Origin of the sequence: Paraburkholderia sp. C35, assembly GCF_003121405.1 — a bacterium.
Lineage (GTDB): Bacteria > Pseudomonadota > Gammaproteobacteria > Burkholderiales > Burkholderiaceae > Paraburkholderia.
Genome location: NZ_QBUY01000036.1, coordinates 1 through 56,624, shown reverse-complemented (window position 1 = coordinate 56,624; position 56,624 = coordinate 1). Strand labels below are relative to the sequence as shown.

The 56,624-nt window shown below is 62.9% G+C and carries 53 protein-coding genes (1 of these 53 running past the window's edge); 32 read left to right on the top strand and 21 right to left on the bottom strand.

Going from position 1 to position 56,624, the window contains the following annotated elements; genetic code table 11:
• Window positions 1-677, top strand: partial view of an MBL fold metallo-hydrolase gene (locus DK391_RS21670; protein WP_109480033.1) — the 3' portion only. 394 nt of this gene lie to the left of the window's left edge; the window shows 677 of its 1,071 coding nt (coding positions 395-1,071); its start codon lies beyond the left edge, outside the window; the stop codon is at window positions 675-677.
• Window positions 678-773: 96 nt separating this feature from the next.
• Here DK391_RS21670 and DK391_RS21665 read toward each other — a convergent pair whose 3' ends face one another.
• The 6 genes from DK391_RS21665 to argS all read right to left on the bottom strand — a co-directional run bounded on the left by DK391_RS21665 (window position 774) and on the right by argS (window position 7,709).
• Entirely contained in the window at window positions 774-2,369 is a 1,596-nt protein-coding gene (locus DK391_RS21665; protein WP_109480032.1) for an ABC transporter substrate-binding protein, read from the bottom strand.
• A 259-nt stretch (window positions 2,370-2,628) separates the two neighbouring features.
• Window positions 2,629-3,441 carry a helical backbone metal receptor gene (locus DK391_RS21660; protein WP_109480031.1) on the bottom strand — a complete coding sequence of 271 codons (813 nt, stop codon included), beginning with the start codon at window positions 3,439-3,441 and terminating at the stop codon, window positions 2,629-2,631.
• A 3-nt stretch (window positions 3,442-3,444) separates the two neighbouring features.
• Window positions 3,445-4,215 carry an SDR family oxidoreductase gene (locus DK391_RS21655; protein ID WP_109480030.1) on the bottom strand — a complete coding sequence of 257 codons (771 nt, stop codon included), beginning with the start codon at window positions 4,213-4,215 and terminating at the stop codon, window positions 3,445-3,447.
• 19 nt (window positions 4,216-4,234) lie between these two features.
• On the bottom strand, window positions 4,235-4,873 hold the full coding sequence (locus DK391_RS21650) for a thiol:disulfide interchange protein DsbA/DsbL (protein WP_109480029.1): 639 nt from the start codon (window positions 4,871-4,873) through the stop codon (window positions 4,235-4,237).
• Window positions 4,874-5,023: 150 nt separating this feature from the next.
• Window positions 5,024-5,824: an SPOR domain-containing protein gene (locus tag DK391_RS21645; protein ID WP_109480028.1), complete on the bottom strand. Its 801-nt coding sequence runs from the start codon at window positions 5,822-5,824 to the stop codon at window positions 5,024-5,026.
• A 100-nt stretch (window positions 5,825-5,924) separates the two neighbouring features.
• The gene (argS, locus tag DK391_RS21640; protein ID WP_109480027.1) at window positions 5,925-7,709 is read right to left on the bottom strand and encodes an arginine--tRNA ligase; all 1,785 of its coding nucleotides are present in this window, start codon (window positions 7,707-7,709) and stop codon (window positions 5,925-5,927) included.
• 419 nt (window positions 7,710-8,128) lie between these two features.
• On the opposite strand from argS, the gene DK391_RS21635 reads away from it, so the two are divergent.
• Window positions 8,129-8,455, top strand: coding sequence for a DUF1840 domain-containing protein (locus DK391_RS21635; protein WP_109480026.1), 327 nt, complete (start codon window positions 8,129-8,131; stop codon window positions 8,453-8,455).
• Window positions 8,456-8,671: 216 nt separating this feature from the next.
• Here the strand turns inward: DK391_RS21635 and DK391_RS21630 are convergent, their stop codons facing one another.
• The 7 genes from DK391_RS21630 to DK391_RS21600 all read right to left on the bottom strand — a co-directional run bounded on the left by DK391_RS21630 (window position 8,672) and on the right by DK391_RS21600 (window position 16,843).
• On the bottom strand, window positions 8,672-8,878 hold the full coding sequence (locus tag DK391_RS21630; protein ID WP_109480025.1) for an acid-shock protein: 207 nt from the start codon (window positions 8,876-8,878) through the stop codon (window positions 8,672-8,674).
• Window positions 8,879-9,064: 186 nt separating this feature from the next.
• Complete coding sequence (gene metH, locus DK391_RS21625; RefSeq protein ID WP_162600886.1) at window positions 9,065-11,806, bottom strand: methionine synthase; 2,742 nt, start codon at window positions 11,804-11,806, stop codon at window positions 9,065-9,067.
• Window positions 11,807-11,834: 28 nt separating this feature from the next.
• Window positions 11,835-12,911 carry a homocysteine S-methyltransferase family protein gene (locus DK391_RS21620; protein WP_109480024.1) on the bottom strand — a complete coding sequence of 359 codons (1,077 nt, stop codon included), beginning with the start codon at window positions 12,909-12,911 and terminating at the stop codon, window positions 11,835-11,837.
• 342 nt (window positions 12,912-13,253) lie between these two features.
• On the bottom strand, window positions 13,254-13,511 hold the full coding sequence (locus DK391_RS21615) for a DUF3567 domain-containing protein (protein ID WP_054929575.1): 258 nt from the start codon (window positions 13,509-13,511) through the stop codon (window positions 13,254-13,256).
• A gap of 117 nt (window positions 13,512-13,628) precedes the next feature.
• Window positions 13,629-14,417, bottom strand: a complete 789-nt coding sequence (gene pcaD / locus DK391_RS21610; RefSeq protein ID WP_109480023.1) for a 3-oxoadipate enol-lactonase — start codon at window positions 14,415-14,417, stop codon at window positions 13,629-13,631.
• Window positions 14,418-14,617: 200 nt separating this feature from the next.
• Entirely contained in the window at window positions 14,618-15,850 is a 1,233-nt protein-coding gene (locus tag DK391_RS21605) for a DUF3108 domain-containing protein (protein ID WP_109480022.1), read from the bottom strand.
• Window positions 15,851-15,940: 90 nt separating this feature from the next.
• Window positions 15,941-16,843, bottom strand: coding sequence for an IclR family transcriptional regulator (locus DK391_RS21600; RefSeq protein WP_109480049.1), 903 nt, complete (start codon window positions 16,841-16,843; stop codon window positions 15,941-15,943).
• A gap of 138 nt (window positions 16,844-16,981) precedes the next feature.
• Between DK391_RS21600 and DK391_RS21595 the strand changes: the two genes are divergently transcribed.
• From DK391_RS21595 to rfaE2, 6 genes are all read left to right on the top strand, one after another.
• Window positions 16,982-17,974: a fumarylacetoacetate hydrolase family protein gene (locus DK391_RS21595; protein ID WP_109480021.1), complete on the top strand. Its 993-nt coding sequence runs from the start codon at window positions 16,982-16,984 to the stop codon at window positions 17,972-17,974.
• 192 nt (window positions 17,975-18,166) lie between these two features.
• Window positions 18,167-19,357 carry an ABC transporter substrate-binding protein gene (locus DK391_RS21590; protein WP_109480020.1) on the top strand — a complete coding sequence of 397 codons (1,191 nt, stop codon included), beginning with the start codon at window positions 18,167-18,169 and terminating at the stop codon, window positions 19,355-19,357.
• A gap of 88 nt (window positions 19,358-19,445) precedes the next feature.
• Window positions 19,446-20,297 carry an enoyl-CoA hydratase/isomerase family protein gene (locus DK391_RS21585; RefSeq protein WP_109480048.1) on the top strand — a complete coding sequence of 284 codons (852 nt, stop codon included), beginning with the start codon at window positions 19,446-19,448 and terminating at the stop codon, window positions 20,295-20,297.
• Between the two features lie 161 nt (window positions 20,298-20,458).
• A complete protein-coding gene (locus DK391_RS21580; RefSeq protein ID WP_109480019.1) occupies window positions 20,459-21,205 on the top strand; it encodes a PhaM family polyhydroxyalkanoate granule multifunctional regulatory protein in 747 nt (248 codons plus the stop codon).
• 547 nt (window positions 21,206-21,752) lie between these two features.
• Window positions 21,753-22,625: a ferritin gene (locus DK391_RS21575; RefSeq protein ID WP_109480018.1), complete on the top strand. Its 873-nt coding sequence runs from the start codon at window positions 21,753-21,755 to the stop codon at window positions 22,623-22,625.
• 144 nt (window positions 22,626-22,769) lie between these two features.
• The gene (gene rfaE2 / locus DK391_RS21570) at window positions 22,770-23,252 is read left to right on the top strand and encodes a D-glycero-beta-D-manno-heptose 1-phosphate adenylyltransferase (protein WP_109480017.1); all 483 of its coding nucleotides are present in this window, start codon (window positions 22,770-22,772) and stop codon (window positions 23,250-23,252) included.
• A gap of 46 nt (window positions 23,253-23,298) precedes the next feature.
• On the opposite strand, the gene DK391_RS21565 is transcribed toward rfaE2, so the two are convergent.
• From DK391_RS21565 to DK391_RS21555, 3 genes are read right to left on the bottom strand one after another with little or no spacing between them, the layout of a single operon-like run.
• Window positions 23,299-23,538: a hypothetical protein gene (locus DK391_RS21565; protein ID WP_109480016.1), complete on the bottom strand. Its 240-nt coding sequence runs from the start codon at window positions 23,536-23,538 to the stop codon at window positions 23,299-23,301.
• A 40-nt stretch (window positions 23,539-23,578) separates the two neighbouring features.
• A complete protein-coding gene (locus DK391_RS21560) occupies window positions 23,579-24,457 on the bottom strand; it encodes a type III pantothenate kinase (RefSeq protein WP_109480015.1) in 879 nt (292 codons plus the stop codon).
• Window positions 24,454-25,359 carry a biotin--[acetyl-CoA-carboxylase] ligase gene (locus DK391_RS21555; protein ID WP_109480014.1) on the bottom strand — a complete coding sequence of 302 codons (906 nt, stop codon included), beginning with the start codon at window positions 25,357-25,359 and terminating at the stop codon, window positions 24,454-24,456. The genes DK391_RS21560 and DK391_RS21555 overlap by 4 nt, the downstream gene beginning before the upstream one ends.
• A 189-nt stretch (window positions 25,360-25,548) precedes the next feature.
• Here DK391_RS21555 and DK391_RS21550 point away from each other — a divergent pair, with 189 nt between their 5' ends.
• The 9 genes from DK391_RS21550 to DK391_RS21510 all read left to right on the top strand — a co-directional run bounded on the left by DK391_RS21550 (window position 25,549) and on the right by DK391_RS21510 (window position 33,669).
• Window positions 25,549-26,688 (top strand): ABC transporter permease, encoded by a 1,140-nt coding sequence (locus DK391_RS21550; RefSeq protein WP_109480013.1) that lies wholly within the window; start codon window positions 25,549-25,551, stop codon window positions 26,686-26,688.
• Window positions 26,685-27,575, top strand: a complete 891-nt coding sequence (locus tag DK391_RS21545) for an ATP-binding cassette domain-containing protein (RefSeq protein WP_109480012.1) — start codon at window positions 26,685-26,687, stop codon at window positions 27,573-27,575. Before DK391_RS21550 ends, DK391_RS21545 begins: the two co-directional genes overlap by 4 nt.
• Window positions 27,576-27,696: 121 nt before the next feature.
• Window positions 27,697-28,659: an MlaD family protein gene (locus DK391_RS21540; protein ID WP_109480011.1), complete on the top strand. Its 963-nt coding sequence runs from the start codon at window positions 27,697-27,699 to the stop codon at window positions 28,657-28,659.
• A gap of 19 nt (window positions 28,660-28,678) precedes the next feature.
• The gene (locus DK391_RS21535; protein WP_109480010.1) at window positions 28,679-29,305 is read left to right on the top strand and encodes an ABC-type transport auxiliary lipoprotein family protein; all 627 of its coding nucleotides are present in this window, start codon (window positions 28,679-28,681) and stop codon (window positions 29,303-29,305) included.
• A gap of 30 nt (window positions 29,306-29,335) precedes the next feature.
• Window positions 29,336-30,496: a VanZ family protein gene (locus DK391_RS21530; RefSeq protein WP_109480009.1), complete on the top strand. Its 1,161-nt coding sequence runs from the start codon at window positions 29,336-29,338 to the stop codon at window positions 30,494-30,496.
• Window positions 30,497-30,645: 149 nt separating this feature from the next.
• Complete coding sequence (locus DK391_RS21525; RefSeq protein ID WP_109480008.1) at window positions 30,646-30,969, top strand: ferredoxin; 324 nt, start codon at window positions 30,646-30,648, stop codon at window positions 30,967-30,969.
• Between the two features lie 37 nt (window positions 30,970-31,006).
• Window positions 31,007-31,651 carry an alpha/beta hydrolase gene (locus tag DK391_RS21520; protein ID WP_109480007.1) on the top strand — a complete coding sequence of 215 codons (645 nt, stop codon included), beginning with the start codon at window positions 31,007-31,009 and terminating at the stop codon, window positions 31,649-31,651.
• A gap of 429 nt (window positions 31,652-32,080) precedes the next feature.
• Window positions 32,081-33,310, top strand: coding sequence for a D-alanyl-D-alanine carboxypeptidase family protein (locus DK391_RS21515; RefSeq protein WP_109480006.1), 1,230 nt, complete (start codon window positions 32,081-32,083; stop codon window positions 33,308-33,310).
• Between the two features lie 89 nt (window positions 33,311-33,399).
• Complete coding sequence (locus tag DK391_RS21510; RefSeq protein WP_109480005.1) at window positions 33,400-33,669, top strand: DUF493 family protein; 270 nt, start codon at window positions 33,400-33,402, stop codon at window positions 33,667-33,669.
• Window positions 33,670-33,700: 31 nt separating this feature from the next.
• Here DK391_RS21510 and DK391_RS21505 read toward each other — a convergent pair whose 3' ends face one another.
• Window positions 33,701-34,720, bottom strand: a complete 1,020-nt coding sequence (locus DK391_RS21505; RefSeq protein ID WP_109480004.1) for a transcriptional regulator GcvA — start codon at window positions 34,718-34,720, stop codon at window positions 33,701-33,703.
• A gap of 98 nt (window positions 34,721-34,818) precedes the next feature.
• Between DK391_RS21505 and DK391_RS21500 the strand changes: the two genes are divergently transcribed.
• From DK391_RS21500 to DK391_RS21485, 4 genes are all read left to right on the top strand, one after another.
• A complete protein-coding gene (locus DK391_RS21500) occupies window positions 34,819-35,145 on the top strand; it encodes a DUF2917 domain-containing protein (protein WP_109480003.1) in 327 nt (108 codons plus the stop codon).
• A gap of 146 nt (window positions 35,146-35,291) precedes the next feature.
• A complete protein-coding gene (lipB, locus tag DK391_RS21495) occupies window positions 35,292-36,008 on the top strand; it encodes a lipoyl(octanoyl) transferase LipB (protein WP_204117411.1) in 717 nt (238 codons plus the stop codon).
• A 13-nt stretch (window positions 36,009-36,021) separates the two neighbouring features.
• Entirely contained in the window at window positions 36,022-37,020 is a 999-nt protein-coding gene (gene lipA / locus DK391_RS21490) for a lipoyl synthase (protein WP_109480001.1), read from the top strand.
• A 275-nt stretch (window positions 37,021-37,295) separates the two neighbouring features.
• The gene (locus DK391_RS21485; RefSeq protein ID WP_109480000.1) at window positions 37,296-38,978 is read left to right on the top strand and encodes a Na/Pi cotransporter family protein; all 1,683 of its coding nucleotides are present in this window, start codon (window positions 37,296-37,298) and stop codon (window positions 38,976-38,978) included.
• Window positions 38,979-38,996: 18 nt separating this feature from the next.
• On the opposite strand, the gene DK391_RS21480 is transcribed toward DK391_RS21485, so the two are convergent.
• Complete coding sequence (locus DK391_RS21480) at window positions 38,997-39,770, bottom strand: DeoR/GlpR family DNA-binding transcription regulator (protein ID WP_109479999.1); 774 nt, start codon at window positions 39,768-39,770, stop codon at window positions 38,997-38,999.
• A 447-nt stretch (window positions 39,771-40,217) separates the two neighbouring features.
• Here DK391_RS21480 and ugpQ point away from each other — a divergent pair, with 447 nt between their 5' ends.
• The 8 genes from ugpQ (at window position 40,218) to DK391_RS21440 (ending at window position 50,238) form a co-directional block, all read left to right on the top strand.
• Window positions 40,218-40,982, top strand: coding sequence for a glycerophosphodiester phosphodiesterase (gene ugpQ, locus DK391_RS21475; protein ID WP_109479998.1), 765 nt, complete (start codon window positions 40,218-40,220; stop codon window positions 40,980-40,982).
• Between the two features lie 112 nt (window positions 40,983-41,094).
• Window positions 41,095-42,192 (top strand): ABC transporter substrate-binding protein, encoded by a 1,098-nt coding sequence (locus DK391_RS21470; RefSeq protein ID WP_109479997.1) that lies wholly within the window; start codon window positions 41,095-41,097, stop codon window positions 42,190-42,192.
• A gap of 130 nt (window positions 42,193-42,322) precedes the next feature.
• A complete protein-coding gene (locus DK391_RS21465; protein ID WP_109479996.1) occupies window positions 42,323-43,264 on the top strand; it encodes an ABC transporter permease subunit in 942 nt (313 codons plus the stop codon).
• Entirely contained in the window at window positions 43,261-44,052 is a 792-nt protein-coding gene (locus DK391_RS21460; RefSeq protein ID WP_109479995.1) for an ABC transporter permease, read from the top strand. Before DK391_RS21465 ends, DK391_RS21460 begins: the two co-directional genes overlap by 4 nt.
• Window positions 44,053-44,072: 20 nt before the next feature.
• Window positions 44,073-45,146, top strand: coding sequence for an ABC transporter ATP-binding protein (locus tag DK391_RS21455; RefSeq protein ID WP_109479994.1), 1,074 nt, complete (start codon window positions 44,073-44,075; stop codon window positions 45,144-45,146).
• Window positions 45,147-45,497: 351 nt separating this feature from the next.
• The gene (locus tag DK391_RS21450; protein ID WP_109479993.1) at window positions 45,498-46,778 is read left to right on the top strand and encodes a dicarboxylate/amino acid:cation symporter; all 1,281 of its coding nucleotides are present in this window, start codon (window positions 45,498-45,500) and stop codon (window positions 46,776-46,778) included.
• 3 nt (window positions 46,779-46,781) lie between these two features.
• The gene (locus DK391_RS21445) at window positions 46,782-48,848 is read left to right on the top strand and encodes a sensor histidine kinase (RefSeq protein ID WP_109479992.1); all 2,067 of its coding nucleotides are present in this window, start codon (window positions 46,782-46,784) and stop codon (window positions 48,846-48,848) included.
• Between the two features lie 28 nt (window positions 48,849-48,876).
• Complete coding sequence (locus tag DK391_RS21440) at window positions 48,877-50,238, top strand: sigma-54 dependent transcriptional regulator (RefSeq protein WP_109479991.1); 1,362 nt, start codon at window positions 48,877-48,879, stop codon at window positions 50,236-50,238.
• Window positions 50,239-50,322: 84 nt separating this feature from the next.
• Here DK391_RS21440 and DK391_RS21435 read toward each other — a convergent pair whose 3' ends face one another.
• Window positions 50,323-50,868: a TlpA disulfide reductase family protein gene (locus tag DK391_RS21435; RefSeq protein WP_109480047.1), complete on the bottom strand. Its 546-nt coding sequence runs from the start codon at window positions 50,866-50,868 to the stop codon at window positions 50,323-50,325.
• A gap of 197 nt (window positions 50,869-51,065) precedes the next feature.
• Between DK391_RS21435 and DK391_RS21430 the strand changes: the two genes are divergently transcribed.
• Window positions 51,066-51,644 (top strand): hypothetical protein, encoded by a 579-nt coding sequence (locus DK391_RS21430; protein ID WP_239482908.1) that lies wholly within the window; start codon window positions 51,066-51,068, stop codon window positions 51,642-51,644.
• Between the two features lie 332 nt (window positions 51,645-51,976).
• Here the strand turns inward: DK391_RS21430 and DK391_RS21425 are convergent, their stop codons facing one another.
• Window positions 51,977-53,551, bottom strand: coding sequence for a YifB family Mg chelatase-like AAA ATPase (locus tag DK391_RS21425; protein ID WP_109479990.1), 1,575 nt, complete (start codon window positions 53,549-53,551; stop codon window positions 51,977-51,979).
• Between the two features lie 100 nt (window positions 53,552-53,651).
• Entirely contained in the window at window positions 53,652-53,906 is a 255-nt protein-coding gene (locus DK391_RS21420; RefSeq protein WP_007577719.1) for an accessory factor UbiK family protein, read from the bottom strand.
• Between the two features lie 415 nt (window positions 53,907-54,321).
• Here DK391_RS21420 and DK391_RS21415 point away from each other — a divergent pair, with 415 nt between their 5' ends.
• Both DK391_RS21415 and DK391_RS21410 read left to right on the top strand, forming a co-directional pair.
• Window positions 54,322-54,660 carry a P-II family nitrogen regulator gene (locus DK391_RS21415; protein ID WP_006048089.1) on the top strand — a complete coding sequence of 113 codons (339 nt, stop codon included), beginning with the start codon at window positions 54,322-54,324 and terminating at the stop codon, window positions 54,658-54,660.
• Window positions 54,661-54,686: 26 nt separating this feature from the next.
• Window positions 54,687-56,192 (top strand): ammonium transporter, encoded by a 1,506-nt coding sequence (locus DK391_RS21410; RefSeq protein ID WP_109479989.1) that lies wholly within the window; start codon window positions 54,687-54,689, stop codon window positions 56,190-56,192.
• Window positions 56,193-56,624: the final 432 nt, after the last annotated feature.

Sequence of the window (56,624 nt, the reverse complement as noted above, 5' to 3'; positions counted from 1 at the left end):
TGGCGGCTGGCGACGGCTCGAATGCGGGCGGCGAGGGCGCGGCGCGGCACTTCGCGCGGCATGGGCTCAGCGACGAGGCGTCGCTCGACAAGCTGCGCAATCGCAAGAGCTATTACTCGAGCCTCGTGCCGGCTGTGCCGGGGCAGTATCGACGGATGCGTGAAGGCGATGTGCTTTCGATCGGCGGGCGCACGTGGCGCGTCGTGACGGGTTTCGGTCATTCACCGGAGCATTGCGCGCTGCACTCGGAAGCGGACGGCGTGCTGATTTCCGGCGATATGGTGCTGCCGCGTATTTCGACGAATGTTTCCGTGTTCGACATCGAGCCGGAAGGTAATCCGCTCGCGCTGTATCTCGGGTCGCTCGGGCGCTATGAAACGATGGCAGCGGATACGCTGGTGCTGCCCTCGCATGGCAAGCCGTTCCGTGGCTTGCATACGCGGATCGGGCAACTGCGCGATCACCATGCTGCGCGGCTGGCGGAGGTGCGGGAGGTGTGCGCGCAGAAGCCGTGCAGCGCGGCCGATATCGTGCCGATCATGTTCAAGCGGGAACTGGATATTCACCAGATGACGTTCGCGATGGGCGAGGCGCTCGCGCATTTGCATCTGCTGTGGCTGCAAGGGGAGTTGAAGCGGGTGGTGGCGGAGGATGGGGTGATTCGGTTTGAGGGGTGAATTGACGTAAAGCGACACGCACCTTTCCGAAGCCTTAGAAACAAAAAGCCCGACTCGCAAGCCGGGCTTTTTCGCATCTGGCAAAACAGCAAAACCCTACTGCACCACCACCGCCCCAAAATTCTGCCGCCCAAACGGACTCACGTGATACCCGCTCACGTTAGTCCGCGTGATCGCCGCCGCCGTCGGATATCCCAACGGAATCCACAGCGCCGCATCGTGAATGATCTGCTGCGCAGCCTCATACGCCTTCGTGCGCTTACCCTGATCGGACGTTTCCTTGCCCTGCGCGATCAGCTTGTCCAGTTCCGGGTCGCAATAGCGCGCGAAGTTGATCCCCGACTTCACCGCATTGCAGCTGAACAGCGGCGACAGATAATTGTCCGGGTCGCCGTTATCGCCAGCCCAGCCCATGAACAGCGTGTCGTGCTGTCCCTGCTTGGCCTGCTTGATCAGCTCACCCCATTCGATCACCTTCACGTCGGCCTTCACGCCGATCTTCGCGAAGTCAGCCTGCAGCATTTCCGCGCCCGCCTTCGGGTTCGGATTCAGCACGCTGCCGTTCGGACGCACCCAGATCGTCGTTTCGAAGCCGTTCGGATAACCCGCTTCGGCGAGCAGCTTCTTCGCCTTCTCCGTGTCGTACGGCCAGGGCTTGACGGCCTTGTCGTAGCTCCACGTATTTGGCGGATACGGATTGTTCGCGGGCGTCGCCGTGTTGTCGAACACGGCCTTCAGATACGACGTGCGGTCAAATGCCATGTTCAACGCCGCGCGCACCTTCTGATTGTCGAGCGGCTTCTTCTGCGTGTTCAGCGCGACGAACGCTGTCATGAACGCGGGCGTCTGCACGACGGCGAGCGACTTGTCCTGCTTCGCGTCGGCGACATCCTGCGGCTTCGGCGACAGTGCAATCTGGCATTCGCCCGCCTTCACCTTTTGCGCGCGCACAGCGGCGTCCGGCGTGATCGCGTAGCTCAGACGGTCGATCTTCGGTTTCGGGCCCCAGTAGGTCGGGATCACGTCGTAACGGATGATCGACTCTTTCGTGTAGCTCTTCAGCACGAATGGGCCGGTGCCGATCGGCTTCGCATTCAGGTCGACCTGCTTGCCCGCCTTGAGCAACTGGTCCGCGTATTCGGACGAGTAGATCGACGCAAAACCCATCGTCAGAATCGACACGAAGGTTGCGTTCGGCTCGTTCAGTTCGAACTTCACCGTGTTGTCGTCGACCTTCGACACCGACTTGATCAGCTTCACGAGACCCATCGACTGCGCATGCGGAAAGCCGCTCGCGCCCGCGACCTTGTGCCACGGGTTGTTGTCGTCGAGCATGCGGCTGAAGGTAAAGACGACGTCGTCGGCGTTCAGCGGTCGGGTCGGCTTGAAGTAGTCCGTGGTCTGGAACTGCACGTTCGGGCGCAGATGGAACGTGTAGGTGAGGCCATCGGCGCTCACGTCCCACTTGTCGGCGAGTGCGGGCGCGACTTTCTTCGCGGCTTCGTCGTACGACACCAGCGAATTGAAGATCACATCGGCCGATGCATTGGTCGTGACGAGCGAGTTGTACTGGACGACATCGAAGCCGTCAGGACTCGATTCGGTGCACACGGTGAGCGGCTTCGCGACCGCGAGCGCAGGCGCGATGGCGACGGCCGTCAGGGTCGCGGCGGCAAGCAACTTGAAACGCATAAGATCTCCCGGGATTTCGAATTGTTCGTGGCGGGGCGGCGTCGTGCAGGCTGCTGCACGCGTTGCGCGCTCCGTGCCGGTGCTTTCACGCAAACTGATTCTGATACGGTTTCGATGCCGGCGTCGCGCGGCATTACGATGCTTCGACCTGGTGCTTCACGCGTCGCCCGCTCTGGCGCAAGCTTAACGAACGCTTTCGGCAGCGACAACAATTGAATCCGCATATCCATATGGCGCGGGATCTTGCCGCTGATCTGGCCTAGCGTCTGGCGTAGTCCATAAGATACGCGATGCCTTCGATCGCACGCGAGCCGTACCACGACACCCTCTCGCCATCGATCAACGCAATTCGCTTGCCTGCTAGCCGCGCGTCGCGGGCGAGCGCGTCGCCATGCTCACGCGTGAAACGATACGGCTCACTCGACAGCAGCACGCGGTCGGCCTGTGCGATCCATTCGGCGTCGAAATCGAACGAAGGATAACGCGCCGCGCCTTTTTCCCCGCCGCTCGCTGCTGGCAGCGTCTGCCAGTTCACGAGGCGCAGCATCGTCGAAATATAGGTGTCGCGCGCGACGGTCATCCACGGATCGCGCCAGATTGCGTACAGCACGTTTTGCTGTGGCCATTCGCGCGACGCGCAGGCATCCAGTTGCTTTTTCAGCTCGACGCTCAGTGCACGCGCCTCTTTGTCACGATCGAAGACCGCACCGAGCAGCGCGTAAAGCGTGACATTATCGCGAGGTTCGAGTGGATGCGTGACGACGATATGCGGCACGAACGCCCGCAACTGCTCGACCGTTTCGCGTTCGTTTTCGTCGATATTGACGATGACATGCGTGGGTTGCAGCGCGCGCACGGCGTCGATTTTCACGGCCTTGGTGCCGCCAACCTTCGGCACGCTGCGCACCTTGTCGCGCGGATGCACGCAAAATCCCGTGCGCCCGACGATCTGCGCATCCAGCTTCAACGCAAACAGGAGTTCGGTGATGCTCGGCACCAGCGACACGATGCGCGCGCCAGGTGCCGCTTTCGCGTGCTCGACACCTGCAGCATCGACGGCACGCGTGGACATGCGCTACTGCGCGGCGCGCGGCTTGCGCGGCGCTTTTTCGAACCCGGCGTCGTAGAGCCAGCGTGGCGCGACGTGCAAAATCATCGCCACGACGCGCATCTGCCAGGGGAAAGTCGCAAACCGCGTCTTGCGCGCAATCGCATTGGCGACTTTGGCGGCGAAGCGGTCCGCGTCCATCAGGAAGGGCATCGAGTAGGGATTGCGCGCCGTCATCGGCGTGCGGATATAGCCGGGCGCGATCGTGACCACGGACACGTCGAACGGCCGCATTTCGACGCGCAGCGCCTCCAGATACTTCGTTGCCGCCGATTTCGACGCGCTGTACGCGCCCGAACCCGGCAGCCCGCGCACGCCCGCGACGCTCGCGATGCCGACCAGCGAGCCCTTGCGCGCGTCGGTCATCAACTGCGCGAACGGCTCGAAGGTCGCGACCATGCCGAAGTAATTGACGTCCATCACGTCGCGGAAGGTCTGCAGGTCGCCATGACCCGTCACGGCGCCGCGGCTGATGCCCGCGTTCGCGATCACGATGTCAGGGCAGCCGTGCTCGGCGATGAACTGCTGCGCAGTTTGCGCGAGCGCGTCCGCGTCCCGTACGTCGACGGAATACACGGAAATAGCGTTCTGGGGATGGGACTGCTGGAAGGCGGCGAGGGCGTCGCCACGGCGGGCGACGAGTCCGAGAATCGCGCCGCGCCGCGCATATTCGGCGGCGAGCGCTTCACCGATGCCACTCGACGCGCCGGTAATGAAAACCTTCAAAGGTGAACTCATGCGGCGCGTGTGTGCGGATTTACATCTTCTTGGCGCGAATCTGCGCAACCAGGTAGTCGAGTACCTGGATCGTGCCCGGCAGGCTGTTGGTCTGCGCCGGCCCCGTTTCGTACTTGCCTTGCACCGCGAGGGTCGGCACGCCGTCGATCTTGAAATCGTCGAGCAGCTTCTTGTCACGCTGGAGCGCGCTCTGCGTCGAGAACGAGTTGTACGCGTCCATGAACTTCTTCGAATCGACGCCCTTCGTGGCGAGGAATTTGGCCTGCGCTTCCGGCGTCAGCAGGTAGTCCTTGTTGACGTGGATTTCGTGGAAGATGTCCGGCGTGAGCTGATTGGCGAGACCGAGGGCATCGACTGCGTGATAGAGCTTCGAGTGCGGGATGAAGTCGTCGCGGAACGCAACGGGCACGCGCTTGAACACGACATCCGGGCCTTGCTTCTTGATCCATGCTTCCAGATACGGGTCGAACTCGTTGCAGTGCGGGCAGCCGTACCACATGAACTCGATCACTTCGATCTTGCCAGCGGGCGCTTCGACGGGCTGCGGCGTGGACAGCACGGTGTAGTCCTTGCCGGCGACAGGCGCGGCAGGCGATGCCTGTGCCGCGCTCGCGACGAGGCCGATCGAAAGGAAAAGGATGCTCAGCAGTTTTTTCATGTCTTGTGAACCCAATCAGGGAAAGTAACGGTGGCCAGCTGGTGCGCGCCGCGACCGTTACGGATTCGACGGCAGGCTGCCGCACATGAGACTTGCGCCGCGGGCTAGAGGTTCAGCCGCGGCGCGTGACAATGCATTACGAAATATCAATCACTGCTTCGTGAAGCGGATCACGGCCGTATCGACACCCGCATCCGACAGACGCTGACGCGTCGTATTCATCTCTTCGAACTTCGAGAACGGGCCGATCCGCACGCGATAGTACGTCACACCGCCCGCATCGCGCTGGGTGACCTTCGATTCGAAACCCTGGAAGGCGAGGCGCGCGCGCTGCTGTTCGGCGTCCGCCGACGTCTTGTACGCGCCGACCTGCAGCAGATAGCCGGTGTTCGCGTCGTTGGCGGAAGGCGGCGTGTTATTGGCGTTCGGCGTCGAACCGGCCTTGGGCGGCTGCGACGGCGCGTTGTTCGCAGTCGTCGCGGGCGCGCTGGTCGGGTTCGGCGCTTTCTTCGGCGGGATCATCGCCGTGGTCGTGCCGTTGTTGCCGTTGTTCGCACCGTTGTCCTGCGCGGGCTTCGGCGCGACCGCGACGCCGTTGTTCGACGGCGGCACTTCGACGATCTGCGGCTCTTCGAGCATGCCCGACGTTTGCGTCTGGTTCGTGGTCTGGCCCGGCGCCGTGTTGGGCGGTGCGGGCTGCGCGGCTTGCGGCACCGGCTGGCCGGGGCTCTTGCCTTGCAGCGGACGGTTCGGATCGTATTGCGGCTGGCTGGCGCCGCTATCGGATGCTGCCGGCGGCGCGACCTTCGCGACGAACGGCGTCGGTGCGCGCGTGATGTACAGCGCCACCACTACCGCGATGGCCAGGCCGACGATCAGGCCCAGCACGATACCGAGAAATGTGCCCCCGGTCTGTTTCGACTGCTTTGTAGTGCGGCGTGGTTTTGCCATCGTCTAATTCACCTGCAAAAGGAAATCTGGAATGACCGTCGATTATAGCGACGGTCATTCAGGTAACGTCCCAATTAAGTTCAATTAAACCGCGCAGAGATTACATTTTTGCGGGTGCCGACACGCCGATCATGGCAAGGCCATTGGCCAGCACCTGGCGCGTTGCCGCGAGCAGCGCGATGCGTGCATTGCGCGGCGCTTCGTCGTCGACCAGAACGCGTTCGGCATTGTAGAACGAGTGAAATTCGCCTGCGAGGTCGCGCAGATAGAACGCGACCGCGTGCGGCGCGAGTTCGTGCGCGGCGTGCGTGAGCATGTCGGGATACTCGGCAAGCTTCTGCAGCAGCGCCATCGCGCGTTCGCTGTCGAGCGGCGCGAGATTCACCGACGGCAGCACGGCTTCATCGGCGCCGTAGCGCGACTTCCACTCGTTGATCACCGAGCAGATGCGCGCGTGCGCGTACTGCACGTAGTACACCGGGTTCTCGTCGTTCTGCTTGAGCGCGAGATCGACGTCGAACACGAACTCCGTATCGGCCTTGCGCGAGATCAGGAAGAAACGCACGGCGTCGCGGCCACGGCGAATGGTCTCTTCGTCGAGCAGATCCGGCGATGCTTCCTGGCCCGGCACCGCGCCGCCCGACCATTCGATCAGATCACGCACCGTCACATAGCTACCCGCGCGCTTGGAGATCTTCACTTCCTGGCCGTCGCGCATCACGGTGACCATCTTGTGCAGCACGTAGTCGGGATAGCCCTTCGGAATGCCGATGCCGAGGCCTTGCAAACCGGCGCGCACGCGCGCGATCGTGCCGTGGTGGTCCGAGCCCTGGATGTTGATGACCTTGGTGAAGCCGCGCTCCCACTTGGTCTCGTGATACGCGACGTCGGGCACGAAGTACGTGTACGTGCCGTCGGACTTGCGCATCACGCGGTCCTTGTCGTCGCCGTCGTCGGTGGTGCGCAGCCACAGCGCGCCTTCCTGCTCGTAGGTCTTGCCGGCGGCGATCAGCTCGTTCACCGTCTTTTCTACGCGGCCTTCCGAATACAGCGACGATTCGAGGTAGTACTGGTCGAATTTCACGCCGAAAGCCTGCAGGTCCATATCCTGCTCATGACGCAGATAGGCGACGGCAAAACGGCGGATCGCTTCCAGGTTTTCTACGTCGCCTGCGCCTTTGACAGGTTCGCCGTCGCTGGCCGAGACGGTTTCGCCGTTCAGGTAGTCGCGCGCGATGTCGGCGATGTATTCGCCGTTGTAGGCGGCTTCGGGCCAGCCCGCGTCACCCGGCTTCAGGCCGCGTGCGCGCGCCTGCGTCGAGATGGCGAGGTTGCCGATCTGCACGCCGGCGTCGTTGTAGTAGAACTCGCGATGCACGCCATAGCCTTGCGACGCGAGCACGTTCGACACGGCATCGCCGAGTGCAGCCTGGCGTCCATGGCCGACGTGCAGCGGGCCCGTCGGGTTGGCCGACACGAACTCGACCAGCACGCGCTTGCCGGCTTCGCGCTCCGAGCGTCCGAAGATTTCGCGCTGTTCGAACACGGCGGCGATCACGGCCTGCTTGGAAGCCGCCGACACACGCAGGTTGATGAAGCCCGGACCGGCGACTTCGGCGCTTTCGACGAGGCCCTGTGCGAGCGGGTGCTGGCCGATGGCATCGACGATCTGCTGCGCGAGCTGGCGCGGATTGGCGCGCAGCGGCTTGGCGAGCTGCATCGCGACGTTGCAGGCGACATCGCCGTGCGCGGCGACCTTGGGTCGCTCGAGCGTGATGGTGGGCGCGACGAACGCGGCTTCGGATTCACCTTGAGTCGCCTGGGCGACCTGCTTGACGACGTCGGTCAGCAGGGTTTCGAGAGAGAGTTTGTGTGCAGGCAGCATGCTTGTTGCGAGTCCAGTGAGGCAGTCCGATGAAGCGGGGCAGCGCCGCGAGCGGCATGATGCAAGGCCGCCGATGGCGCGGAAAGCGCTCGAGCGCCCAAGCTGCGCGTTGCCGCAGAGACTGCGGCGGCGTGGCAGGGCGGCTGTCGTTGCGTGGCGCACGCCGTGGCAACATGCCCAGATCACGCGTCTGCGACGCAGCGCAGCGTGAGCGGGCGCACGGCAGCGCGCTTTTTCCGTCAATGTCGGATTTTAGCAGGTGCTAATATGTCCAATGAGATGCCCAGCAAGGGCCGTGGCTGCCGGCCCGCCGTCCAACGGCGTGGTGGCGCGTCAACGGAACCCGTGCGGCGGGTTGTCGCGAGCATCATGCGGCCGGCCGCGCGAGTAGCCAACATAACGAAAAGGGAACCGTCATCATGCTGATTACTTTCAAATGCCGCTCCGCACCCGACGTGGTGATGCTGGAGAATCTCGCCCAGTACCTGTTGGGCATCATCGGCAAGCGGCTTGGCGAACGCGGCGTGATCAATCACGACGAGCTGGGTGTAGCGATCTCCAAGCTCGAAGCGGCCATCGTCACCGACAAGCAGGAACGCGCCGAGCATGAAGGCCACTTCCATGAAAACGAAGAAGGCCACGAGCATCATGAAATTCCCATCGGCCTTGCGCAGCGGGCGTTTCCGTTTCTCGACATGCTGCGCGCGGCGCAGAAAGAGAATACGGACATCGTCTGGGGGATTTAAGGCGAACTGCCGTGGCTGGCTGAACGGCTGATGTCCGGTTCGTACGTTGCCGATGCGATGTCGGCAGCGTCTGCGGACTTGCGAGACGCCGGGTCAGATGCACTGAACCAGGTGTGTTCGATCGGATGCGAGCCGGCTCGCAACGGCATATGGCGCCCGGCAACGAAAAAGCCCGTCTTTCGACGGGCTTTTTTTCATTCGAAGCGCCGCAAGCCTTTACTGGCTCGCACCTTCCGTGGCAGCCGCGGGAGCGGACGCGCCTTTCTTGACCTTCTTCTTTTTCGGCTTCTTCACGTGCTTCTCGGTGGGCGGCGAGTACGAGCTCACCGCGCTCGATCCGCCCGGTGCGGCGGGCTGGGCTTGCGCGAGCGGCGCAATGGCGGCAATCGATAACGCGGTCAACATCAGCGTCAGCTTCTTCATACGATTTTTCTCCGTTGACGGTTGCAAGTCGTTGAGCCGACGCGCTTTTTTTCTGGTCGCGTCTGGCAGGTCGGCAGGTAAAGCCTATTCAGTCTACAAAGCCGAAAATATTCGCTGTGCTTTCAACTGAAAATATTCAGCCTACGGCTGCCGATATAGTCCTGCCTTCCGCCCGCCCGTTGCGATTTACAGCAGCGGCGCCAGTGCGCGTTCCGCATCCGCCTTCGACAGCGACATGCGCTGTGCGTAATCTTCCAGCTGATCCTGGCCGATCTTGCCGACCGAGAAATACGTGCTGTCGGGATGCGCGAGATAGAAGCCCGACACGCTTGCCGCAGGCAGCATCGCGAGGGATTCGGTGACGCTCATGCCGATTTCGTTCGCCTGCAGCACGTCGAACATGTCGCGCTTGACGAGGTGATCCGGGCACGCCGGATAGCCGGGCGCCGGACGGATGCCGCGATACTTCTCACCGATCAGATCGTCGTTCGACAGGCTTTCGTCCGCAGCGTAGCCCCACAGATCGCGGCGCACACGAGCGTGCATCGCTTCGGCGAACGCTTCCGCGAAACGGTCGGCGAGTGCCTTCAGCATGATCGCGCTGTAATCGTCGTGATCCTTTTCGAACTGCTTTTCCTTCACGTCGACGCCGAGGCCCGCTGTCACCGCGAACATGCCGATGTAGTCGGCCACGCCCGAATCCTTCGGCGCAATGAAGTCGGCCAGCGACCGGTTCGGACGCATCACGCCGTCCACCACGGGACGCACGCTTTGCTGGCGCACGTTGCGCCACGTCATTGCGACTTCGCTGCGCGTATCGTCCGTGTAGATTTCGATGTCGTCGTCGTTGACGGTGTTGGCGGGCAACAGCGCGATCACGCCGTTCGCCGTCAGCCAGCGGCCTTGAATCAGGCGCGCGAGCATCGACTTGCCGTCCGAGAACACACGCCGTGCCGATTCGCCGACGATCTCATCGTTCAGGATGGCCGGATACGGGCCGGCCAGCTCCCACGTCTGGAAGAACGGAGCCCAGTCGATGTAGTTCGCGAGTTCGTTCAGATCGTAGTTCTTGAACACGCGGCGGCCGATGAACTTCGGCTTGACCGGCTGATACCCGCTCCAGTCGATCTTCGTCTTGTTCGCGCGTGCTTCGGCGATCGTGACGAGCGGCTGCGCTTTCTTGTTGGCGTGCTGGTCGCGGATGCGATCGTAGTCCGACTTCAGTTCGTCGAGATACTTCGCTGCGCCTTCGTCCGACAACAGGTTCGATGCCACGGACACCGAACGCGACGCGTCCGGCACGTACACGACGGGGCCTTCGTAATGCGGCGCGATCTTCACAGCGGTGTGCACGCGCGAAGTCGTCGCGCCGCCGATCAGCAGCGGAATCTTCTTCACGCGGAAGTAATCGTCGCGCTGCATTTCCGACGCGACATAAGCCATTTCTTCGAGCGACGGCGTAATCAGACCCGACAGCCCGATGATGTCCGCGCCTTCGACTTTCGCCTTCGCGAGAATCTCGTTGCACGGGACCATCACGCCCATGTTGACCACTTCGAAGTTATTGCACTGAAGCACCACCGACACGATGTTCTTGCCGATATCGTGCACGTCGCCCTTCACGGTCGCGATGACGATCTTGCCTTTCGCGCGCACGTCGCCGCCCGCTTCGGCGAGCAGACGCTTTTCTTCTTCGATGAACGGGATCAGATGCGCGACCGCCTGCTTCATCACGCGCGCCGACTTCACGACTTGCGGCAGGAACATCTTGCCCTGACCGAACAGGTCGCCGACGATGTTCATGCCGTCCATCAGCGGGCCTTCGATCACATTGATCGGCCGGCCGCCGTCACCCATGATCTTCGCGCGCGCTTCTTCCGTATCGTCGACGATGAAGTTCGTGATGCCGTGCACGAGCGCATGTGCGAGACGTTTCTCGACGGGCTGGTTGCGCCACTCGAGGTTCTCTTCTTTCTTCGCGGCGCCCGTCTTGAACTTGTCGGCGATTTCGAGCAGACGGTCGGTGCCGTCTTCACGGCGGTTCAGCACGACGTCTTCCACGCGATCGCGCAGTTCCGCATCGAGATCAGCGTATACGCCGAGCTGGCCCGCGTTGACGATGCCCATGTCCATGCCCGCCTGAATCGCGTGATACAGGAACACGGTGTGGATCGCCTCGCGCACCGGGTCATTGCCGCGGAACGAGAACGACACGTTCGACACGCCGCCGCTCACCTTTGCATACGGCAGATGCTGCTTGATCCAGCGCGTCGCTTCGATGAAGTCGACGGCATAGTTGTTGTGCTCTTCGATACCCGTCGCAATCGCAAAGATGTTCGGATCGAAGATGATGTCTTCGGGCTCGAAACCGACTTCATTGACGAGCACATCGTACGAACGCTTGCAGATTTCCGTCTTGCGCTTGAAGGTGTCGGCCTGGCCTTGTTCGTCGAACGCCATCACGACGGCGGCCGCGCCATAGCGGCGAATCAGTTTCGCGTGATGAACGAACTGTTCCTTGCCTTCCTTCAGCGAGATCGAATTGACGATCGCCTTGCCTTGCACGCACTTGAGGCCGGCTTCGATCACGTCCCACTTCGACGAGTCGATCATGATCGGCACGCGCGCGATGTCCGGTTCCGATGCGATCAGATTCATGAAGCGGACCATTGCCGCTTTCGAATCGAGCATCGCTTCGTCCATGTTGACGTCGATGACCTGCGCGCCGTTTTCGACCTGCTGGCGCGCAACGGCCAGTGCTTCGTCGAACTGGCCGTTCAGGATCATTCGCGCGAAAGCCTTCGAACCCGTCACGTTGGTGCGTTCGCCAACGTTGATGAAGAGCGTCCCCGAAGTGACGTTGAACGGCTCGAGGCCGGAAAGGCGCATCGTGTGATCGGTCATGGTTGGTGTGCGTGTTTCGTCAATGCGTCGATGTTTGCGTGCTTCGAATGCTTCAGGCTGCGTCGCGATACTGGCTCGGCCACTTGCGCGGCTTCACGTCGTTCAGCGCCTTTGCAATCGCGGCGATATGGTCCGGCGTCGTGCCGCAGCAGCCGCCCGCGATATTCACGAGACCCGCTTGTGCGAATTCCTTGAGCAGGCCGGAGGTATCCGCAGGCAGTTCGTCGAAGCCCGTATCGCTCATCGGATTCGGCAGACCCGCGTTCGGATAGCACGACACATACGTATCGCACAGCTTCGCCAGTTCGGCGATGTACGGGCGCATCAGCGCTGCACCCAATGCGCAGTTCAGGCCGAACGTGAGCGGCTTGGCGTGACGCAGCGAATTCCAGAAAGCCTCGACCGTCTGACCCGACAGAATGCGGCCCGATGCATCGGTGACCGTGCCCGAGATCATGATGGGCAGACGTTCGCCCGTGTCTTCGAACAGTTCGTCGAGTGCGAACAGCGCGGCCTTTGCGTTCAGCGTGTCGAAGATCGTTTCGACGAGGAACAGATCCGCGCCGCCTTCCATCAGCGCCTTCGCCTGCTCGTAGTACGCGGTGCGCAGCTCGTCGAACGTGACGTTGCGCGCGCCGGGATCATTCACATCGGGTGAAATGCTCGCCGTTTTCGGCGTCGGTCCGATTGCGCCCGCGACGAAGCGCGGCTTGTCGGGCGTCGAATACTTGTCGCATGCAGCGCGCGCGAGTTTCGCCGATTCGAGATTCATCTCGACGGCGAGATCTTCCATGCCGTAGTCGGCCTGCGCGACGGTCGTCGCGCCGAACGTGTTCGTTTCGATGATGTCCGCGCCCGCCGCCAGATACTGCTCGTGGATCTCGGCGATGATCTGCGGCTGCGTGATCGACAGTAGTTCGTTGTTGCCCTTGATGTCGCGCGCATAGTCCTTGAAGCGTTCGCCACGATAGGCGGCTTCGTCGAGCTTGTAGCGCTGGATCATCGTGCCCATCGCGCCGTCCAGGATCAGGATGCGCGATTCGAGCAACGCGGGCAGGGCCGTGCCGCGCGTATAGGCGCGGGCGGCTGTCGGGGCGGACTGATTGTTGGTCTGATCGGGCTGGTTCATGGTCTGATCTGGCTCGTGCCGGACGGGCCGGCTTTTTTCAGGAAACTCAATATTGTAGCTGCATGGGCGCGGCGCCGCCGGGGCGCGGCAGGCGATGCGAGCCGCACGGCGCTGCAATGGCTGCGATTGCAGCGCGAAACGTATTTCTTTCCCTGCTTGCACACGATGCGCCTCAGCATTTCGCGCCACGATACGTACGGTTCAGGTTCTACACGTTTAAAGCGCTCAGTTTTAAGCGTCGATTAAGCAAACGCTGGCACACGCGGCGACGGGAAATGAAAAACCCCGCCCGGCGCAGGGCCGGACGGGGTTGATGGGGACGTGTCGCCTGGTTGGCGCTGGTCAGTGAAGGATGACCGGCTGATTCATCAGGCTGTCGAACTGGCCGAGGAATTCGTCAACTTCATCTAGCGTCGGCTCGTCTTCGATCAGCTTTTGCACGTGTTCGCGAAAACTGGCTGCCATCGCACCGTCGATGTATATCTCGCGCTGCGTATTCTTGTCGACGATCTCATACCCGCCGGAAAGCATCGAGACATGGCCGTCTTGCGGCGGAAACTCGACGACACAGTAGTTGGGGCTGTTGTAGATCATTTGCATGGCGACACTCCTTATTTCCGATGGCTCCGGGCCAGTGTTGCACCGTAGATGGAGCCCTTGGTTTGGAATTCAAGGGGTGGGTCCGGCCTGACGCTTTGAATTCTCCGGACCTATCGGTTAGACCCGTTTTAGCAGAAACGATTCCAGCAAAGCAGTGAAGCGTTGCGACTGTTCGATCGGTGCGAGATGAGCGGCGTCTAGCAGCTCGAACTGCGCGTTCCGGATGGCATTCGCAATTTCGTGTGTATCAGCAGGTGGCGTGCCTGCGTCGTGGCGTCCAGCCACAGCAAGAGTGGGAAGATCAATCACACTCAGTCTACTGCGCACATCGAAATCGCGCAGCGCAATGCACGCTTGTGCGTAACCTTCAGACGAAGTGCTTGCAAAAACCTCGTGTATCTGTTCGACCACTTCAGGATGCGCGTTGCGAAAATCAGCCGTGAGCCAGCGTTCCATCGTCGCCTGCGCAAGCGCGGCGACACCTTCACTGCGAGCCTTCGCCGCGCGCTGTTCCCATACGGCATGGCCGCCTGCAGGCGTGGCCGCATGCGTATCGCAGAGCGTCAGGGTTTCGATGCGCGCCGGGTCATCCAGCGCGAATTGCTGCGCGATCATGCCGCCCATCGACATTCCGACAATATGCGTGCTCTGTACGCCAAGCGCATCCAGCAACGCGCGAAGATCCTGCGACAAATCTGCAACACTGAACGGCTTCTCTGATACAGCCGTTTGACCGTGGCCGCGTACGTCATAGCGCAACACCGTGTAGTCGTCGCGGAAATAGCCGGCAAGCTGATCCCAGATGGATAGATCGCCGCCTAGCTGATGTATGAACGTGAGCCACGGACCACCCCCTTCGTTACTCACAACATAGCGCGTATCGAGACCATTCACATTGATTTGCATGCGTGCTCCGTTAGTGATGCCGCATTGAGAGAACGAATGATTCGACGGCTCATGCGATTCAACTGATCGGATTCGCATGAAGCGCCGATGCAATCCGTGCGATTCGTAGTGCGATTCGCCGGGATCAAAGAAGTTTCTGATGCAGAGTGTGAGTAGTGCTGCAGTTCAACGTGTCCTCCTTTGCGAAGGACGAGGTCGTGTCAGGGCTTCTCGGGGCCTGCGCCGGGATCGGTGACGGAAGGTTGAGGCGGGGTTGTCGACGTGTCTTCGCCGGAGGAGGAAGCGCTACCATTCGCACCGTTCGCGTCGGGCGGTGCGAGCTTGCCGCGCCACACCAGTTCGATCTGCGTGCCATTCGGCTCGGTTTGCACCAGACGCGCGGGCAGCCATCCAAGCGATGGCGCGAGCCACACGTCGATGCGCCGGCGGTCGCCTTCGCGGCGCGGCAGACGCATGAAATGGCGCGCATCGACGATGCCCTGATCGGTGTGCACCGCTTCGTCGCCGATCGTCTCGATCGGCCAGATTTCGCCGCTGTCGTTGTCGGTGACGAAAAACTGACGCGTGACGCCCGGCTGATACGCGTCGGGATCGCCGCGCACCAGGCTCGCGAGTTGCATGACCATGCTGAAGCGGTCTTGTGCGCCGTCCTGCAGCGGCAGCGTATTCGGCGTGCGCGTAAAGCCAATCTGCTTCGTATCGCGATGGAACGTGGTGATGTCTTCGCCGCGCCGGCCGCGTTTTTCGATGTACTGATCAGGCGCAAGACCGAATGCATCGACGTGACCGTGGCTCGAATAGCTGAAAGTGCCGATAAACGGCAGCGGCACCGACACGACCATATCGTACGAGCGGCCGTCGCTCGACCAGTGGATCGTGCCCGGCTGGTTGCGCACGCCGTTGTAGAAGGTGTCGTATTGCAGTTCGCCCGAAGGCGGCACCGAGAACTTCACGCCGGGCGCTGCGTTCGGCGCGTTGCCTTGACCTGCGGCGTTGGCAGCAGAACCCGCTGTTCCCGTTGCGGACGACGCAACGCTAGACGCAGCAGCCGAAGCTTCGACGGGCGCGCTGGCCGTGTCAGTCGTTGCCGCTGTTTGAAGCGGCTTCGTGCCGGGCTGAGTGGCCGTCAACACATGTTCGCTGCGTGGCCGCGCGGCGCGCTTCGGCGCGGCAGGCGCAGCCTTCGCGGGCGGCGGCGAACCGGCGGCCTGGGTTTCGATGCGTTCCGGCTTGAGCAGCGCGACCTGCACAGGCACATGTTCCGGCGACACCGGCTTGAACGTGTCGCGATGCCGTTCGAACCACTGCGCGGCGATGAAATGCGCTCCGACGACGACCGCCAGCACGCCCGCCCAGCGCAAACGCGACGCGCGCCGCTGCGCGGTGGCGAGGCGGGCGGGCGTGACGGAACGGACAGCGGACGGAGACGACATCGGAGGCGGCAATATCCTGAAGGCGGAACGCAGAGTGACGAGCGGTCGGAGACGTTTCGACCGCGCTGCGCCGTTACGCGTTCCTCATGCTCAGCGTGGCGTCGGACTATACCCGAGTTCGTACGAGAGCTTCTGGGCGCACTCGCGCAGTGTGCTATCCACAGCGCCGCCCCACGCGATATCGAACGCGCCTTCGTGACCGAGCGCGATCAGTCCGAGCGCGAGATCGCCGTTCGAATCGAACACGGGTGTGCAGAACGCGTGAATGGTCGGCAGCAGCATGCCTTCGACGCGCGCCGCGCCATGCGCACGCACGTCGGCGAGCACGCGCTCGACATCTTCCGGCGTGCGTGGACTGTCGGCGGCGGCCCAACGCTGCGTTTGCGCCAGTTCGCGTTCGATCATCGCGGTAGTCTTGCTGCGCGGCAGATACGCGGCGAACAGCAGACCCGTCGCCGAACTCAGCATCGGCATGACGTCGCCGAGTTTGAGTGAAGCCTTCGCCGGATAACTCGATTCCATCCAGTGCACGACGGTCGGCCCCTGATTGCCCCACACGGCGATGCCAACGGTCAAATCGAGCCGGTCGCGCAGTTCGGCGAGCGCAAGGCGCGCGAGCTTCACGCCGTCGACGCGTGCCAGACGCGCCAGCCCCAGTTGCAACGCGAAGCCGCCGAGTTCGTAGCGGCCCGTGAGCGGATCCTGCGCGACCACGCCGCGCCGTAGAAAACTCACGAGATAACGGTGCGCCTTGGCCGGACTCATGCCCGCGCGCTGCGCGAGATCGCGCAGCATCATCGCGCGCGGCTCGTGGGTGAGCACCTCGAGCAAACGGAAGCCGACTTCGATCGACTGGATGCCCGAACGCAGTTTTTCCTCGCCGCCGTCCTGATCGTTGTCGGGCTGATCGGCGGTATCGTCGTCGGCGGGATCGAACGGTTCGGCGGATTCCGCGTTCTTGCGGATCGAACTGGAGCGGGCGGTTGGGGGCATAAACGGATGATTGAACGGTGAGCGGCGAAGCGACATGAACGGCGCGTAAAGCGTCTGCATCAAGCATCCGCTTTGGCCGCGCCGATTCACCATCGTAGAATAGATTCCTCTTATCGTCATCCACACGCTTTCTCCGCCATGAAACTTGCCTCGCTGAAGGACGGCACGCGCGACGGTCAACTGATCGTCGTTTCCCGCGACCTGCATACGGCCGCCGTCGCCGACGCCATCGCGCCGACGATGCAGCGCGTCCTCGACGACTGGATGTTCTACGCGCCGCAACTGCGCGACCTGTACGACGAACTCAACCAGGGCCGCGCCCGCAACACGTTCTCATTCGACGCGAAGGAATGCATGGCGCCGCTGCCGCGCGCCTTCCAGTGGGCCGACGGCTCGGCCTACGTGAATCACGTCGAACTGGTGCGCCGCGCGCGCGGCGCCGAGATGCCGCCCGAGTTCTGGACCGATCCGCTGATGTACCAGGGCGGCAGCGACGATTTCATCGGGCCGAAGGACGACATCGTGTGCGCGTCGGAATCGTTCGGTATCGACTTCGAGGCGGAAGTCGCCGTGATCACGGGCGACGTCGCGATGGGCACGAAACCCGAGCAGGCGCTGAAAAGCATTCGCCTCGTCACGCTCGTCAACGATGTCTCGCTGCGCAACCTGATTCCCGCCGAACTCGCCAAAGGCTTCGGCTTTTTCCAGAGCAAGCCGGCGACGTCGTTTGCGCCCGTGGCCGTCACACTCGACGAACTCGGCGATACGTGGCGCGAAGGCCGCGTGCATCGTCCGATGATCGTGCACTGGAACGGCAAGAAGGTCGGCCAGCCGGATGCCGGCACGGACATGGTGGTCCACTTCGGCCAGTTGATCTCGCATGCGGCGAAGACGCGCAACCTGCGCGCGGGCGCGATCGTCGGCTCGGGCACGGTGTCGAACAAGGACGCGAAACGCGGCTATTGCTGTATCGCCGAGAAGCGCTGCCTCGAAACCATCGAACACGGCAGCGCGCAAACGGAATTCATGAAGTTCGGCGATACCGTGAAGATCGAAATGTTCGACGAAGCCGGCAAGTCGATTTTCGGTTCGATCGATCAGGCGGTCGCACCGCTCGAAGGCGAGCTTTGAGGTCGTAGCGATGTGAGGCGTGAGGTGTTGGCGAAACGAAAGGGTTTCGCCCGATGCCTTCCGCACCACGCACGCCGCTACACTGACGCTCGCGCGAAGCCATCGCGCCTCGCACGCCGATCCGCGCAGAAAAGCGGACGGCAGAAGTCGCAACGCATCGCAGAACGCATAAAAAACCACATGGAGACAAGCATGCCGCGATACGGGTCGTTTGCGTTTTCAACCTTGCGTGCAAGCGTGACAAAGCCGCGCACGCTCGCCGCCGCACTTTCACTTTTTCCCGGTTTCGCACTCGCTCAGGTGAAGATCGGCCTCGTGTTGTCGCTAACAGGACCGGCTGCGTCGCTCGGCATTCCGGCGCGCGATACGGCGACGCTCTTTCCGAAGGAAATCGCCGGACAGACAGTCGAATACATCGTGCTCGACGATGCATCCGACACGACGCAAGCCGTGCAGGACACGAAAAAGCTGATCTCCGAGAATCACGTCGATGCCATCATCGGCTCGTCGATCACGCCGAACTCGCTGGCAATGATCGATGTGATTGCCGAAGGTGAAACGCCGGGCATTTCGCTGGCCTCATCGGCGAAGATCATCGAGCCTGTCGATGCGAAGCGCCACTGGATGTTCAAGACGCCGCAAACCGACGCGATGATGGCCTCCGCGATCACCGAGCACGCGAGCCAGCACGGCGTGAAGACGATCGCGTATATCGGCCAGGCGGACGCGCTCGGCGAAACCTTCTATGCGGAAGTCGCGAAGTTCGCGCAGATTCACCATATCAACGTGGTCGCCAATGAGCGCTTCAATCGCACCGATCCGAGCGTGACGGGGCAGATCCTGAAGATCATGGCGGCGAATCCCGATGCCGTCGTCGTGGGCGCAGCGGGCACGCCTGCCGCGCTGCCGCCGAAGACGCTGATCGGACGCGGCTACAAGGGCAAGATCTATCACAATCACGGCGTCGGCAATAACGATTTCCTGCGCGTGTGCGGCGCCGATTGCAACGGCACGTTTCTGCCGGCAAGTCCCGTTCTGGTCGCGTCACAACTGCCGTCGGACTATGCTTCGAAGCGTCTCGCGCTCGATTACATCGCGCGCTTCGAGAAGCTGCGCGGGCCGGGCAGCGTGTCGGCGTTCGGCTCGTATGCGTGGGATGCGAGCATGCTGCTGAACAGCGCCATTCCCATTGCGCTGAAATCGGCGGCGCCCGGCACCGTCGAGTTCCGCCGTGCGCTTCGTGATGCGCTCGAAGCAACCCGAGGACTCGCCGACACGAACGGCGTCGTCAACATGAGCGCCACCGATCACCTCGGCCTCGATCAGCGCGCGCGCGTGATGGTGGAGATCGACAAGGGCAAGTGGGTGTATCAGCCGCATTAGTGAAGTGGTTTGCGTGGCGCAGCGTCGGCTGCGTTCCACGTTCGAGCTGCGATTTGACGCCGACGCCTCGCGTTTACGGATGCCTGCCATGTCTCACGAATCGGAATCGCAAACGGTCGAACCCGCGTTTTACGCGCACTACAGATCGCTGCGCGTGCGGCGCCATGCGCACGGCATCCTCGAAATCGTGATGAGCGGCGAAGGCACGAACCGCAGCGCGCTCGCTACTGCCGACGCCAGCATGCATCGCGAACTCGCCGACATCTGGCGCGACGTCGACCGCGATCCGGAAACGCGCGTCGTGGTGATTCGCGGTGAGGGCAAGGGCTTTTCGGCGGGCGGCGATCTCGGTCTCGTCGAAGAGATGGCGAACGATTTCGATGTGCGCACGCGCGTGTGGCGCGAGGCACGCGATCTCGTCTACAACGTGATCAACTGCAGCAAGCCGATCGTTTCCGCGATGCATGGACCGGCGGTCGGCGCGGGGCTGGTTGCCGGGCTGCTGGCGGATATTTCGATTGCGACGAAGTCGGCGCGCATTATCGACGGGCATACGCGTCTTGGCGTCGCCGCGGGCGATCATGCCGCGATCGTGTGGCCGTTGCTGTGCGGCATGGCGAAGGCGAAGTACTACCTGCTGCTGTGCGAGCCGGTGAGCGGCGAAGAGGCGGAGCGCATCGGTCTCGTCTCGCTCGCCGTCGACGATAACGATCTGCTGCCGAAGACTTTCGAAGTGGCGCGCAAGCTTGCGAACGGTTCGCAGACAGCGATCCGCTGGACCAAGTACGCGTTGAATAACTGGCTGCGCTCGGCTGGCCCGACCTTCGATACCTCGCTCGCGCTCGAATTCATGGGTTTCGCCGGACCGGATGTGAAAGAAGGCGTGGCCTCGCTGCGCGAGCGGCGTGCACCGGATTTCCCCGGCAAGGAGCCGTTCTGACGCAAGACGCTGTTCTGGCTGGACGTGAAAAATTCACGCGGTATGATCGAGCCGCGAACGTCGAATGTGGCTTTGAACGGCGCCGTGAAAGCTGCATCGAACAACAACAGGCGAACAACAACGCACGCCCCCAGGCCAGAACCGAACACAGGAGCTGAGCAATGACCGACAACACCGGCTCGACGCCACCTTTCCCCGGATTCCCCGGTTTTCCGCCCGCTGAAATGCTCGACCGCATGTGGGGCATGATGCGTCTCACGCCGTCCGGCGCGGCGTTTCCCGGCGCGCCTGCGGGCGCGACGCAAGGCTTCGTGCCGTCGCTGTCTATGATGTCCGACATGATGGCGCCGCTCACGAACGTCGAAGAACTCGACAAGCGCATCACCGATATGCGCGCCGTCGAGCAATGGCTCAAGCTCAATCTGAACATGCTGCAGTCGGCGATCCAGGCGCTCGAAGTGCAGCGCGCGACGCTTGCCACCTTGCGTGCATTCGGCGCCTTCGCCCAGCAGACGATGACGCAGCCCGCGCCCGAAGTGACGCCTCGACAACCCGAGCCGAAGGCGGCCGCCAGCGAGCCGGAAGCCGAGGCGAGCGAATCGGCGACGCCCGCGTTCGACGCATCCGGCTGGTGGAATCTGCTGCAGGCGCAGTTCAACCAGATCGCGCAGTTCGCGATGGCGCAGCCGCCCTCGACGACGGCGACGGGCGCATCGGAAGCCGGTGCGGGTATCGAGCCAAGCGATCTCGAAACCGACGATGCACCCGACGACGCATCCGAAGCCGACACGCAAGGCGCTGCCAGCGCGAAGTCCGGCGATGCGCCGCGCCCGGCCGCGAAACGCGCAACGGGCACAAAGCGCACGAATACTTCATCCACGAAGAAGACCTCGTCGACTTCCGAATGAGCGTAACGGCTTCAAAAACGGCGTGCGTGGCCGCAATGGCCAGCGCGCCGTCGAAGCATGATTGCGCTAGCACATTCCGTTGACACCATGCGGTCAATGCGCGCGTACGTTGTTTTGCGTCAATCTGAAAGCGCGTTTCGACAGGCTGAAAACGAGGCGGGCCGGGCCCGCATGCTATGATTGTGTAAGCTTTTTCTGGCCCGCGGACGCCTGCGAACCTCGCCAGATTCGCCGTTCCAGCCGGTGCCATGCGGCGCTGGCGCGTTCGCTGTGGACCCACCGCCGTCGTTCGGCGGCAAGCTGGCACGACCTCAGGCACAGGTTCTCCCTCACCCACGGTTGGCCGCGCATGCGAGGCACGAAAATCGCGTGCGCATCACGAGCCGCAGTATTTCTTTTGCCAAAGACATGCGTCCTGGCAACCGATTACCGCGTAAAATTGAATGCTGCGCTGACGACGGAGAAAGTTTCCGAAAGTTCCCGTGCGTCGGTCGCAATCAAGCAACAGATAAACAGACGTCGCCTTGCGCAGAACAGGGGTGGGAGCATGAACACCATGCTTTATCCGGAACTTTATAAATCGCTCGAATCCGTTCGATGGGACATGGAGAAGGACATTCCATGGGATAAATTCGACGCCTCGCTGCTCACCGACGAGCAGGCGGCCACCATCAAGATGAACGCGATCACGGAATGGTCGGCCTTGCCCGCCACGGAAATGTTCCTGCGCGACAACCATCACGACAGCGATTTCTCGGCATTCATGAGCGTGTGGTTCTTCGAAGAGCAGAAGCATTCGCTGGTGCTGATGGAATATCTGCGCCGCTTCAAGCCGGAAATGTGCCCGACGGAAGAAGAACTGCACGCCGTGCGCTTCGAATTCGATCCGGCGCCGCCGCTCGAAACGCTGATGCTGCATTTCTGCGGGGAAATCCGCCTGAATCACTGGTATCGCCGTGCGGCAGAATGGCACACCGAGCCGGTCATCAAGGCGATCTACGAAACCATCTCGCGCGACGAAGCGCGTCATGGCGGCGCGTATCTGCGCTACATGAAGAAGGCATTGACCAATTTCGGCGACGGCGCACGCGCTGCATTCGCGAAGATCGGTGTCCTGATGGCATCGGCGCGTCGCACGGAAAAGCCGCTGCACCCGACCAACCTGCACGTGAACCAGTCGCTGTTCCCGCGCGATACGATCCAATCGCGTCTGCCCGATCCGGAATGGCTCGAACGCTGGCTCGACGAACAGATCCGTTTCGACGACGGCTGGGAAAAGAAGGTCGTCGAACGCATTCTGCATAACCTGTCGCTTCTGTTCGAGCGCTCGTTCACGACGGCTCAGGAACTGAACCGCTATCGCAAGGAAGTGGTGACGCGTCTTCAGGCTGACCAGTCCGCGCAACAGCAACCGGCCTGATCGGCCGCTGCGACGTACCGCAATTCAACGGCCCGGCAGGTGAAAACCGCCGGGCCGTTTTGCTTTTATTGACGTGTCGCGGGTGCTGGTTCGATACCATCTGATTCACGCCTCGCTTCTCAAACCCGCTCAACGATTTCTCTCATGGCCGCTACCTTCGAACGCAAGCTCACGACACGCGACGCCCTCGCTCAACTTCGCCCCTCGCTGCAAGGCCCGGTGGTGTTCACGAACGGCGTATTCGACATCCTGCATCGCGGGCATGTCACGTATCTCGCGGACGCGAAGGCGCTGGGCGCGACGCTGATCGTCGGCGTGAACAGCGACGCGTCGGTGCGCATGCTCGGCAAGGGCGACGACCGGCCGATCAACAACGAAGCCGATCGCATGGCGTTGCTGGCGGCGCTGGAAAGCGTCGATTGGGTGGTGTGTTTCGGGGAGCAGACGCCCATCGAACTGATCGAAGCGCTGCATCCCGACGTGCTGGTGAAGGGCGGCGACTACGACATGGACAAGCTGGCGGAATCTGCGCTGGTGCGTGGCTGGGGCGGCAAGGCGCTGGCGATTCCATTCGAGCATGACCGCTCGACTACTGCGCTTCTGAAGAAGGTGCGCGCTCAGGAGTGAGCGTGGGCGATACGGGCGCACAGCCCGTATCGAAGAGACTTCAGCGTTATTGCGATAGCGCGGAAGCCGCGATCGGCGCCACGGGCGCGGGTCCACCGACCACGGCCAGATCGGCTGCGTCCGCGGCCGACATCGGCGTGACGCGCAGTTGCTCAGGGCGAACCTGACGGTTCAGATGATTCGGCTCACGCGTTCCAGCGGCGGGCGACGGGCCGAACAGTCCGCGCATCGTGACGAAGGCGAGGACGTTGGCGAGAAAGAGCAGGGCGAGTAGCCAGCGCAGCATCGTTGAAATTCTCCAGCTTCCTTGTTCAGTGGCTCGGTGTTCAGGCCCGGTGTGCGTCCGCGGTCGGATTGTCCGAAGCTTGCGCGGCGATCAGCGCGAGTCCCGCCAGCACGAGCGAATCGTGACGCGTGTACGGCACGCTCAGCGCCTGCACCAGTTCGCCCGCTGCGCCGCCGCTCACGACGAGCCGCACGGGCGCTTTCCATTCCTCCTGCAGATCGCGCCACATTCTTTCGATCAGCCCGATCTGCGCCAGCGCGCATCCCGACGACAACGAACGCGGCGTATCGGTAGCGAACCATGCGGCGCGTTTGACTGCGCCATTCTGCCTGTCGCTGGCCGGAGAGCCGCCGCTGTCCAGCAGGCCGCGCGCGGCAGACGCATCGAGCGTCGGCAGTTGCGCCGTGTGCTCGCCGAGCGAGCGCATCATCAGCGACCAGCCCGGCGCAATCAATCCGCCGACAAACACGCCGTCAGCCGTCAACGCTTCCAGCGTCGTGGCCGTTCCGAAGGTCGCGATCAGCAGCGGCTCGCCGGGGAACGCGGCGCGCGCGCCGATCATGCCGGCCCAACGGTCGCTGCCGAGTTGCGCGGGTGTCGTGTAGCCATTCGTCACGCCGCATTGCCGTGCTGCCGAGCGGATCGTCGTGCGCGGCAAGTCCGGCCAATACCGGTCGATAAATGCATCGACGCGTCGCGCCGCCGCGTCGCCAGCGACATTCGATAACCATGCTGAACCGGGTTGCGGCAATGTTGACCAATCAGGCTCATGCCTTGACTGCAGAGGATCGCCGGTTCCTTTCACCAGCTGGCCGCCGTGCGCAAACGCACCGGAGTGCGTCTGTGTACCATCTTCGCGAACCAGCGCCCACTTGACGCGGCTATTGCCCGCATCGATCAGCAGATGCGGCGCGCTCATGCGGCGCCGCTGCCTTCATCGGCGAGACGCAGCGAGACGTCTCCCGTGGCGATCGCCTGCTGGCCGGACGGCGTGTCGAGCAGCAACTGACCCAGATCGTCGACGCCCGCCGCCACGCCGCGCGCGATTTCCACGCCCTGTTCGAACAGCACCACGTCGCGTCCCGCGTAAGCGTGACAGCCGTTCCAGCGCTGCCGGAAGGGCGCGAAGCCTTCCGCGCCGAAGCGCTGCAGCGCCGGTTCGAGCGCGTTCAGTTCGGCGGCGAGGGTATCGGTGAGATTCGCGGTCGGCAGCGCGCGCGACAGCGCTGTGGGCGCCGCGCCGCGCGCCTGCGCGGGCACGCCGGCATTGAGCGCGCCGACTTTCGCGGCGAGTTCCTCGGCGCCCTTCACGTAGGTGCCGATGCCGATCACCACAGCGCTGGCGTCCGCCGTGCTCCACGCCGTTTCGATCAGGATGCCCGCCAGCTTGTCGCCTTCGAGCAGCACGTCGTTCGGCCACTTCAGCGCGATCTGACCGGGACCGGCCACGGGCAGCGAGCGCAGCCCATCGACCAGTGCGACGCCGACGGCAAGACTCAGCCCCGCCAATCCTTCGAGCGGCCTCGGCAGCACGCAGGCGACCGAGAACAGCAACGCGTTGCCCGGTTCCGCATACCAGGGCCGGGCGCGCCGGCCGCGCCCCGCCGTCTGCAGATAGGCGACACGCACGATCGGCCGTGCGAGCGCGCCCGCTTCGCGTGGCAGCGCTTTCACGCGGGCCATCAGGTCGGCGATGGTCGAGCCCGGCTCTTCGACGATTTCGATCGGCCAGTCGTGGGCAGCCGGGCCGAACAGCGCGACCGCGCGTTCCCGGTCGATGCGCCAGTCGCCCGAGGGGCTGGGGGAGAGTGGAGTATTCATGAAGCGTATTTTAGCCACTGCGCCCGCGAACGTGACTGATAGATGGCGCGTCGCCCGTTCCAGGCGCCCACGCCCAAGCCAGGTGCGGCAAGGCGTCCGGCCGGACAGCGCACCAGGGGCCAAACCAGGGCCCAATATCGAACCCTTCGATACAATGCCCGTTAATCACATAACCACATCCTGCGATCCTTGAACTACGACACTCCTCCCGGCCTCGAAGTCGCGGCAGGCGGCCAGGGCAAGATCGTGCGCCTGTCCGGCCAATGGACGGCGCTTGCATTGGCGCGTGACCGCGTGCAAGGAAAGGCGCTCCCGCGTCTGCGTGAACTGATCGACAGCCGCGCGCACGTCGCGCAATGGGATCTGTCGCGAGTCGAGCGCATGGACCACGTGGGTGGCCAGGCGTTGTGGCGCGTCTGGGGCTACAAACTGCCCACCGATCTCGTCGCGCTCAACGACACCCAGCGCGACATTTTCGACCGCATCGCACTGCTCGATACCGCGCGCGAAAACCCCGAACCCGTGCATCGCTTCGATCCGTTCACGAAGCTCGGCATGGGCATTTTCGCGCTGTTCGAGCACCTGTATGGCGGCGTCGCGATGTTCGGGCGCGTGATCCTCGATCTGCTGCTGATTGCGCGCAATCCGAAGCTCGCGCCGTGGAAGGAGATTTCCGCGAACGTCTACAGCGCCGGGACGCAGGCGCTGCCTATTACCGCGCTGGTCGCGTTCCTGATCGGCATCGTGCTCAGCTATCTGTCCGCGCAGCAGTTGCGGCTCTTTGGCGCGAACCAGTTCATCGTCAATATTCTGGGCATGTCGGTGTTGCGCGAACTCGGGCCTGTGCTGTCGGCGATTCTCGTCGCGGGCCGCTCCGGTTCGGCCATCACCGCGCAGATCGGCGTGATGCGCGTGACGGAAGAACTCGACGCCATGCGCGTGATGGGCATTCCGCACGGGCTGCGGCTGATCCTGCCGCGCGTGCTGGCGCTCTCTGTTGCGATGCCGCTGCTGGTGATGTGGACCAACATCGTCTCGCTGATCGGCGGCGCGCTCGCCGCCAAGCTCGTGCTGCAGATCGACATGTCGTACTTCGCTCGCGCGCTGCCGACCGTCGTGCCCGTCGCCAATCTGTGGATCGGGCTCGGCAAGGGCATGGTGTTCGGCATGCTGATCGCGATTGTCGGCTGTCACTTCGGCTTTCGCATCAAGGCCAACTCGCAGAGTCTCGGCGAAGGCACGACCACTTCCGTGGTCACGTCGATCACCGTCGTGATTCTCGCCGACGCCGTATTCGCGATTCTCTTTCAGAACGTGGGGCTGTCATGATCGCGCCGCTCACCACCGCCGTAATGGATCAACCGCTGCCCACGATCGCGGAACCCGTGATCGAGGTGCGCGACCTGACCAAACGCTATGGCCGCAACCTCGTCCATCAGCATCTGGATTTCGACGTGCGGCGCGGCGAGATCGTGTCGATCGTGGGCGGCTCGGGCTCGGGCAAGACCACGCTGATGCGCCAGAGTCTCGGGCTGGACCGGCCCACGTCGGGCACCATCAAGGTGTTCGGCGAGGACATGGCCACGCTCGACAAGGACGAAGCGCGGCTCATGCGCGTGCGCTCGGGCATGCTGTTCCAGCAGGGCGCACTGTTTTCGTCGCTGTCGGTGTTCGACAACATCGCGCAGCCGCTGCGCGAACTCGGCAAGGTGCCCGAAGACCTGCTGCGCGACATCGTGATGCTGAAGCTCGAAATGGTCGGGCTGCCGTGCAAGCACGCGTCGAAGATGCCGGCGGCGCTGTCGGGCGGGATGGTCAAGCGCGTGGGCATCGCGCGCGCGATCGCGCTGGAGCCGGAACTGCTGTTTCTCGACGAGCCCACGGCGGGCCTCGATCCGCAGGCCTCCGACGAATTCGTCGAACTGATCAGCGCGCTGCATCGCGCGCTCGGCCTCACGGTGGTGATGGTGACGCACGACCTCGATACGATGGTCGCGCTGTCCACGCGCGTCGCGGTGATCGCGGATCGCAAGGTGATCGTCGCCGCGCCCGTCGAGGAAGTGGCGGGCTTCGATCATCCGTTCATCCACGAATATTTTCTCGGGCTGCGCGGGCGGCTGGCGTTGCAAGGCTTGTCGCCGGAGCGGCGCGCGAAGCTGCCGCCCGCAGCGCTCGAGCCTGCGGCGGAAGCGATTCCACTGCGCACCGCGTTATGAGGGCCGCAGCCGTCACCTGTCTGCGCGGGCGGTGCAGCACCCGTCCGATGGTTGAAAGCGGCATCGCAAACCGCATGGCAAGTCGAGCTGCAAGCCGAGTTGTGAATCAGGGAACCTGACAATGGAAAACAAATCACACGCCTTCTGGGCCGGGCTCTTCACCGTCGTGATGGTGGTCGCAATCGCGGTAGCCGCGTTTCTGTTCAACGTCGACCGGTCGGTCCGCATTCCTTTCGATCTGATTGCACGCACCAATGTCACAGGCCTGTATCCCGATGCTGCGGTACGATATCGCGGCCTCGACGTCGGCAAGGTGCAGTCGATCAAGTTCGACCACTCGCATCCGGGGCAGATTCTGATCCGCATTCTCGTCGACAAAAACGCGCCGATCACGCATTCCACGTTCGGCACGCTCGGCCTGCAGGGCGTGACGGGGCTCGCGTTCATCCAGCTCGACGATACGGGGAAGGATCTCGCGCCGCTCACGTCGTCGGTGAAAGATGTCGCGCAACTGCCGATGCGTCCGGGCCTGTTCGACCAGTTGCAGGCGCGCGGCGACATCCTGCTGCGGCAGATCGAAAAAACGGTACGCGATGTCGACGCGATGCTGTCGCCGGAAATGCGCGATCAGCTGATCGCCACGGCCTCGAGCCTGCAGCACGCTGCCGACGGCGTCACGACGCTCACCGGGCAGCTGGGGCCCACGGTCAGCAAGCTTCCGGACACGATCAACCAGCTGGACCAGACGCTCGCGTCGACCAACCGGATGATCACGAACCTGAACCGCCCGGACGGCCCGTTCGTGGGCACGCTGAACAAGGTCGGCACGGCTGCGCAGCAGGCGGGCGACGCGCTGACGGCGATGAACTCGACGCTGCAGGATATTTCGTCGCGTGTAGGCTACGACACGCTGCCGCGCGTGAATTCGCTGGCGGAAGACGTGCGTTCTGCCGTGCGTGCCGTCGATCGCGCCGCCAATACCTTCGACGAGGCGCCCAACAGCGTGCTGTTCGGCGCGCCGCGTCCCGCGCCCGGTCCAGGCGAGCCGGGCTTCGTGTGGCCTGCGGGCGACGCGGCCAAATGAATTTCAAAGGAATCCAGGTATGTCACATTCGATCAACCGTCTCTTTTTCACACGCGCCGCGCTCGCCGTGATGCTGCTCGCGCTCGGCGCGCTGGCCGGTTGCGCGGGCAATCCGTCCGCGCTGTCGGACATCCGCTACGACTTCGGCCCGGCGCCGTTGCCCGCCAGCACAGGCACGATGCCCGCCATCAAGGTGCTCGACGTCACCGCGCCGACCACGCTCGATTCCGACAAGCTGATCTATCGGATGACGTATTCGGACTCGCAGCAGACGGCCTCGTACGCGAACAGCCACTGGACCATGCCGCCCGCGCAACTGGTCACGCAGCGGCTGCGCAATGCGTTGTCTTCGCGTGGCACGGTATTGACGGGCGGTGACGGCGTGCGCGCGCCCGTGCTGAAAGTGGATCTCGACGAGTTCGAGCAGGATTTCGACGGGCAGTCCGAGAGCCATGGTTCGGTGACGGCGCGCACCACGCTGTTCGTCGACGGCAAGGTGGTCGGGCAGCGCACCTTCATGGCGCGCGCGCCGGCGAGTTCGGCGGATGCCGCAGGCGGCGCACGTGCGCTCGCCGCCGCCACCGACGACCTCGTCGCGCAGATTTCCGCCTGGCTCGGCGTGCAGGCGCTCGTCGCGCAGCAATGACGGGTTGCCGCGCAGCAGTGGGAGCGCTGGATGGCTGACAAGCCGTGGCAGCGGCGGCCTTCGGCGTTTGCGAGGCAGGCGCTGGTGCTGTATGCGGCGCTGATCGTCTATGGGTCGTGGTATCCGTTCTATGGCTGGCGTTCGCTCGGCATCGGCCCGCTCGCCTATCTCTTCGATCCTTTCCCCCAGTATCTGACGGCTTTCGATGTCGTCACCAACGTGCTCGGCTACATGCCGTTCGGCGCGCTCGTCGTGCTGGCCGCTTATCCGCGCTGGCGCGGCGCGATTGCAGTGGCGTTCGCGTTCGGGCTCGGTACGCTGCTGTCGGGCGCGATGGAAGCCGTGCAGACCTATCTGCCGACGCGCGTCGCGTCGAATCTCGATCTTGCTGCCAATGCGCTGGGCGCACTGCTCGGCGCGACGCTGATGTCGCCGCTGACGGGCGCGCTGCTCGATCGCGGCATGCTGCGGCGAATCCGCTTTCTGTGGTTCGAACGGGATAGCACGGCGGTGATCGGTCTCGCCGGCCTGTGGCCGTTCGCGACGATGTATCCCGCGCCGTTGCTGTTCGGCCTCGGCTCCTGGCCGCGCGAACTGTGGCTGCGCTCCGACTCGACCATGCAGGACGCGCTGCTCGCGTGGGTGCCTGCCGCATGGCATGTGCCCGCGTGGCCTGCGCTGGTCACTGCATGGATGCCCTACGACGCATGGGAAGCCGTCATTACCGCGTTGAATCTGCTCGCGGCGGGCGCGCTCGCGTCGCTGCCGATGCGCGAGCGCGCGCCGCGCGTGCGGCTGCTGATTGCGTTCGTCATCGCGACGCTGGTCGTGAAAGCGGGCGCGACGTTTCTGCAATCGCAATCGGGTCTCGCGTTCAACTGGGCGACGCCGGGCGCGCTGGAGGGACTCGCGGGCGGCTTTGTCGCGATGCTGCTCGCGCTGAAGCTGCCGCGCAGTTCGCGCACCGCGCTCGCGATGATCGCGCTGGTGGTGTCGCTGGTGTTCGTCAATCTGCTGCCCGTGAACCCGTATTTCGATGTCGTGCTCGCGGACTGGCGGCAAGGCCGCTATCTGCACTTCAATGGACTGGCGCGCTGGCTCGCGTGGATGTGGCCGTATGCGGCGCTGGTGTGGGTCGCGTTGTCGGCGGAACGCGCGTTGCTGGCAAGGCGTCGCGCGCCGCGCGCGTGATTCGTGCGACAGGCTCATGCGCAACGGGTAGCGCCGAAGCGCCCGCGGCGACCTGCGATGTTCGATCCCCGTCGTTATAATCGACGGAACCTCTTATTCCTGATTCCGGCGCGCCACGCGCAGTTCACGGACCCCACACGTCAGCCATCATGGATTCCTTCTTCAAGTATCACGTGTTTTTCTGTCTGAACCAGCGCGAGCCGGGCGCGACGCGTCCGAGCTGCGCCAACTGCAACGCGCAGGAGATGCAGGAATACGCGAAGAAACGCGTGAAGCAGCTCGGCCTCGCCGGCCCCGGCCAGGTGCGTATCAACAAGTCGGGTTGCCTCGACCGCTGCGAAGAAGGGCCGACAGTCGTCGTGTACCCGGAAGGCGTCTGGTACACCTACGTCGATCAGAGCGATATCGATGAAATCGTCGATTCGCATCTCGCCAATGGCAAGATCGTCGAGCGTCTTCTGATCGACCGCTGAACTTCAGCGAACCCATCGCGTCACGCTTCCACACAAGATGAACGTACACACGAAGAAGTATCTGATCGACGGCCCGGTGGGCAAGATCGAAGTTGCCGTCGACCTGCCCGATGGCGCTCGCGACGGTGGCACCGCGCCGCGCGGCATCGCCCTCGTTGCGCATCCCCATCCTCTATTTGGCGGCACGATGGACAACAAGGTCGCGCAGACGCTCGCGCGCACGCTGGTGCAGCTGAACTACATCACGTATCGCACGAATTTCCGCGGTGTCGGCGAAACGGAAGGCACGCACGACAACGGCGTGGGCGAACGCGACGATCTGCGCGCCGTGCTCGACCATATGCGCGAGCAGCCCGATCAGGGCGATCTGCCGCTGGCGCTGGCGGGTTTTTCGTTCGGCACGTTCGTGCTGTCGCATGTCGCCGCGCGGCTGCGCGAAGAAGGGCAGGCGATCGAACGGATGGTGTTCGTCGGTACAGCGGCGAGCCGCTGGGAAGTCGCGCCCGTACCGGACAATACCCTCGTGATCCACGGCGAAGTCGACGATACCGTGCCGATCAAGTCGGTTTTCGACTGGGCGACGCCGCAGGAACTGCCCGTCGTGGTGATTCCGGGCGCCGAGCATTTCCTGCATCGCAAGCTGCATATCCTCAAGCGCGTAATCGTCGACGCGTGGCGCTAGGCGCGCGCGCCGGACGACATGTCGGCGCCGCGTTCACATCGCGAAAACAGGAGCGGCCGCGTGCCGCTCCTGTTGCAAAAAACCCTCGAAAAAAGCGGTAAACCTCAATGACGTAAGCCAATTTGTCAGGCGCCGCCGCGTATAATGAGCGCTCTTTTTTGGGCGCAGCATGGCCCGTCTGGTGGATCGAATCGCCTTGCTCGTGAGTTCATGGCGGCGTATTCGGCGCGAGATGCGAGGCATGCTGCGCGAACCTGACGCGTGACAGACAGTCTGACGAACAGTCAAAACGACGCCGCGACGCTTGTGACCCTGCTTGTGACCCTTGTAACCACACGCGCGCGGCGGCGCCTGTTAGTCCGGCAGCACGCAACCCGTCCACACTGCGCATCCCGTGCGCATCAGCCCATTTCTGCCTGAACCGATCCTATGCGCTTTACGAATCCCGGCTCCATCAGCCTTTCCAGCCTTGCTTCCTTCGTTCCGCAATCCGTCGCCAGCAGACTGGCCATGGGTCTCGCGCTGCCCGCCGCACTCGTTGCGAGCACGGCTTTCGCGCAGGTGCCGCCGCCGGGCGTGAACGCGCGCTCGTGGGTGCTCGTCGATGCCACCAGCAACCAGGTGCTCGCGTCGGGCAATCCCGATGAACGCGTGGAACCCGCATCGCTGACCAAGCTGATGACGGCTTACCTCACGTTCGAGGCGCTGCAGACGAAGAAGATCACGATGGACCAGACGGTCAATCCGAGCGAGGCCGTGCGCCGCGTGAAGAACGACGAATCGCGCATGTTCATTGAGGCGAACAAGCCTGTCACCGTGCACGATCTCGTCTACGGCATGATCATCCAGTCGGGCAACGACGCGGCCATCGCGCTGGCCGAACTGGTCGGCGGCAGCGAGTCGCAGTTCGTCAACATGATGAACGCGGAAGCGCAAAAGCTCGGCATGAAGAACACGCACTTCGCCGACGTGAACGGCATGCCCGATCCGCAGCACTACACGACGGCGGGCGATCTCGCCATCCTGTCGGCGCGCCTGATCCGCGACTTCCCTGACTACTACAACATCTTCTCGGTCAAGGAATTCACGTATAACAAGATCAAGCAGCCGAACCGCAACCGTCTGCTGTGGATCGACCCGACCGTCGACGGCCTGAAGACGGGCCACACGCAAGCGGCCGGCTACTGCCTGATCGCGAGCGCGAAGCGTCCGCTGCCGGGCGCGTCCGATGCGTCGCGCCGTCTGGTGACGGTGATGATGGGCGAGCAGAAGGAACACGACCGCGTGCAGGACAGCCTGAAAATGCTGAACTACGGCTACTCCGCGTATGACGCGGTGCGCCTGTACAAGGCGAACCAGGTGGTCGAGACGCCGCGTGTCTACAAGGGTTCGCAAGACACCGTGAAGCTCGGTGTGAAGACAGATCAGTACATCACGCTGCCGAAGGGCATGGCCGACAAGGTGAAGCCGCAGGTCGAGCACGCCGATCCGCTGATCGCGCCGATCGCGGAAGGCCAGCAGGTCGGCACGGTGAAGTTCGTCGCCGACGGCAAGACGCTCGCGCAGGTGCCGCTGGTTGCGCTGCAGGCCGTGCCGCAGGCGGGCATCGTCGGCCGCGTGTGGGATTCGATGATGCTGATGTTCAACAAGAAGAAGTAAGCCGGCAACAAGAAGAAAACCTGCGGCTTGCTTTTTCGCCGCGCGCAATCATATAGGGTGATTGCGTGCGGCGTATGAAGGAGTCGAGGATGAGTCCCGTGAACGAATCATTGATAGATTTTCCGTGTGATTTCCCCATCAAGGTGATGGGCAAGTCGCATCCGGATTTCCAGAGCACCATCGTCGAGGTGATCCGTCAGTTCGACGGCGGGTTCGATGCGGAGTGCATCGAAGTGCGGCCGTCGAGCGGCGGCAACTACACCGGTTTGACAGTGACGGTGCATGCGCTGAACCGCGAGCATCTGGATGATATTTACCGGGCGCTGACCGGGCATCCGATGGTCAAGGTGGTGCTGTAAAAGTTGGACTGGCGAGCGGGCGGCGGTGCTTTCAGCGCCCCGTCTGCGCCGCCGGATTCTGGACGTGCAATGCGTCCGGTGTTGTTTCAGTCTTCTTTTTCCCCTGAGTCGTATCCATCGCCGAGCGCTTTGCGTTCTCGGTGCAGGCATTGTCGAACATCTGCCGGAAGCGTCCGACTTCGTCGAATACCCAGTCGCGGAATGCCTTCACGCGTGCTGTCTGCATCAGTTGCGGCGTGCAGATGAAGTAGTACTGCCACGGACTCGGCCCGTCGATGTCGAACAGCCGCACCAGCCGGCCTGATGCGACTTCGTGCATGGCAAGCGAGCGGCGCGTGAGCGCGATGCCCTGACCGTCGATGGCCGCCTGCAGCAGATTCGACGAATCCTGATACAGCACGCCGCGCTTCGGTTCGGGCCACTCGGTGAGGCCCGCTGCGTCGAACCACGGGCGCCACAGTTCGTCGTCGGAGCGCAGCAGCGGCGCTTTTGCGAGATCCGCGGGCGTTTTCGGCAGATTGCCGCCGTTGAAGGTCGGCGAGCACGCCGGGAAGAACACCTCTTCCAGCAACAGTTCGGCATGCAGCCCCGGATAAGGGCCGTTGCCAAAGCGGATCGCGCAATCCACGTCGTCGCGGGCGAAATCCGTCAGTGCGTTGGTGGACAGCAGTTCGAGATCCCACTGCGGATTCGCCGCGATAACGCGGCCAATGCGCGGCGTCACCCAGCGCGCCGCACACGACGACAGCATCGCCACCACCAGCCGCCGGTCGCGGTCGCCTGCGCGAATTTCGCGCGTCGCTTCCGCCAGCGAGATCAGGGCAGTGCGCACCTGAGCGGCATAGCGGCGGCCGACATCCGTGAGCCGCACGCGCTTGCCGTCGCGTGCGAACAGCTTGATGCCCAGTTCTTCTTCGAGCGCGCGGATCTGATGGCTGACGGCGCCGTGCGTGACGTACAACTCGTCGGCGGCGCGCGAGAAGCTCTCGTGGCGGGCGGCCGCCTCGAAGGCCTTGATCGCGTTCAATGCGGGCAGCTGGCGAAGGTCCATCGCAATTTTTCTCACATAAGGGTGAAAATTGATCGTTTGGCGTAAACCCTTGTCCCGTCTACGATTGTAGCCATGAAACGATTTTTGGCGAGGTCATCATGCAAGAAATTTCCTCTAGCATCACGTTTGAAATCGTAGCTGGTGAAACCGTTCCGATGAAGATCACCCGCAGCACGCGGCTGGCTGTGTCGGGCGGTGCGGTGTGGGTGACACGCAGCGACGACGTCGAAGATTACTGGCTCGAACCGGGCAAGACGCTGCGGCTGCGGCGCGGTGAACGGCTGTGGCTGTCGGTCGAGCGCGGCACGCAGGCGCGGGTGGCGTTCTACGTGCCGACGCGTCCGGAACAGAAGGCGCTCAACTGGTTTGCGCGCGTCAGCGAGCGTTTCGGCGCGTGGCTGCGCTCAGGCTGGCGCACGGTTTGAGCGTCGTTCCTGCTCACACGTGATCCCACGTATTGCCGCGATGGCGGGCGAGGCGCGCAGGATTTCGGTAAACTGCCGAAATCATGTGTGCCACGCCGGTTTCACCCTCTCCCGAGTCTTCGAGTCCCCCGCAGTCGGGCGCCGTCATGCCTGACGCAGCGCCACACACTGTCGCGCAGCCTGTGATAGTGCGCTGGCGCGGCTCCGAAGACTATCAGACCAGTTTCGACGCGATGCGCGCGTTCACGGATTCCCGCACGCCGGAAACATCCGACGAAATCTGGCTGGTCGAACATCCTCCCGTTTTCACGCTCGGCCAGGCCGGCGATCCCGCTCATCTGCTGGCCGCCGACAGCGGTATTCCGCTCGTCAAGGTCGATCGCGGGGGACAGATCACGTATCACGGTCCCGGCCAGGTGGTCGGGTATCTGCTGCTCGATCTGCGCCGCCGGAAGCTGATGGTGCGCGAGCTGGTCACGCGAATCGAGCAGGGCGTGATTGACACACTCGCGGCGTATAATCTCGCCGGTGAACGCAAGGCGGGTGCGCCGGGCATCTACGTTTCGCCGGATCAGCCCAATGCCGGGCTGCACGTCGGCGCGAAGATCGCCGCGCTGGGCCTGAAGATCCGTAACGGCTGCAGCTATCACGGCGTCAGCCTGAACGTGAAAATGGATTTGCAGCCGTTTCTCGCCATCAACCCGTGTGGTTACGCGGGGCTCGAAACAGTCGATATGGCGACGCTCGGCGTCGCGGCCGGCTGGGACGACGTAGCCCGAACCCTTGCAGCAAGCCTCATCGCCAACATCGACGGCATCCCCGCAGCCGTCGGCCTACCGCAGGCCGGTGCTCTCACCGCCTGACTGGAACGAACGAATGACTGACGTTACCGCGAATCCCGCCGCTACGAACCCTGTCAACGCCGCTGCGACGCCCTACGACGCGACCGCCAAACAGAAGGCGCAAGCCAAGACTGCGCGCATTCCGATCAAGATCGTTCCGATCGAAAAGCTGAAGAAGCCCGACTGGATCCGCGTGAAGGCGGCCACGGGCAATTCGCGTTTCTACGAGATCAAGCAGATTCTGCGTGAGCACAACCTGCATACGGTCTGCGAGGAAGCGAGCTGCCCGAATATCGGCGAATGCTTCGGCAAGGGCACGGCGACGTTCATGATCATGGGCGACAAGTGCACGCGCCGCTGCCCGTTCTGCGACGTCGGCCACGGCCGTCCTGATCCGCTCGATCCGGAAGAACCGCTGAACCTCGCGCGCACGATCGCGGCGCTGAAGCTGAAGTATGTGGTGATCACGAGTGTGGACCGCGACGACCTGCGCGATGGTGGCGCGGCGCACTTCGTCGAATGTATTGCGAAGACGCGCGAGCTGTCGCCGGAAACGCGTATTGAGATTCTGACGCCGGACTTCCGTGGCCGTCTGGATCGCGCGCTCGGCATTCTGAACGCTGCGCCGCCTGATGTGATGAACCATAACCTCGAAACGGTGCCGCGTCTGTACAAGGAAGCACGTCCGGGTTCGGACTATGCGCATTCGCTGAAGCTGTTGAAGGACTTCAAGGCGCTGCATCCGGATGTCGCAACGAAATCTGGCCTGATGGTCGGCCTGGGTGAGACGGAAGAAGAAATCCTGCAAGTGATGCGCGATCTGCGTGAGCACAACGTCGACATGCTGACGATCGGGCAGTATCTGCAGCCTTCGGAGCATCATCTGCCGGTGCGTTCGTATGTGCATCCCGATACGTTCAAGATGTACGAGGAAGAAGCGTACAAGATGGGCTTCACGCACGCGGCGGTTGGCGCCATGGTGCGCTCGAGCTATCACGCCGATGTGCAGGCGCATGACGCAGGGGTGGTCTGAGTTTTCACCTGACGGTGTCGAGTCTGTCTGATGTAGCAAAGCCCGCGTAAGCGGGCTTTGTTGTTTTTGCGGATGTGTTGGCATCTGCACTCACGCACGCACTCAGCACGAACAGCCGCGATTTGTTGCAATCACCACAAAAAACCAAACAACACAAAACTACAACAACGCAAATCTGTGCAACACTAACCAGCATGGGTTCGGGACGCCTGCGTCCAGCATGACAGCGACGCAGAGCGTTCCGCGAAAAGCGGATAACCTGAAGCGTCGTGCGTATGCTGATCCTGCTGAACTTGCTGTCGGGTGTAGCACTGCTGGTATGGGGCTCGCATATTGTCCGCACCGGCATTCTGCGCGTCTGGGGCGCGGACCTGCGACGCGCACTCGCGCGAAGCACCAACAGCCGCATAAAAGCCTTCACGGCAGGCGTCGCTGTCACGAGCCTCGTGCAGAGCAGCAATGCAACGGCGATGATCGTCACGTCGTTTGCGGCCCAAGGCATGTTGCCGCTCGCGAGCGGCCTCGCCATCATGCTCGGCGCGGACGTCGGCACGGCGCTGATGGCCCGTATCCTCACGCTCGATCTGTCCTGGCTCTCGCCCTGTCTGATCGTGTTCGGCGTGCCGCTGTTTCTCTCCCGCAAGCAGAATCGCCTGGGCCAGGTTGGCCGCACAGCCATTGGGCTGGGCTTGATCCTGCTGGCGCTCCATCTGATCGTCGAAGCGGCCCAGCCGATGATGCAAGGCGCCGGCGTGCGCGTGATGTTTGGCGCGTTGACCGGCGATACGATGCTCGACGCGCTGGTCGGCGCCGCCTTCGCCGTCATTTCCTATTCGAGTCTCGCAGCCGTGCTGCTGACGGCGACGCTCGCTTCGTCAGGTGTGATTTCGCTGAAGGTGGCGCTGTGCCTCGTGATCGGCGCGAATCTGGGCAGTGGATTGCTCGCGCTGGGCGGCACGCTCGCGCAGAACACGGCGGCTCGCCGTCTCGCGCTCGGCAGCCTCGCCTTCAAGCAGGCGGGCGCGCTGCTGATCCTGCCATTCGCGCCGCTGCTCGCGCGCGGCCTGCCCGTGCTGATCAACAACCCGCGCGAGGCCGTGGTCGGCTTCCACGTGATCTACAACACGCTGCGTTGCTGCGCCTGCATGCCACTCATCGACGCCGTGGCGCGCGCATGCTGCCGTGTGCTGCCTGATCGGCCCGATCCGAACGGCCAGCTTCGTCCGACCCATCTCGACGCCACGTCGCTCGCCACGCCCACGCTCGCGTTGTCGAATGCGGCGCGCGAAGTACTGCACATCGGCGATATCGTGCGCGCGATGCTCGACAACGTGTCGCATCTGATCCATCACAACGATCTCATGAAGGCGCGCGAAACGATCCGCATGGATGACGACGTCGATCATCTCTATGCCGAAGTCAAAGCGTATCTCGCGCGCATTTCACGCGAGCAGCTCGACGATGCCGACAGCCGCCGCTGGACCGACATCATCGCGCTGACGATCAACCTCGAACATGCGGGCGACATCATCGAACGCATCGTCACCGATATCGAAGAGAAGAAGATTGCTCATCGCCTCGCGTTCTCGGAAGAAGGCCTCAGCGAACTCGACGATCTGCATACGCGACTGGTCGGCAATCTGCAGCTGGGCATGTCGGTGTTTCTGAACAACGATCTGCGCTGCGCGGAGTTGCTGCTCGCCGAGAAAGAGCGCTTCCGCGATCTGGAGCGCGCGTATTCGTACAAGCATCTCGACCGGCTCGCCGGACAGACGTTGCGCAGCGTCGAAACGAGCGCGCTGCATCTCGATGTGATCAGCGATATGAAGCGGCTCAATTCGCTGTTCTGTTCGACCGCTTATCCCGTGCTCGAATCGGCAGGCGCGCTGCACGACACGCGCTTGCGCAAGCGCATGCATGAAGAGGCGCCTGTCGTGACCGAGCATCAGCAGTCGTAACGGCGCAAGCGGCCAGAATCAGGCGAGCACCACCTTGCCAACCTTGCGCCTGAGTAGCGCGAACGTCGCGACATCCGTTGCCTTGCGATTGGTGATCAGCATGTCGATTTTCTCGGGCGCGCAGTACGCAATGCGGCTGCGCTGTCCGATCTTGCTGTAGTCGGCGAGTATCACGACGCTGTCGGCATTGGCCACCATCGCGCGTGCAACTTCCGTTTCCGCGCGGTCGTAGTTGCTGGCGCCATGTTTCGCATCGACGGCGACGGGCGACAGCAGCGCGATGTCCGCGCGATAACGCTGGATGTCGAGAATGGTCGTCTCGCCCGTGGTCGACAGCGCGCGGTCGCTGATCGAGCCGCCTAGCAGAATGACTTCGTTGGCCCACGATTCGCGCTGTTCCGGCGCGCCGCGCATCTTCATCGCGACATCGATGGAATTGGTGATGATGGTCAGGTTCGCGAGTTTGGCCAGTTCGTCGGCGAGAGCGGCCGTGGTCGTGCCGGCGTCGATGAACAGCGTCTGTCCGCTCGCGACCACGCCCGTCGCAGCTTTCGCAATCGCCTTCTTGGATTTCACATGCGACTGCGCGCGTTCGGCAATGGGCGCTTCGTCGGCGGGCTTGATCGCGCCGCCATGCACGCGACGCAGTTCGCCCAGCGCTTCGAGATCGAGCAGATCGCGCCGCACCGTTTCGCGCGATACGCCGAGATCCGCCATGATGCGTTCGGTCGATACACGTTTGAGTGTGGAGAGCAGTGCGCGTATGCGTTGATGACGGTCTTCCTGCCACATGCGTATCGTTCCTCGCCTGTTCGTATTTAACGTTTTGAGACCCGCTGCGATGCGCGGCTACGTGTTCTTTTTTACGTATAAACCACTACCAACGGATTGTGTCCATCCGATGTCAAAGCGCATAAGCGCGCGTTGCCTGTGTCCTTTGCAGTTGTATTTTTTTGGGAGCTTGCAACTTTGGGTATTTATATTTAGCCTTCGCATTTTGAGACATTCGCGCCCGATTTGAAACATCGCGAACAGCAGATTTTCGAAAACGAAATGAAATGTCTGCTGCGTTATGTTTCCTGACGTTCCGGGCTGCGCGGATGTCGTGCAATGACAAGCCTGCGTCGCATCGCGTAGTGAAGACCATCCATTCGCGATCCTCAGAATAAGATACAACGGCGCACACGCGTCGTCGCAAGCAGGCTGCAGTTCCATCAGATCTTTGTGAAGGCAAGCACGATGGGCAACGGGATCGATCAGGCTTTATCCGCGGACTGGCCGTATCCACGGCGGGTCGCGCATCGCATTGGCGGCAAGCTGGCGCCGGAAAACACCCTCGCGGGCTTCGAGATGTGCGCGCGCTTCGGCTACAGGATGATCGAGTTCGACGCGAAGCTTTCCTCGGACGACCAGATCTTCCTGTTGCACGACGACGATCTCGACCGCACCACCAACGGTCACGGCCCGGCTGCAGAACACACGTGGCAACAGCTGGCATCGCTGGATGCCGGCGCATGGTTCGATTCCCGTTTCGCCGATGAACGCCTGCCGACGCTCGCGCAGATCGCGGCGCGCTGTGCCAGCGAGGCGATTGCAGCGAACATCGAAATCAAGCCTTGCCCTGGCCGCGATGAAATCACCGGTCGTCTCGTCGCGCTCGCAGCCAAAGACCTGTGGCGTACACAGAAGCCGTTGCTGTCGTCCTTCTCATTCGAAGCGCTCGCAGCGGCCCGCGATGCTGCACCGTCGCTGCCGCGCGGCATGCTGTTCGAGGCGCTGCCCGACGACTGGCTCGCGATCGTGCGCGAGCTCGCCTGTGTGTCGCTGCACGCCGATCACCAGCATCTGACCCAGCAGAACGTCCGCGCGATCCGCGAAGCCGGCTTGCGCGTGCTCGCCTATACCGTGAACGATCCGGCCCGCGCACGCGAACTGGCGAAGTGGGGCGTTGACATGATTTGTACCGATCGCCTCGATATGATCGGCGCGGACGTCGTGAGCTGACCGCGAGCCAACTTGGCGCGAGCATCGTGCACCATGCACGTGTGCGCACAACAAAAGACGTCGACAAGCAGCTTTCCTAACGTAGCAATTTTCGGCAGAGGATGAGAACACTATGAAACCGACCACGTTGCGTTGTTTCCTTCTGGCGTCCGGCGTGGCCGCCGCAGGCAGTGCACTCGCAGCGCCGCCCGAGGCGCTCGTCGCCGCCGCGAAGCAGGAAGGGCAGTTGACCGTGATCGCACTACCGCACGACTGGTGCGGCTACGGCCCGATGATCGCGGACTTCTCGAAGAAGTACGGCATCAAGGTGAACGAACTGAACCCGGACGCAGGTTCGGGCGATGAAGTCGAAGCCATCAAGGCGAACAAGGGCAACAAGGGTCCGCAGGCACCCGACGTGATCGACGTGGGTCTGTCGTTCGGTCCGGCCGCGAAGGCGCAAGGCCTGCTGCAGCCGTACAAGGTCGCAACGTGGAAGTCGATTCCGAACGAAAACAAGGATCCTGAAGGTTACTGGACGGGCGATTACTACGGCGTGCTGTCGTTCGAAGTGAACGCCGACATGATCGACAAGGTGCCGACCGACTGGAGCGATCTGCAGAAGGCCGATTACAAGAACGCCGTGTCGCTGGCTGGCGATCCGCGTTCGGCAAACCAGGCGATCCAGGGCGTGTACGCAGCGGGTCTCTCTTCGGCGAAGGGCGATGCGAGCAAGGCTGCGCAAGCCGGCCTCAAGTACTTCGCCGACCTGAACAAGAACGGCAACTTCGTGCCTGTGATCGGCAAGGCAGCATCGCTTGCACAAGGTACGACGCCGATCATCGTGCGCTGGGACTACAACGCACTCGCCGACCGCGACACGCTGAAGGGCAACCCGAAGGTGCAGGTGGTGGTGCCGAAGACGGGCGTGGTCGCAGGCGTGTACGTGCAGGCGATCAGCGCTTACGCGCCGCATCCGAACGCTGCGAAGCTGTGGCTGGAATACCTGTACTCGGACGAAGGCCAGCTTGGCTGGCTGACGGGCTACTGCCACCCGATCCGCTACAACGAACTGGTGTCGCAGAAGAAGGTGCCGCAGGCGCTGCTCGACAAGCTGCCGCCCGCATCGGCGTACAAGAACGCGGTGTTCCCGACGCTGCAGCAGCAGGACGCGACGAAGGATGTCGTGACCAAGCAGTGGGACTCCGTGGTCGGCGCGAACGTCAAGTAAGCGCTGTGTGATCCGGCGGCCGGCAGTCCGGCCGCTGGCGCCCTGGCGATGCGGAGCGCGCCATGCGTGTGCATCGCGCGGCCGTCTATGCGGCGAGAAGAAGTGGTCGAGTCTGTTCGAGGGTAAGTTTATGAGCGCTTCATCGGAAGCCGGATCAGGCGGTCAGGCGGACCTGATGGTTCCGTCCGTGCCGCAACCCGCGCCGAAGGTCGATGGTCCGGGGCGGTCGTCACCCATCTGGACGTGGATCGGCGTGATGCCGTTCTTTATCTTCGCGTTGCTGTTCCTGATCCTGCCGACGGGCTTTCTGATGGTCGGCGCATTCCAGGACGCGCAAGGCCATTTCACGCTCGCCAATATGCGCGATCTGTTCCAGGAAGGCACGATGGATGCCTACTGGATCAGCTTCAAGGTCAGCGCGGCGTCGTCGTTGGGCGGTGCGATATTCGGCTCGCTGCTCGCATGGGCTGCCGTGCAGGGCAAACTGCCCAACTGGATTCGCCCGACGCTGCTGACGTTTTCCGGCGTCGCATCGAATTTCGCCGGTGTGCCGCTCGCGTTCGCATTCATCTGCACGCTCGGGCGCGTCGGCCTCGTGACCGTGCTGCTGAAGAAGTACACGGGCATCAATCTGTATTCGACGGGCTTCAGCATCCTCAGCTTCTGGGGCCTGACGATCACCTATCTGTATTTCCAGATTCCGTTGATGGTGCTGATCATCACGCCCGCGCTCGATGGTTTGAAGCGTGAATGGCGTGAAGCCTGCGATTGCCTCGGCGGTACGGCCTATCAGTACTGGCGCCATGTGGCGCTGCCGGTACTGTGGCCGAGCGTGCTCGGCGCGACGCTGCTGCTGTTCGCGAACTCGTTCGGCGCAGTGGCGACGGCGTACGCGCTGACGGGCAGCTCGCTGAACATCGTGACCATTCTGCTGTACGCGCAGATTCGCGGCGACGTGCTGCACAACCAGAACCTCGGCTATGCGCTCGCGCTCGGCATGATCCTCGTGACGGGATTGTCGAACGGCGGCTACATCTGGCTGCGTTCGCGCGCCGAAAGGGGACGCCGATGAACAAACAATCGCGCGTGGGTGCATGGACGGCGATGATCGTCGGCACCCTGTACTTTCTGATTCCGCTGATCGCGACCTTCGAGTTCAGCCTGCGCATGCGGCGCGGCACGTACAGCTTCGATGCCTACAAGGTCGTGCTCGGCGACCCACATTTTCAGGCGTCGTTCGGTTATTCGATCCTGATGGCGCTGCTGACGATCGTGGTCGGCGTGTTGCTGGTTGTGCCGACGGCGTACTGGGTACAACTGCGGCTGCCGAAGCTGCGCGGCATCGTCGAGTTCATCACGCTGCTGCCGCTCGTCGTGCCCGCCATCGTGATCGTGTTCGGCTATCTGCGTATCTACAACAGCAGTTCGATCCTGCCGCTCACGGCAAACGAACGCGCGACAGATCTGCTGCTGGTGTTCGGGTACGTAACCTTGTCGCTGCCGTACATGTACCGCGCGGTCGATGCCGGCCTGCGCGCCGTCGATATCCGCGCGCTGACGGAAGCCGCCGAATGTCTCGGCGCAAACTGGCCGACGATTCTCTTCAAGGTGATTTTTCCGAACATCCGCTCGGGCATTCTGTCGGGCGCGTTCCTCACCTTTGCGGTGGTGATCGGCGAGTTCACGCTGGCAAGCCTGCTCGACCGTCCGGCGTTCGGCCCGTATCTGCAACTGATCGGCGCGAACCGCGCGTATGAGCCGTCGGCGCTCGCGATCATTGCATTCGCGGTCACGTGGGCGTCGATGGGACTGATCCAGGTATTCGGCTCTGCGCGCACGCTTGCCGCGCAGAAACCCTGATGTTGAATTGAGGCATCGTCATGGCATTTCTTGAAATCGAAAACCTGCATAAGTCGTTCGGCGCGAATACGGCGCTGCAGCACTTCGACATGAAGATCGAGCGCGGCGAGTTCATCACCTTTCTCGGTCCGTCGGGTTGCGGCAAGACGACGGTGCTGCGCATGATCGCCGGGTTCGAAACGCCGACGCGTGGCACGATCCGCCTGGATGGCCGCGACGTCACGCATCTGCGCACGCGTCAGCGCAAGGTCGGCATGGTGTTTCAGGCGTACGCGCTGTTCCCGAACATGACGGTGGCGGAGAACATCGGCTTTGGGCTGAAGATCGCGCACCGTCCGCAAGACGAGATCAAAAAGCGCGTCGATGAAATGCTGCAACTGATCAAGCTGCCGCATCTCGGCGAGCGGTATCCGTGGCAATTGTCGGGCGGGCAGCAGCAGCGCGTCGCGCTGGCGCGCGCGCTCGCGAGCAAGCCGCAGGTGCTGCTGCTCGACGAACCGCTGTCGGCGCTCGACGCGAAGATCCGCATTTCACTGCGTCAGGACATTCGCGCGCTGCAACGCGAACTCGGCATCACGTCGATCTTCGTCACGCACGATCAGGAAGAAGCACTGTCGATCTCCGACCGCATCGTCGTGATGAACGAAGGGCGCGTCGAGCAGGTCGGCACGCCGCTCGAGATCTACAACTATCCGCGCACGCGTTTTGTCGCGTCGTTTGTCGGCACACTGAATATCCTGTCGGGCCACGTGGTCGATCCGGCTACAGGCCGCATGGCTGTCGATGGCCAGGAACTGCGCACCACACAGCCGCTGCCCGCCGACGACGCCGGCAAGAAGCGCATGCTCGCGCTGCGCCCGGAAGCGATCGTGCTGGAACCGCCCGTCGCGGGCCGCAACACGCTGACGGCGACGGTCGAAGAGGTGAGCTTCCTCGGCGCGATCGTGCGCATTCGTACGCGCGTCAAAGACGAAGTGATCTCTCTCGACGTTTTCAACGATCCGAACCGCCGTTTGCCCGAACGCGGCCAACCGGTGGCGCTCGGTTTCTCGCATGAAAACCTGCTTGTGCTCGAAGAAGGCGCTCAGGGTTAGCCCTTAGAGTCGCTCTTACGCGCGTCGGGGTTTCCGGACGTCCGGATTCCGGATTTCCGGAAACCCGGAACGCTGCGCACGTCAGTGCTTCAAAACTATCTTAAAAATCAACAGGCTAGGTAAGAAATAAAGCCTGGCATCGACCTTGCAATTAGAAAGCGCGGCTGCAAAGGCCGGCTTACTACACAAAGCATGGAGACAACGATGCCCGAGTTCCTGTTCTGGTCCCTCTGATTTCGTCGTCTGTACGCGGCTCAGCCTGCGCGCACGACGCACGTCAATCGTTCGTCCATGTGATGCGTGGTCGGCCTTCGGTCCACCCAAGCTTTACTCCATTGCAGGAACACCATCGTGAAGAAACCTATTCATAAAGTCCTCTACGTGCAGGTGATCGTTGCGATCATCATCGGCATTGCGCTGGGGCACTTCTATCCCGCGCTCGCCACCGACATGAAGCCGCTCGGCGACGGGTTCATCAAGCTCATCAAGATGGTGATCGGGCCGATCATCTTCTGTACCGTGGTCACGGGCATCGCGGGCATGGAAGACATGAAGAAGGTCGGGCGCGTCGGCGGCAAGGCGCTGCTGTACTTCGAAATCGTCTCGACCTTCGCGCTGGTTCTCGGCCTCGCGGCCACGCACCTGTTGAGGCCGGGCGCCGGCTTCAACATCGACCCGGCGACGCTCGACGGCAAGGCAGTCGCGTCGTACGCCGCGAAGGCGCACGGCCAGACGACCGTCGACTTCTTCATGCACATCATCCCGGACACGCTGTCGTCGGCGTTCGCGCAGGGTGAAATCCTGCAGATCCTGCTGATCGCGCTGCTGTTCGGCGCGGTGCTGGCAACGGCGGGCGACAAGGGCAAGCCGGTGGTTAACTTCATCGAAAGCCTGTCGCACATCCTGTTCGGCATCGTGAAGATCATCACGAAGCTGGCGCCGATCGGCGCGTTCGGCGCGATGGCGTTCACGATCGGCAAGTACGGCATCGGCTCGCTGGTGCCGATGCTCAAGCTGATCGGCACGTTCTATCTGACGTCGATCGTGTTCGTGGTGGTGGTGCTCGGCATCATCGCGCGTATCGTCGGCTTCAACATCCTGCGCTTCGTCGCGTACATCAAGGAAGAGATGCTGATCGTGCTGGGCACGAGCTCGTCGGAAGCGGCGCTGCCGCAACTGATGCTGAAGCTCGAAAAGCTCGGCTGCTCGCGCTCGGTGGTCGGTCTGGTGGTTCCGACGGGCTACTCGTTCAACCTCGATGGCACCAACATCTACATGACGATGGCCGTGCTGTTCATCGCGCAGGCGACCAACACCGATCTCACGTGGGGCCAGCAACTGACGCTGCTCGCCGTGACGATGCTGACGTCGAAGGGCGCGAGCGGCGTGACGGGCGCAGGCTTCATCACGCTGGCGGCAACGCTCGCCGTGGTGCCGACCATCCCGCTGTCGGGCATGGTGCTGATTCTCGGTATCGACCGCTTCATGAGCGAATGCCGCGCGCTGACGAACATCGTCGGCAACGGTGTCGCGACGATCGTCGTGTCGGCATGGGAAAAGGAACTGGACCGCTCGAAGATGCGCGCTGTGATGAGCCGCGACGTGTCGGTCAGCGAAGCGGCCGAGGTCTGAGCCATGAAAGCGCCGCCGCGGCAACACGGCGCGGCGCCGCATGCAGTGCAGGCGGCGCCGGAGCCGCCTGACGCATTGGATGCACCCAACGCACCCGGCGGATTCGATGCGTCCGACGACGATGAGGACCGGTATGCCACAATAGGCGATCCTCATCGAACGAATCCCGCCATTGTGACGCGCCGCCTGCTGATCCTGTTCGCGCTCGTCGCCGGGCTGGTGGCGGCCTGCGGACTCACGTGGACCATCACGTGGCAGCACGGCATCGATCTACTGCGGCGCAACGCTGCAGTGCGCGCGGACCGCACCACGGCTGCCCTCAAGAGCACGCTCGAACGCTACGAGTCGCTGCCTTATCTGCTCGGCGAACATCCCACTGTGCAAGACGCGCGGGCGTCGCCGGATGCGGAGAATGTGGCGCGGGCCAATCAATATCTCGAAGATCTCAATCGACGCGCGCGTGCCAATGTCGCGTATATCGTCACGGCTTCGGGCCGTTGTGTAGCGGCGAGCAACTGGAATCAGCCCGACAGTTTCATCGGCCATGAGTATCTGTTCCGGCCGTATTTCGTCGAAGCGATCAAGGGTAATGTCGGGCGTTTCTTCGGCATCGGCACGACGTCGCTCGATCCCGGTTACTACATCTCGCAGCCGGTGCGGCGCGACGGCAAGATCGTCGGCGTGGCTGTCGTCAAACTGAATCTCGAATGGTTTCAGGGCGCGGATGCATCGGAACCGTTGATCGTCACCGACGATCACGGCGTGATCTTTCTGTCGTCGGTGCCCGCGTGGAAGTACCACACGGTCAAGCCGCTCACCAGCGACGTGATCGCGTCGATCTTCGATACCCGCCAGTACGCACGCCAGCCGATCGCGCCACTGCCGATGACAGTCGTGCGCTCGCTCGAAGGCGGCGCGCAGATCGTGCGCATCGGCGGCGGGCGCGGAGGCAATTACGCAGCGCCGCGTTTTCTGGCGTCTCAGCGTACGCTCGGCGAACCGGACTGGCGCCTCATCACGATGGCACCTATCGATCCCGTCAACGCCGACGCCCGCTACGCGACGATCGTGACGGGCTTCGGTTACGTGTCGCTGTGTCTGTTGCTGTTCTACTGGCGCATGCGTCGCGCACGGGTGCGCGAAGTGATGCGCAGCCGCGCGCTGCTGCAGAAGGCCTACGCGGAATTGAACCAGCGCGTGGCCGAGCGCACGGCGGATCTGTCGCAGGCGAATGAACAGTTGAAGAAGGAAGTCGGCGAGCGCACCCGCGCCGAACAGGAACTGCGCGCTGCGCACGACGAACTGATTCAGGCGAGCAAACTCGCCGCGCTCGGACAGATGGCGGCGGGTATCACGCATGAACTGAATCAGCCGCTCGCCGCATTGCGCGGATTCTCCGACAACACGCGCGTGTTTCTCGAACGCGGCGATCATGAATCGGCGAAAGAAAACCTCGAAGCGATTGCCGCGCTCACCGAGCGCATGGGCAAGATTACGAACCAGCTGAAGCTGTTCGTCGGAAGGGCGCGGCCTCGCAATGCGCGTGCGGGCGTGGCGCGCGCGTTGCGCAATACGCTGACGCTGCTGCAAAAGCGCTTGCAGGGCGTAACCGTCGATGTCTCATTGAGCGACGAAGGCGCGGCGCCCGTGCGCTTCAATCTGGATAGCGACGATGCGAAGCTCGTCGCGCTCTGCGACGATCTGCGGCTCGAACAGGTGCTGATCAATCTGTTGGGCAACGCGCTCGACGCCGTAGCCGGGATGCCCGCGCCACGCATCGCGATCGATGTGCAGACCGCGCAGGCATCGCTGGCGATCGTCGTGAGCGACAATGGTCCCGGCATTCCCGACGACGTGTTGCCGCGCCTGTTCGAGCCGTTCTTCACGACGAAGGAAATGGGTCAGGGACTCGGACTGGGGCTGGCTATCTGCTCGTCGATTGCACGCGATTGCGGCGGCTCGCTGGTCGCGCGCAACAACGCGCAAGGCGGCGCCGAATTCGTGCTGACGCTGCGCCGCGCGGGCGCGCAGCCTGCCGATATCGCAAGCTCCGTCGCGACGGGATCGTGATGTGCGACGTATTTAGGGTGTATCGAACATGAACAAGGGCGTGCAAGTCCTCTATATCGAAGACGACGAACTCGTGCGGCGCGCGAGTGTGCAAAGCCTGCAACTCGCGGGATTCGACGTGGTCGGGCATGCGTCGGTGGAATCGGCGGCGAAGCTGATCAACGCGGAGTTTGCTGGCGTGATCGTCAGCGACATTCGTTTGCCGGGCGCGAGCGGTCTCGATCTGCTCGCGCAATGCCGCGAGCGCGCGCCCGATGTGCCCGTGATTCTCGTCACAGGGCACGGCGATATCTCGATGGCCGTGCAGGCAATGCGCGACGGCGCCTACGATTTCATCGAAAAGCCGTTCGCCTCCGAGCGGCTGATCGAAACCGTGCGCCGCGCGCTGGAGCGCCGCACGCTGCTGCTCGAGAACCTCGCGTTGCGCCGCGAACTGGCGGGGCAGGGCACGCTTGCGCCGCGCATCATCGGACGCAGTCTTGCCATCGAGCAGGTGCGCAAGCTGATCGCCAACGTCGCGCCGACGGATGCCTCCGTGCTGATCAACGGCGATACGGGCGCGGGCAAGGAACTGATCGCGCGCAGCCTGCATGAACTGTCGCCGCGCCGGGACAAGCCGTTTCTCGCGGTGAACTGCGGCGCGCTGCCGGAGCCGATGTTCGAATCGGAGATGTTTGGTTACGAGCCGGGTGCGTTTACGGGCGCGGCGAAGCGGCGCATTGGCAAGCTCGAACATGCGTCGGGCGGCACGCTGTTTCTCGACGAGATCGAAAGCATGCCGCTCGCGTTGCAGGTGAAGCTGTTGCGCGTGCTGCAGGATGGTGTGCTGGAGCGGCTCGGATCGAACCAGCCGATACGCGTGGATTGCCGCATCGTTGCGGCGGCGAAGGGCGACATGACCGAACACGTTGCGGCAGGTACGTTCCGGCGCGACCTGCTGTATCGCCTCAACGTGGTGACGATTGCGTTGCCGCCGCTGTCGGAGCGGCGCGAAGACATCGCGCCGCTATTCGAGCACTTCCTGCTCGATGCGGCCGTGCGGTATCAGCGTCCCGCGCCGATTCTCACCGACCGTCAGCGCACGAACCTGATGCAGCGCGAATGGCCCGGCAACGTGCGTGAGTTGCGCAATGCCGCCGATCGCTTCGTGCTGGGTGTCGGCGACGATACGGTGACGGCTACCACTGATGATGCGCTGACGTCCGTCACGCAGCCTTTGAAAGAGCGCGTCGAGCAGGTCGAGCGTGCGGTGATTGCGGAAGCGCTGGAGCAGACGGGCGGCGCAGTTGCTATCGCGGCGGACCGCTTGCAGGTCGGCAAGGCGACGCTGTACGAGAAGATCACGCGTTACGGACTGGCGGCGCGTGGGGAAGGGGAGCGGTATGTGTGAAGTGCTGCTGCTTCGGTACGACAGCCTGGATCTGCCGCTAACGGCGGGTGCGCTACAAAGAACTGAGCGCGATGCCCGCCGCTTTCAAATAGATAGTGCAGCCGGGCAGGTCGAGCCGAGCGCCTTGGTCAGCAACTGATCGAGTTCCGCGAACTGCGGTTCGCCGACATAGCGCTTGAGCACCTTGCCATTGCGGTCGATCACGAACGTGGTCGGCGTCAGTTGCACATTGCCGAACTGCTTTGCGGCCGTGCCATCGTCCATCGCGACCTTGAACGGCAGGCGGCGCGTTTCCGTGTAATTGGTCACGTACATCGGCGCGTCGTAGCTCATCGCCACCGCGACGAACTCCAGGCCCTTGTCCTTGAAGCGGTTGTAGGTCTGGACCATCTGCGGCATTTCCTTCATGCACGTGTCGCAGCTCGTCGCCCAGAAGTTGACGAGATAGACCTTGCCCTTCAGATCGGCCGTCGACACTTTCTGGCCGGACAGCAGCGTGAAGGTTGCATCAGGCACATGCTGCTGGCTGCCGAACGCGAAATAGCCCGCGACAGCAATCGCTCCGGCGACGACAACGGCAACGATGTAGCGGATCGGGCTGGCGCGCCGGGTAACGTTGGTTTGGCTCATGAAGATGACCTCGGAAAACGCGTGAAACACACGTCGTAAGGCGCCCGGAAGCTGCCAGAACAGCAGCGGAAAAAGGACGCCCCGAAAACTGTCTCATATTGTAGCGGCAATCCTGCGACGTGGCTGGCGACGCGGTTAAGCCGTGGATAACAGCTGATAATGGTGCTTTCCGCCCCGTCACTTCCATACGCCGCGTCATGCTCCGTCCCGTTTTTCGCTCATTTCCCCGTGGTTCGTATCGTCCGCTGGTTGCAAAAGCCGTTGCCGCGCTGGCGGTCGGCTGGGCGCTGGCCGCCTGCTCGCCGACCTACGACTGGCGCACGATCATGAACAACGACAACGGCTACACGGTCGATCTGCCTGCCAAGCCGAGCACCGATCAGCGGGAAATCAATATCGGCGGCACGCCGATGAACATGTCGATGCAGATTGCCGAAGCGGGCGACGCCGTCTTCGCCGTCGGCACGGTGATGCTGCCCAGCGACGATCCGCAGGTGCAGCTCAGCGCGCTCGACTATCTGCGCTCGGGCCTCGCGCATAACCTCGGCTCCGCGCCCGACGCACACGCAACGGCGATTCCGCTCGCCGTGGGCGGCCAGGTGCAAGGTCTGGAGATGACGTTCAGCGGCCCGGCGGGCCCGAAGCACGAAACGCGGATCATGCATGCGCGGCTGGTCGCGAAGGGGCGGCATGTATACCAGGCGGCCGTGATCGCGAGCAAAGAACCGCCGCCGGAACAAGTCGAGCAATTCTTCGGATCGTTCAAACTTTACTGATTTAGGGTCGAACGGGCGTTTTCGACAATCGCTCGAAGTGAAAGTTTACTCGCAAGAAAGTTCGCTAATCTCGCGTTTACACACGACTTTTTTTGTTACCCACAGGATCTGTGGATAACTTTGTTGGTAACTCTGTGCGGCAGGCCGCACATGCCCATCGGACGGGCAGTTTGGCACTTTGCCCTGAATCTTGGCATTTTAAAAAAGCCAATAAAATCAACGATCTTGCTGAGACGCCTCACAACAGGCTTTCAGTTGTATCAAAATCTATCGCCGGCGGGGAAATGTGCATAAGTCAAGTCTTGACACGCATTTTTTGTCGTTCGCAGCTTTTACTGAGTAGCGAGCGCCCGCCGATACTGGATCGCTTCCGAGATTTGCGCGGCGTTCGGGACCTCGTTTCCAGCGAGATCGGCGATGGTTCTTGCTACGCGCAGCACGCGATAGTAAGCACGCGCTGACCAGCCGAAGCGCTCCCCTGCTTCGCGCAACAACCGCTCGCCTTCGTTGTCGGGACGGCAGACGGCATCGGCTTCGCGACCGCTCAGTTCGCGGTTGGTTTTGCCTTGCCGCTGGAGCTGGCGCTCGCGAGCGGTTTCCACGCGTTGCGCGATCGCCGCGCTCGCTTCACCCGTCGCCGTCGAACGTGCCGACAGTTCCGCTGGCGAAAGCGCGGGAATTTCGATCTGAATATCGATACGGTCCAGCAGCGGTCCCGACAGCTTGCGCATATAGCGCGCGGCGACTTCGGTGGTGCAGCGGCAACGGCCGCCAGGGTCGCCGCGCCAGCCGCACGGACACGGATTCATCGCAGCGATCAGCTGACATGCGGCGGGGAAATCCGCCTGAAGCGCGGCGCGTGAGATCGTGATGCGGCCGTTTTCCAGCGGTTCGCGCAGGTTTTCGAGTACATGCCGATCGAACTCGGGCAGTTCATCGAGAAACAGGACGCCGAGATGGGAAAGGGTGATCTCGCCAGGCTGCGGCGGATTGCGCCCGCCGACCAGCGCGGCAGCACTCGACGAATGATGCGGCGAGCGAAATGGCCTTCGGCGCCACTGTGCAGGCGTAAAGCCTGCGGCGCTCGCCGAGAGCAGGGCGGCGGACGTCAGCGCTTCGTCGTCGGTCATGGACGGCAGCAGGCTGGGCAGACGGGCCGCGAGCATCGACTTGCCCGCGCCCGGCGGACCGATCATCAGCATGTGATGGCCGCCTGCCGCGGCGACTTCGAGCGCGCGCCGTGCGCCGCGCTGACCGATGACGTCAGCCATATCGGGCGGCGCGGCGAGGGCTTCCTTCGGTAGCGTCGCCGCTGCAACGGGATAAAGCCGCGCGTCCGCGTCGCCCGACAGATGCGCACACAACGACGGCAAATCCGCCGCGCCATACACGTCGACACCCGGCACCAGCGCCGCCTCTTTGGCGCTGGCAAGCGGCAGATAGAGTTCCGGCGTGCGCTCGCTCGCGGAATCGTCCCGTCCATCGGATGCGGCGTCGGGATAAGAAAGATGACCGCGCGCCGTGCCGCACGCCATCGCGAACGCGCCGCGCATTGGACGCAGTGCACCCGTCAGCGAGAGTTCACCGGCGAATTCGCGATGGGCAAGCGATTCGACGGGGATCTGGCCGCTTGCCGCGAGAATGCCGAGCGCAATCGGCAGATCGAAACGGCCCGATTCTTTGGGGAGATCCGCCGGGGCAAGATTCACGGTGATCCGCCGCACGGGAAAATCGAGACCGCAATTCAGCAGCGCCGCGCGCACGCGCTCGCGGCTCTCGCGCACTTCGAGATCAGGCAGACCGACGATGGAAAATGAAGGCAGCCCGTTGGCGAGATGTACCTCGACGGTTACTTCCGGCGCACGGCCAGCGGCCGGCGCGCGACTGCGCACCACGGCAAGCGACATGTTTTCTCCCGTCCCGACGCGCCTGCGAGGCGCGATCACCTTAAAACGCTGATGACGTCACGGGCCGCTTGCCTGTGATGTGCAATTCAGAACAGCTGGATCAGGACGATTGGCTCACGGGCAGCTTCTGCTCGAGTTCGGCGACGCGCCGTTCGAGCTCTTCGAGCCGCGCGCGGGTGCGGACGAGCACCTGCGTCTGCGTGTCGAATTCCTCGCGCGTCACCAGATCGAGTTTCGAAAAGCCTTGCGACAGCATCGCGCGCACATTGCGTTCGACATCTTTGGCCGGCGAGTTCTTGAACAGCTCCGAGACCTTGGCCTGAAAGTCATTGAAGACGTCGTTTGGTTGTTTCATTTCATTCCCCTTAATTGCACAAAAATTGTGCATGCGATGTTACGCGCGTGCCTCGTAACACTGAATGATCGTTTCTGGTGCAAGCACCCAGGCAGCCCTCCGATACATGGGCGCCTTTGGTGCGCACGCCTGTGGTCCAAGCCTGCAAACACTCTAGCAACGATCCCGATAGCGCGCCACCCAACTGGCCCTGAACTGGCCATCCGGACAAGAAAACGCGCAAACCCTTGTGGCACAAGCGAGTGCGGGAGTCTGCCACAAACATGGCATGGACGTTGCTGTTACTGCCCCGCGCACCGGCGGGACGCCGTCTGGAGATGTGCCACTGCTGAGGTATCGGGGGAGTGACCGAAAGCAGGGCGCAAGGCAAATGCAAGTCACGCAAACGGGTTTGAGTCACTACAGCGAGGATTTCATGAAACTCATTACCGCAATCATCAAGCCTTTCAAGCTCGATGAGGCGCGCGAAGCCCTGTCGGCCATCGGCGTCTCGGGGATCACGGTGACAGAAGTAAAAGGATTTGGTCGCCAGAAGGGCCACACGGAGTTGTATCGGGGAGCCGAGTACGTCGTCGACTTTCTGCCGAAAGTGAAGATCGAAGCCGCGGTGTCGGACGACATCGTCGACCAGGCGATCGAAGCTCTCGAGCGCGCGGCACGTACGGGCAAGATCGGCGACGGCAAGATCTTCGTCACGCCGATCGAACAGGTGATTCGGATTCGTACCGGCGAGACCGGCGCGGACGCACTGTAAAAAACAGCGACAAGAGGAAACTGAAGATGCGTAAATTATTGATGTCCCTGCTGATGGCCGGCTCGCTGCTGACGGTCGGCATCGGCGCTGCCCTCGCGGACGACGCCTCGGCCCCCGCCGCGGCTTCCGCCCCGGACACGACGGCGAGCGCGCCGGCTTCGTCGGATGCAGCGGCTGCGCCTGCTGCAAGCGCACCGGCTGCGGACGCTTCGGCAGCCCCGGCTGCCAGCGCACCGGCTGACGCATCGGCAGCCGCTGCTGCCTCGGACGCAGCGCCTGCTGCCCCGACCGCTCCGTTCTCGGTCGACTCGTCGAAGATCAGCTCGGGCGACACCGCCTGGATGCTGACCTCGACGGCCCTCGTGCTGTTCATGACGATCCCCGGTCTCGCGCTGTTCTACGCCGGCATGGTCCGCAAGAAGAACGTGCTTGCAACGGTGATGCAAAGCTTCGCGATCACCTGCATCGTGACGGTGATCTGGACCGTGGTCGGCTACAGCCTCGCGTTCACGCCGGGTGGCTCGTTCCTCGGCGGCTTCTCGCGCTTCATGCTGCACGGCATGGCCTACATCAAGGGCGACAAGGCGACCACGCTGACGGTCAGCCACCTCGCGCCGACGATCCCGGAATCGGTCTACTTCGTCTATCAGATGACGTTCGCGATCATCACGCCGGCGCTGATCACGGGTGCATTCGCAGACCGCATGAAGTTCTCGGCAATGCTGATTTTCATGACGCTGTGGTCGATCATCGTCTACTCGCCGATCGCGCACATGGTCTGGGAACCGACCGGCTGGCTGGCTAGCGCAGGCATCCTCGACTTCGCGGGCGGCACGGTGGTGCACATCAACGCGGGTGTCGCAGGTCTGGTCTGCTGCCTGGTGCTCGGCAAGCGTGTTGGTTACGGCAAGGACGTGATGGCGCCGCACAACCTCGTGCTGACGATGATCGGTGCGTCGATGCTGTGGGTGGGCTGGTTCGGCTTCAACGCGGGTTCGGCGGTGGCGGCTGACGGCCGTGCCGGTTTCGCGATGCTGACGACGCAGGTTGCTACGGCCATGGCTGCTCTCGGCTGGATGTTTGCTGAATGGATTGCGAAGGGCAAGCCGTCGGTGCTCGGCATCGTGTCGGGCGCAGTGGCAGGTCTGGTGGCGATTACGCCGGCTTCGGGTTTCGTCGGTGTGGGCGGCGCGCTGGCCATCGGTCTGATCGCAGGCGTGGTGTGCTTCTGGTCGGCAACATGGCTCAAGCACAAGATGGGCTATGACGATTCGCTCGACGCGTTCGGCGTGCACTGCATCGGCGGTATCGTTGGTGCGTTGCTGACGGGCGTGTTTGCTGTGAAGGACATCGGCGGCGCGGACGGCAGTGTCATTCTGCAGGCTAAGGGCGTGCTGACGACGCTGATCTACAGCGGCGTGATCAGCTTCATCCTGCTCAAGCTCATCGACATGACGATTGGCCTGCGCGTGACGGAAGAAGAAGAACGCGAAGGTCTGGACGTGATTCTGCACGGCGAACACGTCGAATAATCTGTTTGCGAGTCAGGTTTTCCCCGGTGACGGGGATCCAGAAGGTACTAGCGCAGCGACTTGGCCCGCCTTTATGGCGGGCTTTTTTCTGGGTGTCAGGTGGAGAGCTGTCGCTGTGGGTTTTTTGCGCTGGCGCGGGCATCCGAGTTTTGCGCTGTCGCGGGCATCCGCGATGTGACTTACCACTTCATGCGTCGCCCCTGTGCGGGGCAGCACCTACTTTTCTTTGCCGCGGCAAAGAAAAGTAGGCAAAAGAAAGCCGCTGAACACCACCCACTACGGTCCTTGCCTGCGGGCCCCCAGCCGGTCCTATCCTTCACACGGCATCCTTCCTGTCAATGCCCGTTGCCAGCGTTCTTAAAGAGCGCATCACCCGCTTCACGCCCCCGCGTCCAGCACACCTTGTTGGTTAGTCCACGGCCGCCCAGGTGG

What these genes read in the sequence shown, in the direction of transcription:
- DK391_RS21515 (WP_109480006.1), top strand. Translation starts at nt 32,081, where the DNA reads ATGCGCTTTACGAATCCCGGCTCCATCAGCCTTTCCAGCCTTGCTTCC.
- DK391_RS21535 (WP_109480010.1), top strand. Translation starts at nt 28,679, where the DNA reads ATGTCACATTCGATCAACCGTCTCTTTTTCACACGCGCCGCGCTCGCC.
- DK391_RS21620 (WP_109480024.1), bottom strand. Translation starts at nt 12,911, where the DNA reads ATGAACCAGCCCGATCAGACCAACAATCAGTCCGCCCCGACAGCCGCC.
- DK391_RS21510 (WP_109480005.1), top strand. Translation starts at nt 33,400, where the DNA reads ATGAGTCCCGTGAACGAATCATTGATAGATTTTCCGTGTGATTTCCCC.
- DK391_RS21520 (WP_109480007.1), top strand. Translation starts at nt 31,007, where the DNA reads ATGAACGTACACACGAAGAAGTATCTGATCGACGGCCCGGTGGGCAAG.
- DK391_RS21485 (WP_109480000.1), top strand. Translation starts at nt 37,296, where the DNA reads ATGCTGATCCTGCTGAACTTGCTGTCGGGTGTAGCACTGCTGGTATGG.
- DK391_RS21505 (WP_109480004.1), bottom strand. Translation starts at nt 34,720, where the DNA reads ATGGACCTTCGCCAGCTGCCCGCATTGAACGCGATCAAGGCCTTCGAG.
- DK391_RS21465 (WP_109479996.1), top strand. Translation starts at nt 42,323, where the DNA reads ATGAGCGCTTCATCGGAAGCCGGATCAGGCGGTCAGGCGGACCTGATG.
- DK391_RS21545 (WP_109480012.1), top strand. Translation starts at nt 26,685, where the DNA reads ATGATCGCGCCGCTCACCACCGCCGTAATGGATCAACCGCTGCCCACG.
- argS (WP_109480027.1), bottom strand. Translation starts at nt 7,709, where the DNA reads ATGCTGCCTGCACACAAACTCTCTCTCGAAACCCTGCTGACCGACGTC.
- DK391_RS21540 (WP_109480011.1), top strand. Translation starts at nt 27,697, where the DNA reads ATGGAAAACAAATCACACGCCTTCTGGGCCGGGCTCTTCACCGTCGTG.
- DK391_RS21565 (WP_109480016.1), bottom strand. Translation starts at nt 23,538, where the DNA reads ATGCTGCGCTGGCTACTCGCCCTGCTCTTTCTCGCCAACGTCCTCGCC.
- DK391_RS21470 (WP_109479997.1), top strand. Translation starts at nt 41,095, where the DNA reads ATGAAACCGACCACGTTGCGTTGTTTCCTTCTGGCGTCCGGCGTGGCC.
- pcaD (WP_109480023.1), bottom strand. Translation starts at nt 14,417, where the DNA reads ATGCAAATCAATGTGAATGGTCTCGATACGCGCTATGTTGTGAGTAAC.
- DK391_RS21650 (WP_109480029.1), bottom strand. Translation starts at nt 4,873, where the DNA reads ATGAAAAAACTGCTGAGCATCCTTTTCCTTTCGATCGGCCTCGTCGCG.
- lipB (WP_204117411.1), top strand. Translation starts at nt 35,292, where the DNA reads ATGCCTGACGCAGCGCCACACACTGTCGCGCAGCCTGTGATAGTGCGC.
- DK391_RS21630 (WP_109480025.1), bottom strand. Translation starts at nt 8,878, where the DNA reads ATGAAGAAGCTGACGCTGATGTTGACCGCGTTATCGATTGCCGCCATT.
- DK391_RS21425 (WP_109479990.1), bottom strand. Translation starts at nt 53,551, where the DNA reads ATGTCGCTTGCCGTGGTGCGCAGTCGCGCGCCGGCCGCTGGCCGTGCG.
- DK391_RS21595 (WP_109480021.1), top strand. Translation starts at nt 16,982, where the DNA reads ATGAAACTTGCCTCGCTGAAGGACGGCACGCGCGACGGTCAACTGATC.
- DK391_RS21440 (WP_109479991.1), top strand. Translation starts at nt 48,877, where the DNA reads ATGAACAAGGGCGTGCAAGTCCTCTATATCGAAGACGACGAACTCGTG.
- DK391_RS21460 (WP_109479995.1), top strand. Translation starts at nt 43,261, where the DNA reads ATGAACAAACAATCGCGCGTGGGTGCATGGACGGCGATGATCGTCGGC.
- DK391_RS21635 (WP_109480026.1), top strand. Translation starts at nt 8,129, where the DNA reads ATGCTGATTACTTTCAAATGCCGCTCCGCACCCGACGTGGTGATGCTG.
- DK391_RS21410 (WP_109479989.1), top strand. Translation starts at nt 54,687, where the DNA reads ATGCGTAAATTATTGATGTCCCTGCTGATGGCCGGCTCGCTGCTGACG.
- DK391_RS21525 (WP_109480008.1), top strand. Translation starts at nt 30,646, where the DNA reads ATGGATTCCTTCTTCAAGTATCACGTGTTTTTCTGTCTGAACCAGCGC.
- ugpQ (WP_109479998.1), top strand. Translation starts at nt 40,218, where the DNA reads ATGGGCAACGGGATCGATCAGGCTTTATCCGCGGACTGGCCGTATCCA.
- DK391_RS21585 (WP_109480048.1), top strand. Translation starts at nt 19,446, where the DNA reads ATGTCTCACGAATCGGAATCGCAAACGGTCGAACCCGCGTTTTACGCG.
- DK391_RS21560 (WP_109480015.1), bottom strand. Translation starts at nt 24,457, where the DNA reads ATGAGCGCGCCGCATCTGCTGATCGATGCGGGCAATAGCCGCGTCAAG.
- DK391_RS21645 (WP_109480028.1), bottom strand. Translation starts at nt 5,824, where the DNA reads ATGGCAAAACCACGCCGCACTACAAAGCAGTCGAAACAGACCGGGGGC.
- DK391_RS21455 (WP_109479994.1), top strand. Translation starts at nt 44,073, where the DNA reads ATGGCATTTCTTGAAATCGAAAACCTGCATAAGTCGTTCGGCGCGAAT.
- DK391_RS21500 (WP_109480003.1), top strand. Translation starts at nt 34,819, where the DNA reads ATGCAAGAAATTTCCTCTAGCATCACGTTTGAAATCGTAGCTGGTGAA.
- DK391_RS21415 (WP_006048089.1), top strand. Translation starts at nt 54,322, where the DNA reads ATGAAACTCATTACCGCAATCATCAAGCCTTTCAAGCTCGATGAGGCG.
- DK391_RS21420 (WP_007577719.1), bottom strand. Translation starts at nt 53,906, where the DNA reads ATGAAACAACCAAACGACGTCTTCAATGACTTTCAGGCCAAGGTCTCG.
- DK391_RS21660 (WP_109480031.1), bottom strand. Translation starts at nt 3,441, where the DNA reads ATGTCCACGCGTGCCGTCGATGCTGCAGGTGTCGAGCACGCGAAAGCG.
- DK391_RS21600 (WP_109480049.1), bottom strand. Translation starts at nt 16,843, where the DNA reads ATGCCCCCAACCGCCCGCTCCAGTTCGATCCGCAAGAACGCGGAATCC.
- DK391_RS21430 (WP_239482908.1), top strand. Translation starts at nt 51,066, where the DNA reads ATGCTCCGTCCCGTTTTTCGCTCATTTCCCCGTGGTTCGTATCGTCCG.
- DK391_RS21445 (WP_109479992.1), top strand. Translation starts at nt 46,782, where the DNA reads ATGAAAGCGCCGCCGCGGCAACACGGCGCGGCGCCGCATGCAGTGCAG.
- DK391_RS21605 (WP_109480022.1), bottom strand. Translation starts at nt 15,850, where the DNA reads ATGTCGTCTCCGTCCGCTGTCCGTTCCGTCACGCCCGCCCGCCTCGCC.
- rfaE2 (WP_109480017.1), top strand. Translation starts at nt 22,770, where the DNA reads ATGGCCGCTACCTTCGAACGCAAGCTCACGACACGCGACGCCCTCGCT.
- DK391_RS21530 (WP_109480009.1), top strand. Translation starts at nt 29,336, where the DNA reads ATGGCTGACAAGCCGTGGCAGCGGCGGCCTTCGGCGTTTGCGAGGCAG.
- DK391_RS21615 (WP_054929575.1), bottom strand. Translation starts at nt 13,511, where the DNA reads ATGCAAATGATCTACAACAGCCCCAACTACTGTGTCGTCGAGTTTCCG.
- DK391_RS21480 (WP_109479999.1), bottom strand. Translation starts at nt 39,770, where the DNA reads ATGTGGCAGGAAGACCGTCATCAACGCATACGCGCACTGCTCTCCACA.
- DK391_RS21590 (WP_109480020.1), top strand. Translation starts at nt 18,167, where the DNA reads ATGCCGCGATACGGGTCGTTTGCGTTTTCAACCTTGCGTGCAAGCGTG.
- DK391_RS21580 (WP_109480019.1), top strand. Translation starts at nt 20,459, where the DNA reads ATGACCGACAACACCGGCTCGACGCCACCTTTCCCCGGATTCCCCGGT.
- DK391_RS21435 (WP_109480047.1), bottom strand. Translation starts at nt 50,868, where the DNA reads ATGAGCCAAACCAACGTTACCCGGCGCGCCAGCCCGATCCGCTACATC.
- DK391_RS21655 (WP_109480030.1), bottom strand. Translation starts at nt 4,215, where the DNA reads ATGAGTTCACCTTTGAAGGTTTTCATTACCGGCGCGTCGAGTGGCATC.
- DK391_RS21665 (WP_109480032.1), bottom strand. Translation starts at nt 2,369, where the DNA reads ATGCGTTTCAAGTTGCTTGCCGCCGCGACCCTGACGGCCGTCGCCATC.
- lipA (WP_109480001.1), top strand. Translation starts at nt 36,022, where the DNA reads ATGACTGACGTTACCGCGAATCCCGCCGCTACGAACCCTGTCAACGCC.
- DK391_RS21555 (WP_109480014.1), bottom strand. Translation starts at nt 25,359, where the DNA reads ATGAATACTCCACTCTCCCCCAGCCCCTCGGGCGACTGGCGCATCGAC.
- DK391_RS21575 (WP_109480018.1), top strand. Translation starts at nt 21,753, where the DNA reads ATGAACACCATGCTTTATCCGGAACTTTATAAATCGCTCGAATCCGTT.